Consider the following 56,864-nt stretch of genomic DNA (forward strand, 5'->3'; position numbering starts at 1 on the left):
CGTGTCCATCAACCGCCCGAGGGCGTCGGCGACATCGTTGAGCTGCTCGCGCGCCCTCGCCCGCTCGACACCGCGGGAGGGGTCGACGGCCGGCGGCCGGCGGCGCGGCTCGTACCAGCTCTCGGGCTCGCCCTGTGCCTCGCGCCCCTGGCCGTCTTCCCTCGGCAGGCCGCGTTCACTGCGATGTCGCGCGTTCCAGGACATGAACTGCCTCTCAAACCCATGTGGGGCGCGTGTCGCGCCAGCAATCTTCTTCGCCCCGGTGGGAACACGGCTACACGGCACCCGGACGAGCTTGGCGTAAACTGTCGCCGCTTATGGTAAACAGCCGGTTAAGTGGCGGATTTACATGGTTAACGACCGGTAAACGGGCCGCGCGGATCGCAACGGGGCCATCGCCGACCGCCGGAAGGACGCTTGACGCTTACGTGCACGGAATGTATGCCAGATGCAGGTTACGTAATGTCATGCCCCTGAAGACCCGCCGGAACCGCCCCGGAGCGATGCCCGCTGCCGGTCGCGTGTACCGGGCAATGCCAAGGAAAATGCCATGAGCGAAGCGCTCTCGGTCAACAACGATATCGTCGAGGCGGTGGCCGCCAAGGACGAGACGACGAAGAAGACGCTCTTCACCATCGGGGACCTTGCGAAGGAATTCGATGTCACCTTGCGGACCCTCAGGTTCTACGAGGACAAGGGCCTTCTCAACCCGCGCCGCGACGGCATGAACCGCGTCTATACGCGCCGCGACCGGGCACGGCTGAAGCTGGTGCTGATGGGCAAGCGGGTCGGCTTCTCCCTCGCCGAGATCCTCGACATGCTCGATCTCTATGACCTGCGCGACGGCCAGGTCACCCAGCTCAAGGTGGCGCTGTCGCGGTTCCAGGAGCAGATCGACGTGCTGGTGACGCAGCGCCGCGACATCGACCAGGCGATCGAGGAGCTCGGCCGCACGGTGGAAATCGTCTCCGGCATGCTGAAGGAGAAGGAGGGCGACTGAGTCGCGCCTTGCCTAGGGTCAGGGCCCGCCCTCCCCCCGACGATATGCGCGCGCCCTCTGTCAGACCTGTCGAACCCCGTGCCGCTCCCCGGCGCGGGGTTTTTGCATTTTCGTCGCATGCCGCGACCCGCTCCGGCGGTTTTCGGTCGGAATCTCCCTGATTTTGCCGTCAATCGCACTGAGAGTGGCCGGCGGCGCGCGATTTTTCGGGCCGAACCGCAGGAACAGGCCTTGCGAGCGTCGGCCGCCGGCCATATAACCAGTGCAAGGTGACGTTTACGGAAACGTCAGGTCTGTGATACAGGCTGCGCCGCGCAACCGGCACCACAGGCCGGGCCGACCATCGGGAGGATGATCATGCCAAGCTATACCGCCCCCGTCCGGGATGTGATGTTCCTGCTGAACGAGGTGCTGGGCTACGACCGCCACGGCAATCTGCCGGGCTTTGCCGAAGCGACGCCCGACCTCGTCGAGGCGATCCTCAACGAGGGCGCGCGCTTCTGCCAGGACGAGCTCACCCCGCTCAACGCATCCGGCGACCGCGAGGGCTGCACCCGTCACGACGATGGCAGCGTGACGACGCCCAAGGGCTTCCGCGCCGCCTATGACACCTACCGGGAGAACGGCTGGATCGCCCTGTCGATGCCGGAGGAGTATGGCGGCCAGGGCCTGCCGACGACGCTCAACTCGGTGATGCAGGAGTTCATTTCCGGCGCCAACCTTGCCTGGGGCATGTATCCGGGCCTGTCGCAGGGCGCGGCGGCGGCGATCATGGTGCATGGCAGCGCGGAACAGAAGGCGCTCTACCTGCCGAAGCTCGCCACCGGCGAATGGTCCGGCACCATGAACCTGACCGAGCCGCATTGCGGCACCGATCTCGGCCTGATCAAGTCGAAGGCCGTGCCACAGGGCGACGGCAGCTACCGCATCTCGGGGCAGAAGATCTTCATCTCCGCCGGCGAGCACGACCTGACCGAGAACATCGTGCATCTGGTGCTGGCCCGCATCGAGGGCGCGCCGGAAGGCACCAAGGGCATCTCGCTGTTCATCGTGCCGAAATTCCTGCCCGACGGCGACGGCAAGCTTGGTGCCCGCAACGGCGTGTCCTGCGGCTCGCTGGAAGAGAAGATGGGCATCCACGGCAACGCCACCTGCGTCATGAACTATGACGAGGCGACCGGCTGGCTGATCGGCGAGGAAAACCGCGGCCTCAACGCGATGTTCGTGATGATGAACGAGGCCCGCCTCGCCGTCGGCGTGCAGGGCCTCGCCCAGTCCGAGGTCGCCTATCAGAACGCGCTGGCCTATGCCCGCGAGCGGCTGCAGGGCCGGTCGCTGACCGGGCCGAAGAACCCGGACGGCAAGGCCGACCCGATCATCGTGCATCCGGACGTGCGCCGCACGCTGCTGTCGATCCGCGCCTTCAACGAGGCGGCCCGCGCGCTGGTGCTGTGGACGGCCTTGCAGTCCGACGTCTCGCACCGCTCGTCCGACAAGGCCGAGGCCCAGGCGGCGGACGACCACATGGGCCTGATGACCCCGGTGATCAAGGGCGTGCTCACCGACAAGGGCTTCGAGAACGCGGTGGCGGCGCAGCAGATGCTCGGCGGCCACGGCTATATCGAGGAATGGGGCATGTCGCAATTCGTCCGCGATGCCCGCATCACCATGATCTACGAGGGCGCCAACGGCATCCAGGCGCTGGATCTGGTCGGCCGCAAGCTGCCGCGCGACGGCGGCCGGGCGGTGATGACCTTCTTCAAGGAAGTCGGCGCCCTCCTGAAGGAGATCTCCGGCGACGAGGCCCTCGCCCCGCTCGCCGGGCCACTGAAGGCTGGTCTCGACGACCTGCAGGCGGCGACCATGTGGTTCATGAACAACGCCATGGCCAAGCCCGACAATGCCGGGGCCGGCTCGACCGACTACATGCATCTCTTCGGCATCGTCGCGCTCGGCTACATGTGGGCGCGCATGGCGAAGAGCGCGCAGGCCGCCCTTGCCGCCGGCACCGACGGCGACACCGCCTTCTACGAGACCAAGCTGACGCTCGCCCGCTACTTCATGGAGCGGCACATGCCCGAGACCGGGCTGCGCCTCGCCCGGGTTTCGGCCGGCGCCGACACGATGATGGGCCTCGACGCCGCCGCCTTCTGAGCCGACGATCGCGGAACCACGGACAGGACGCGGCGCGCGGGGGCGTGCCGCGACCGCACAACGACAAGAACCGTCGCAGGGAGGAGAGCGGCTTGAGCGTCTTGAACGCCGGAACGCCGGCATGGATGAACGACGAACTGACGATGCTCGACGACGCCTTCGCGCGGTTCCTCGAGCGGGAGATCGCCCCGGACTACGAGGCCTGGGTGGAGGCCGGCTGCGTCACGCGCGCGGCCTGGGAAAAGACCGGCGCCGGCGGCTTCCTGTGCTCCGGCATGCCGGAGGAGTACGGCGCGGCCGGCGGCACCTTCGCCCATGAATCCGTGATCATCCGCCGGCTCGGCCTTGCCGGCTTCGACCATTTCGGCATCGCCCTGCATTCGGCCATCGTCGCGCCCTATATCAAGCATTACGGCTCGCAGGAGCAGAAGGAACGCTGGCTGCCGAAGCTCGCCTCCGGCGAGATGATCGGCGCCATCGCCATGACCGAGCCGGGCGCCGGCTCCGACCTGCAGGCGATCCGCACCAGCGCGGTGCGCGACGGCAATCACTATCGGATTTCCGGCGCCAAGACCTTCATCACCAACGGCCAGCTCGCCAACCTGATCATCGTCGTCGCCAAGACCGATCCGGCGGCCGGATCGAAGGGCGTCTCGCTCTTCGTGCTGGAAACCGAGGGGGCGGAGGGCTTCCGGCGCGGCCGCAATCTCGACAAGCTCGGCTTCAAGGGCAACGATACGTCGGAGCTGTTCTTCGACGACGTGCGCGTGCCGGCCGACGCGCTGATCGGCCCGGAGGAAGGGCGCGGCTTCTATCAATTGATGGAACAGTTGCCGCAGGAGCGGCTTCTGGTGGCGGTGCAGGCGATGGCGGCGATCGAACGGGCGCTGACCCTGACGCTCGACTATGTCAAGGACCGGCAGGCCTTCGGCAAGCGCGTCCTCGACTTCCAGAACACCCAGTTCAAGCTGGCGGAGCTGAAGACCGAGGCGACCATCGGCCAGGTCTTCGTCAATGACTGCATCGCCCGGCATGTGGCGGGCGAACTCGACGGCACCACCGCCTCGATGGCGAAATACTGGACCACCGACCTGCAGTCCAAGGTGATGGACGAGTGCCTGCAGTTCTTCGGCGGCTATGGCTACATGAACGAATATCCGATCTCCCGGCTCTATGCCGATGCCCGCGTGCAACGGATCTATGCCGGGACCAACGAGATCATGAAAGTGCTGATCGCCCGCAGCCTTTAGGGGCGCGACAGCGGGACAAGCCAAGGAGGCATTGATGGCCGACGCATTGATTTTCGACCATGTGCGCACGCCGCGCGGGCGCGGCAAGAAGGACGGCGCCCTTTACGAGGTGCCGGCGGTGCGGCTGGCGGCCGAGCCGCTGAAGGCCCTGCGCGAGCGCAACGGGCTCGACACGGCGCTCGTCGACGACGTGATCCTCGGCTGTGTCGATCCGGTCGGCGAGGCCGGCGGCGACATCGCCCGGGCCGCGGTCTTCGCGGCCGGCTACGACCACGCGGTGCCGGGCGTCCAGCTCAACCGCTTCTGCGCCTCCGGCCTCGACGCGGTGAATTTCGGCGCGGCGCAGGTGATGGCCGGGCAGCACGACCTCGTCATCGCCGGCGGCGCCGAGTCCATGAGCCGCATCGGCATCGGCGCCTCGGGCGGCGCCTGGCCGGTCGACCCTCAGGTCGCCCTGCCCTCCTATTTCATGCCGCAGGGCGTCTCGGCCGACCTCATCGCCAGCAAATACGGCTTCTCCCGCGACGATGTCGACGGCTACGCGGTGGAAAGCCAGAAGCGCGCAGCCAAGGCCTGGGACAAGGGCCGTTTCTCCCGCTCCGTCGTGCCGGTGCGCGACCTCAACGGGCTGACCATCCTCGACCGCGACGAGCACATGCGGCCCGAGACCGACATGCAGTCGCTGGCCGCGCTGAACCCCTCCTTCGAGATGATGGGCCAGATGGGCGGCTTCGACGCGGTGGCGATCCAGGCCCATCCCGAGCTTGCCGGCATCACCCATGTGCATCATGCGGGCAACTCGTCGGGTATTGTGGATGGGGCCGCCGCTGTTCTCATCGGCAACCGCAAGGCCGGGCGCAAGGCCGGGCTGACGGCGCGCGCGCGCATCCGCGCCTTCGCCAATATCGGCTCGGAGCCGGCCTTGATGCTGACCGGGCCGGTCGACGTCACCGAGAAGCTGCTGGCGAGCGCCAAGATGTCGCTGAAGGACATCGACCTCTTCGAGATCAACGAGGCCTTCGCCTCGGTGGTGCTGCGCTACCGGCAGGCCTTCGATCTCGACCCGGCCATCGTCAACGTCAATGGCGGCGCCATCGCCATGGGCCATCCGCTCGGCGCGACCGGCGCGATGATCCTCGGCACCGTGCTCGACGAACTCGAGCGGCGCGACCTCAACACCGCCCTGGTGACGCTGTGCATCGGCGCCGGCATGGGCACGGCGACGATCATCGAGCGCGTCTAAGGCGACCAGGCGGAGGACAGACCATGACCTATAGCAACTTCACCCTGACCACCGACGCCGGCATCGCCCATATCGTCTGGGACATGCCGGGCAAGAGCATGAACGTCATCGACATGTCGGTGATGGAGGAGCTCGACGCGATCATCGACGCGGTCGCGGGCGACACCGCCGTCAAGGGCGCCGTCATCACCTCGGGCAAGGCGGCCTTTTCCGGCGGCGCCGACCTGACCATGCTGGAGGGGCTGCTGCGCCAGTTCCATGCCCAGCGGGCGAAGGATCCGGAAGGGGCGGCGCGGATGCTGTTCGACGGCTCGCGGCGCCTGTCGCAGATCTTCCGCAAGCTGGAGACCTGCGGCAAGCCCTTCGTCGCGGCGATCAACGGCACCTGCATGGGCGGGGCGACGGAACTGGCGCTCGCCTGCCACGCGCGGGTGGCGGCGGAGGAAGACGTGTTCAAGATGGCGCTGCCGGAGGTCAAGGTCGGCCTCTTCCCCGGCGCCGGCGGCACCCAGCGCGTCATGCGCATGACCGACAGCCAGCAGGGCCTGCAATTCCTGCTGCAGGGCAAGACGCTGAACGCCGCCCAGGCGAAGGCGATGAAGCTGATCGACGAGACCGCCCCGGCGAAGAAGCTGGTGGCGGCGGCCGTGAAGCTGCTGAAAGCCGGCGTCGACCCGGTCAAGCTGTGGGACCAGAAGGGCTTCCGCCTGCCGGGCGGGGCGATCTACTCGCCGGCCGGCTTCCAGTTCTGGCCGGCGGCCAACGCCATTTATCGGCGCGAGACCCATGACAACTATCCCGGTGCCAGGGCGCTGCTGAAGTCGGTCTATGAGGGTCTGCTGCTGCCGATGGACCAGGCGCTGACGGTGGAAAGCCGCTACTTCGCCCATGTGCTGCAGACGCCGGAAGCGGCCAGCATGATCCGCTCGCTGTTCGTCTCCATGCAGGAGCTGAACAAGGGCGCGCGGCGGCCGGCCTCGGTCAAGCCGAACCGCATCAGGAAGGTCGGCATCCTCGGCGCCGGCTTCATGGGCGCAGGCATTGCCTTTGTCACCGCGAAGGCCGGCATCGACGTGGTGCTGATCGACCGCGACCAGGCGGCCGCCGACAAGGGCAAGGCCCATTCGGACGAGCTGATGTCGAAGGCGATCAAGCGCGGGCGGGCCAGCGAGGCCGACAAGGCGGCGCTGCTGTCGCGCATCACGGCGACGCCCGACTACGCGGCGCTCGCCGACTGCGACCTCGTCATCGAGGCGGTGTTCGAGGATCGCGAGATCAAGCGCGCGGTGACCGAGCAGGCGGAGGCAGTGCTGAAGCCGCGGGCGATCTATGCCTCCAACACCTCGACCCTGCCGATCACCTCGCTCGCCGAGATCTCGAAGCGGCCGAAGAACTTCATCGGCATCCACTTCTTCTCGCCGGTCGACAAGATGATGCTGGTCGAGGTGATCCTCGGCAAGAAGACCGGCGACAAGGCGCTGGCCATGGCGCTCGACTACATCAAGGCGATCAAGAAAACGCCGATCGTCGTCAACGACTCGCGCGGCTTCTACACCTCGCGCGTGGTCATGACCTATATCCGCGAGGGCCTGATGATGCTCGCCGACGGGGTGCCGGCGGCGATGATCGAGAATTGCGGGCGCATGGCCGGCATGCCGGTCGGTCCGCTGTCGCTCGGCGACGAGGTGGCGCTGGACCTTGCCTGGAAGATCGTCTCGGCGACGCGCAAGGACCTCGGCGTCAAATATGTCGAAGGCCCGCTCGACAACATCCTGGAAGAGATGGTGGTCAAGCGCGAGCGGTTCGGCCGCAAGAACGGCAAGGGCTTCTACGACTATCAGGGGCGCGACAAGAAGCTGTGGCCGGGCATTCCCGAGGTGGTCGGCAAGCCGAAGCCGGCCGAGGCCTTCCATGTCGAGGAGCTGAAGCAGCGCTTCCTCGTCATGCAGGCGCTGGAGACGGCGCGGATCTTCGAGGAAAACTGCCTGACGGACGTGCGCGAGGCGGATGTCGGCTCGATCCTCGGCTTCGGCTTCGCGCCGTTCACCGGCGGCACCCTGTCCTATATCGACGGCATGGGCACCGCCGCCTTCACCGAGCTGTGCCGCAAGTTCACCAAGAAGTGGGGGCCGCGCTTCAAGCCGAACCGCCTGCTCAAGGAGATGGCGAAGACCGACGCCCGCTTCTACGAGCGCTTCGCCCCCGAGAAGGGACCGGACGCCGGCGCGCGCGAGGCGGCATAGGCCGCCTGCCTGCGCAGGCGTACAGCCGTGGAGGTGGCGATGCGCTCCTCCCTCATGCTTGCCGAAGGTGCCAATGGTTCCCGGCTCTGCAGGCTTCGCCTGCGGCCGGGATGACATCAGAGGTGGAGGCATGACCTCGCATCCCCTCGGCCGTCACCCCGGCCAAGCGCAGCGCGCGCCGGGGCCTATTCGTTCCCAGAGCGGTGGCGGTAGCGCATGGCGGCATAAACGGTCGCACGAGCTCAAGATACCTGCGAAGGGCGGCCTCGGCCGCCCTTGCCTCCTCTCGTTTCGTCACCCCGGACGGCGCGCGAGCGCCGAGCCGGGGCCGGCGAGCCGAGGGCGTATGAGGTGCGCTCCTGGCCGAACCCGCAGCCGCCGTGCCTCCCCGGTCCCGGATCTTCGGCCTTCGGCCTCGTCCGGGAAGACGCCAGCATAAGTTGGTGCCAAAAAACCAGCGCTACTTGTAGACCAGCAGCACCACCGCGGCGCCCGACTGGTCGCGCAAGAGCACGCGGCCGGGCATGCCGTCGATCTGCTTCACCGCCGGGAAGAAATGCAGGAACCGGCGCTCCAGGTCGCCGGAGGCGCCTTCGCAGGCCATTTCGGTTGCCATCACCCGGGTCGAGACGGCGAGCGCGTGCCCCATCTGCTGCAGCGTGCCGCGCAGCCGGTTGCAGCCGGCCGAAGCGAGCCACATGCCGTGCCGGTCGATGGTCACTTCCGTGCGGCTGGACAGGCCCTGGTCGACATCGACCAGCGCGCCGCCGGGCGCTGCCAGCGCCTCGATCCGCCAGGTTCCGGTCACGGAGAGGTCCTGCGCCCCGGCGGCCGAGGGATGGGCGGCAAGGCCGAGAAGCGGCAGGGTGGCAAGCGCGAGGATCGCGGGCTTTCGCAAAGCGGCACTCATGTCGACGGGCATTCCTGGCTTGACGGGTCCGCACCATCGGCAACGGACCTGTCGGCTGCAACGAGGTCGGCGCGCTCCGGCGGCTCCTGCCGCACCCGGCCGGGCCGAAGCCGACGGGGACCGAAGCCAGCGGGGACCCTCCATTTGCGGACGGCCCCAGCGCCGGAGCGTTACCGATCCAGGATACGGCCGGGCCCACCGCCTCACGGGCCTCGCATGGCGCGGCAATGGCCGCCGCGAGTCGTCCGCATCCTGCGACACGAGATGTCCCGCTCCAATGTGGCATCATCTTGACGCGGGCGACAAACGCCGCCGCAAACCGCCGACGCCGATTTTCGGTTTGCTCCGGCGGGATCGCCCGCCTACATCTGCGGTCATCAGACCGAGACGCGCGGGCCTTGCGCGCATCCGGCAGCCTTCTCGGGAACCGACGCATGTCCAACTCTCCGATCAGCCGCTTCCTCGGCGACTCGCCCGGCCGGGTGATCGTCAAGCTGCTCTTTCTGTCCTTCGTCGTCGGCGTGCTGCTGTCGGCGCTCGACCTGCACCCGCTCGACCTGTTCGACGGGATGGTGTCGTTCATCCGCCGGCTGTGGAACCTCGGCTTCGAGGCGCTCGGCCAGCTCGGCGGCTATTTCCTGCTCGGCGCGGTGGTGGTGATCCCGGTCTGGGCGGTGCTGCGGCTGATGAGCATCGGCCGGCGGAGCTGAATCAAACGCCTCGCGCGATCAGGCGAACTCCGCCGCCACCCGGTGCAGGATCGTGTGGCGGCGCGCCAGCCTGTCGATGTCCTCCAGATAGCCGCCGCCGATCACCCCGGCGAGCGGAATGCCCGCCGTGCGCACGCGCGACACCACATAACGGTCGCGCGCGGCCAGCCCCTCGTCGCTCAGCGACAGGCGCCCCAGCCGGTCCTCTTCATGCGGGTCGACGCCGGCATTGTAGAAGACGATGTCGGGGCGAAAGGCGGCGAGCGCCCCCGGCAGCACGGCGGCAAGCGCCTCCAGATAGGCGGCATCCCCGACGCCGTCCTCCAGCGGCACGTCGAGGCTCGAGGGCACCTTGCGCACCGGATAGTTGCGCCCCGCATGCAGCGACAGGGTGAACACCGCCGCGTCGCCGGCGAAGATCTGCGCCGTGCCGTCGCCCTGGTGCACGTCGAGATCGACGACCATGGCGCGGCGGATCGCCCGGTCCGCCATCAGCAGGCGGATCGCCACCGCGACATCGTTGAAGACGCAGAACCCCGCCCCTTGCGAGCTCCTGGCATGATGGCTGCCGCCGGCGGTGTTGCAGGCAATCCCCCGGTCGAGCGCCAGCAAGGCGGCGAGCACCGTCCCGGCCGTGGCGCAGCGGGCGCGCAAGGCGACGCTCTCGCTCATCGGCAGGCCGATCTCGCGGACAATCGGCGCCGGCACGTCGGCGGCGAAGACCTGGTCGACATAGGCCCGGTCATGGGCGAGCGCGATCCACTCCGCCGGTGCGGGCGCCGGCCGGTGGAAGCCGTCCGCCGCCACCAGCCCGTCCTCGACCAGCACCTGCGCCACCCGGCGGAACTTGTTCATCGGGAAGCGGTGGGCGGCGGGAATATCGGCGCAGAAGGCCGGATGATGGACGATGGCGAGCGACATGCGGAACCCGGTACTCCGGCTGCGGGACCCAAGCGGGACAGACCTTATACGCTCGGCCCAGCGCGGGAGACCAGCGCGGGAAACCGGTTCGGGGGCGCCCGCCCATGGGACACCCCCGCACCCGTTCAAACGTCAGACGATCGCCGCCCGCAAGGGCACCGTCCGGCTCGCCGGCGGACCGGCGAGACCGCGATGCAGTTCGGCAAGCTGGCCCTCGCTGATCGACATGGCCGGCAGGCCGGCCACCACGTCGGCGACGATGGCATCGGCATCGGCCAGCAGGATCTCGCCGGCCTCGGTCAACCGCGCCAGGCTCTGGCGGGCATCGCGCTCGCCCTTTTCCGTCACCACATAGCCGAGCTTTTCCAGCGGCTTCAGCGCGCGGGTGACGGCCGAGGGCGTCAGGCCGACGGCATGGGCCAGTTCCACCCGCATCGCCCGGCTGCCGGGAAACTCCGACAGGCTTTTCAGCAGGCGATATTCGCGGAAACTGACGCCGCGGGCGCCGGCAAGCGGGCGGTCGAAGCGCTTCTCGATCAGGCCGGCAATGTCGAGAAGGGTGAAGACAAGCGCGTTCATGGCACGAACCTTCCTGTTGCGTGACTGTTGCAGTCTATATACGTGATCACTCACGCATTTCAAGGGGCAGTAGACCCAGCTTCCGACGAACGGGGTTCCGGCGAGGGGGCCGACGAGGAGGGCCGGCGGGGAGGGGCTGGCGAGAGCAGACGAACGACGACGGCGCGCCCTCAGCCCGCCTCGTCCGAGATCCACTGGCGAAAGGCGCGCATGGCCGGCGTCTGCCGGCGCGATTTCAGCCAGGTCAGCCAGTAGGCGCCGAGCGGCGCCTCCACCGCGAAGGGGCGGACGACGCGCCCTTCCGCGATCTCGCGGGCGAACATCGCCACCGGCACCAGGGCGACGCCCGCCCCCAGCACTGCTGCCTCGACCAGGGCCCGCGAGGAATCGAACATGAAGCCGCGGGCCGGCAGCGGCTCGAGGCCGGCCATGCGGAACCAGGCCGCCCATTCGTCCTGCCGGTAGGAGCGCAGCAGATCCGCGCCGGCAAGGTCGCGCGGCTGCGCGAGCCGCGCCGCGACCTGCGGCGCGCAGACCGGCGAGAACGGCGCCTCCATCAGCCGCACCGCCTCCGTCGCGTGCCAGGCGCCGTCGCCGAAGCGGATGAACAGGTCGAGCCCGTCGAGCAGCATGTCGGCGCGGTTGTTGTTGGTCTTCAGCCGCAGGTCGACATGGGGATGGGCCTCGCGAAAGCGCGAGAGGCGTGGCAGCAGCCAGCCGATGGCGAAGGTGCCGACGACGCCAATGGTCAGGATCTCGCGGAAATTGCCCTGTTCGAACTGGCTCAGCGTCGCGCTCATCCGCCGGAACGCATCGCTCAGCACCGGCAGCAGGGCCTGCGCCTCGTCGGTGAGCGCAAGGCCGCGCGGCAGCCGCTTGAACAGGGTGAGACCGAGCGTTTCCTCCAGCGCCTTCACCTGATGGCTGATCGCCGTCTGCGTCACCCGCAGCTCCAGCCCGGCGCGGGTGAAGCTGCCGAGCCGGGCCGAGGCCTCGAAGGCGCGCAGCGCATTGAGCGGCAATTGCGAGACATCCATGGGCTCTCCTCCAAGGCCAAGATTTTCTCATGTCTAATCCCAGAATTGATCGTTTGGCGAGGGTCTCGTGTTTGCGCATGATCGCTCCCGCAGGCTGGGAGGCCATCCAGCGCCCTGCCGCCGCACCAACCGGCGCAGGCCGTACGCTTTCACGACGGAGATGAAATCCATGTTCAAACTGTCTCGCCGGCAGGCACTTGCCGGCTCGCTTCTGCTCGCCCCGACGCTGGCCACCGGCACCGCTCTGCTGGCGACGCCCGCCCGTGCCGGCACGGCCGATGCCGCCGATATCGAAGGCCGGCTCGCCGCGCTGGAACGCAAGCAGGGCGGCCGCCTCGGCATCGCCATCCACGACATGGCGAGCGGGCAGACCTTCGGCAATCGGCTGGACGAACGCTTCCTGATGGCTTCGACATTCAAGCTGACGCTCGCCGCCTTCGTGCTTGCCCGCGTCGACCGGGAGGAAGAACAGCTCGACCGGCGCATCCCCTTCACCAAGGGCGATCTCGTCTCCTGGTCGCCCGGCACGGAAAAGCATGCCGGCGGCCCCGGCCTGACGGTCGCGGAGCTGTGCGAGGCGACGGTGACGATGAGCGACAACACCGCCGCCAACCTGCTGCTCAAGAGCTTCGGTGGTCCGGCGGCGCTGACGGGGTTCACCCGCTCGCTCGGCGACGAGGTCACCCGTCACGACCGCATGGAGCCGGAGCTCAACGCCCATGACGGGCCCGGCGACGAGCGCGACACGACGACGCCGAGGGCGATGGCGCAGACCTTGCGCAAGCTGCTGTTCGGCGATGCCCTGTCACGCCGCTCGCGCGACCGGCTGACCGCGTGGCTGGTCACCAACCGGACCGGCGACGCGCGGCTGCGGGCCGGCTTTCCCGCCGACTGGCTGGTCGGCGACAAGACCGGCACCAGCGGCAAGGGCCACGCCAACGACATCGGCGTCGCCTGGCCGAGCAGCCGCGGCGCACTGATCGTCACCGCCTATTGCGAAATGCCGCAGGCCGAGGCCAGGACGCGCGACGCCACCCTGGCCGAGATCGCCCGCATCGCCGCCTCCATCTGAGCCTCGTCGGGGCGGGACGGCTCTCTGCGCTGTCCCGCCCCACCCGACATTTCTTCAATGCACCCGTCGCCGCATCGCCTACCCTCTCCCGCAGCGTTTCAGGGAGCACCGCATGACCGTCAGGCGCATCGTCGCGAACATCGCCGTCACCGACACCGGCCCCTCGCAGGCCTTCTACCGGGACATTCTCGGCCTCCAGCCGGTGATGGACCACGGCTGGATCGTCACGCTCGCCGCCGACGCCCCCAGCCCGGCGCGCCCGCAGATCGGCATCGCCACGCAAGGTGGCTCGGGCACCCCGGTGCCGGACCTCTCCATCGAGGTGGACGACCTCGACGCGGTGATCGCCCGCATCGAGCGCGCGGGCCTTCAGCCCGAATACGGGCCGGCCCTTGAGCCCTGGGGCGTGCGCCGCCTGTTCCTGCGCGACCCGAACGGGCGCCTGCTCAACATCCTGGAGCATGCGCAGGAAAGCTGAGACGAAAGCACAGCGCGGCTTCCCCGCACCGCCCTTTCCTTCGTCATTCCGGGCAAGGCGAAGCCGCGACCCGGAACCGGCGAGCCGCCGAGGTTGCGGAGCTACATCACAGTAGACAACCTGGAGAACTCACCGCACCGACAGGACGGAGATTTCCCCCGCGCCGCCGCGCATGCGTGGACGGATCAGGATTTCGACGTCCTGATCGAGCGCCGTCAGGAAGCTCATCAACTTTTCGACGGAAAACCCGTCGAGCCGGTAGTTGACCAGCGCCGAGACTTTCGGCTGCGGGATACCAAGCAGCCGCGCCGTGTCGAGCTGGCGCAGACGACGGGATTTGACGATTTCATTGATCGCCATCGCCAGGCGGGTCTTGGTCTGGCGTTCGGACGCATCGGGCAGCCCGATATCGGCAAAGACGTTGCCGGTGCCGTGTGTGATGTCGTCGGTCATGTTCGCCCTGCTTTCCCTTGTGGCGTCGGACGGTGGCTGTTCGCTTCGTAATCGGCCCGCGCCCGTTTCAGGCGTTCTCGAACCAGCTCGACATCCGGCTGCGCGGTGCGAATGCCTGACGGTGACTTCTTCTGAAAGGCATGGAGCACGCACACCACACCCTCGAAGCGCACCGTATAGATGGCGCGATAGGCATCGCCGTCATGTCGCTCCACAACCTCGAACACGCCAGGCCCCTCGCCTTTCCATGGCTTGGCTTGCGGGTGCTTGCCGCCGAGTTGAGCAACGCCGAGGGCATATCCCATGTCGCCCTTCACCGGATCGGGAACGCCATGAAATCAGCCTTCGACGATCCAACCCAATGCAGCGGTTTTTTGCGCGACGGTGGCGGAGATTGGCTCATGGGGAAATATACCTTTTTGGATATATTCTTCAAGAAGGATGTTCGAACCTCACAGCCGGACGGATCGCGAGGCTCGCCCGGGAAGACGCAAGGAGGGTGCCGGGCGAAAGCCCGAAGGAACGACCGGACGCGGTCTCGCGCCGCCCCTGCCCCGTCATATCCCGTTTGACCGTTCCGCCTTTGTTCGCTAGCGTTCCGGGAAGACGACTCTCCCGCCCGCGTCCGCGCCCCCGTTTCAGAGCAAGCCAGATGACGAGCCAGCCCTCCGGCGCCGTGCGCCCGTTCGATGTGACCAGCCGCAGCGTCCTTGCCATCGCCGTGCCGATGACGCTCGCCTATCTGTCGACGCCGCTGCTCGGGCTCATCGACACCGCGGTGATCGGCCAGCTCGGCGATGCCGCGCTGCTCGGCGGCATCGCGCTTGGCGGCGTGCTGTTCGACATCGTCTTCACCAGCTTCAACTTCCTGCGCGCCGGCACCACGGGGCTGACCGCGCAGGCGAGCGGGGCCGGCGACGGCGAGGAGGAGCGCGCGGTCCTCTTCCGCGCCGTGCTGCTGGCATTGGCGCTCGGCGCGGCGGTGATCGTGCTGCAGCAGCCGGCGCTCACCGCCGGCCTGTGGCTGATGGGCGGCAGCGCCGAGGTGCAGGCGGCGACCGCCAGCTATTTCGCCATCCGCGCCCTCTCCGCGCCGCTGGCGCTGGCCAATTACGCCTTTCTCGGCTGGTTCATCGGCCGCGGCCAGGCGATGACCGCGCTCGGCCTGCAGAGCTGGCTGAACGGCATCAACATCGCCCTCTCCGTCCTCTTCGTGCTGTATCTCGAATGGGGCGTCGCCGGCGTCGCCGCCGCCACCGTCGTCGCCGAGGCGCTGACCGCCCTGGCCGGCACGGTGGTCGCCGCCCGCGCGCTTTCGGGCCGCCCGCTCCCCACCCGGGCGCAGATCTTCGACAAGGCCCGCTTCACGCGGATGATGGCGCTCAACGGCGACATCCTGATCCGCTCCTTCGCGCTGATCACCGCCTTCGCCTTCTTCATGTCGCGCTCGGCGGCGCAAGGCGACACCGTACTGGCGGCCAATGCCGTCCTGGAAAAGTTCTTCATGGTGGCGAGCTTCTTCCTCGACGGGCTGGCGACGGCGGCCGAGCAGCTTGCCGGCCGCGCCGTCGGCGCGCGCTACCGCCCCGCCTTCGACCGTTCGCTGAAGCTCAGCCTCCTGTGGGGCTTTGTGCTGGCCGGGCTGATCTCGCTGGTGTTCTTCGTCGCCGGCCCGCTGCTCATCCGCGCGATGACGACGGCGGAGGATGTGCGCCAGACGGCCATAATCTATCTCGGCTGGGCGGCGGCGACGCCGCTGCTCGGCGTCCTCGCCTTCCAGATGGACGGGGTGTTCATCGGCGCCACCTGGTCGCGCGACATGCGCAACATGATGCTGGTGTCGCTGGTGCTGTATTTCGCCGTCTATTGGGCGGCCTTCCCGGCGCTCGGCAATCACGGCCTGTGGCTGGCCTTCACCGTGTTCCTGGCGGCGCGCGGCTTTTCGCTGCTGGCGATCACCGGCCGACGCGCACGGGAGACCTTTCCCGCACACGCCGTATAACCACCAGCATTACCGCAGGCAATCGAGGATCTCGCCCTCGCCGACGAGGCCGAGCGGCGTGTCGCCCTCGCACACCAGCACCGGCCGCACGCTCGCCCGCTTCAGGGCGATCACCTCGCGCACCGGCGTCTTCGGCGCGCAGCGCGGCGTGCCCTCCAGCGTGCCGGCCTCGCCCTCGGTCAGCGGACGCATGATGTCGCGGGCGCGCAGCACCCCGAGCGGGTTCATATGCGCCACGAAGTCGGCGACATACTCGTTCGCCGGCTTGCGCACGATCTGCTGCGGCGTGCCGAGCTGGATCACCCGCCCGCCTTCCATGATGGCGATGCGGTTGCCGATCTTCGCCGCCTCGTCGAGATCGTGGCTGACGAAGACGATGGTCTTGTTGAGCTTGTCCTGCAGCGCCAGCAGCTCGTCCTGCAGATGGCCGCGGATCAGCGGATCGAGCGCCGAGAACGGCTCGTCCATCAACAGGATCGGCGCGTCGGTGGCGAAGGCGCGGGCCAGCCCGACGCGCTGCTGCATGCCGCCGGAGAGCTCGTGGACATATTTGTCGCCCCATTGGGCAAGGCCGACCAGCTCCAGTTGCGCGTCGACCTTCTGGCGGCGCTCGCGCGCCGGCATTCCGGCCAGCTCCAGCCCGAAGCCGACATTCTCGCGCACCGTGCGCCAGGGCAGCAGCGCGAATTGCTGGAACACCATGGCGATGCGGCCGCGGCGCAGGGCCCGCAGTTCCTGCGGCGTGCAGGCGGAGGGGTTCACGGAAGCCGCGCCATTGTGCACCAGCACCTCGCCGCGGGTGACCCGGTTGAGCCCGTTGACGGCGCGCAGCAGCGTCGACTTGCCGGAGCCCGACAGGCCCATCAGCACGATCAGCTCGCCGACGCGGATGTCGAAGCTGGCGCCGGCGACGCCGAGGATCTGGCCGGTTTCCTTCTGGATCTCGGCGCGGCTGCGGCCGGCATCGATCAGCGGCAGGGCGGCGTGCTGGCGCTTGCCGAAGACGATGTCGACATTGCGGAACGAGACGGCGGCGGTCATCGGCTGCCCTCGCCTTCGTCGCGGGTGCGGAAGAAGCGGTCGAGCATGATGGCGACCAGCACGATGGCGATGCCGACCTCGAAACCTTGCGCGATGTTGACGGTGTTGAGCGCGCGCAGGGTCGGCACGCCGAGCCCGTCGGCGCCGACCAGGGCGGCGATTACCACCATCGACAGCGACAGCATGATGGTCTGGGTCAGCCCGGCCATGATCTGCGGCAGGGCGTAGGGCAGTTCGACCTTCCACAGCAACTGCCAGCCGGTGGCGCCGAAGGCCTCGCCCGCCTCGATCAACTGCCGCGGGGTGGAGGCAACGCCGAGCCGGGTCAGGCGGATCGGCGCGGGGATCGCGAAGATCACCGTGGCGATCAGGCCCGGCACCATGCCGAGGCCGAACAGGATCAGCGCCGGGATCAGATAGACGAAGGTCGGGATCGTCTGCATCAGGTCGAGGACGGGGCGCATGGCGGCAAAGAGCTTCGGCCGGTGCGCGGCGGCAACGCCGAGCGGCACGCCGATCGCCATGCACACGGCGGAGGCGGCGATCACCAGCGACAGGGTCTCGGTCGTCTGCTTCCAGTAGCCCTGGTTGATGATGAGAAGCAGGCTGGCGGCGACGAACAGCGCGAAGGAGACCCGCCGCTGCACCGCGAAGGCCAGCGCGCTCGCGAGGACCACGACCGCCAGCGGGCCGGGCGCCTGCAACAGCCAGAGAATGGCCCGGATCAGGGTTTCGAGCACCGCCGAGATGCCGTCGAACACCCAATAGGCATTGGCGGTCAGCCAGTCGACCACCGCCTTGGCCCAGGGGCCGATAGGGATCTTGTATTGGGTGAGCCAGTCCACGCGCAGCCTCGCCGTCCGGTCTTGTCATCTTGTGCGGGGGCTTGGCGCCGGCCCGCTTGGGCGGATGCGGCCCGCCCGCGCACCCCGTTCCAGGCTGCGCGGGCGGGCGGGAGGCTCTAAAGGCCGAGGGCGCCCTTCAGGGCGGCCGTGGCATCGCCGCCGTCGAAGGTGGTGACGCCATCGAGCCAGGCCTCGGCGACGCCCGGGTTGTCCTTCAGCCAGGCGGTCGCGGCCGCGTTCGGCTCAGTGCCGTCATTGAGGATCGCGCCCATGATCTCGTTTTCCATCTGCAGCGAGAACACCAGGTTCTGCAGGAACTTGCCGACATTCGGGCACTCGGCTACATAGCCGGCGCGCACATTGGTGTAGATCGTCGCGCCGCCGAGATCGGGACCGAACACCTCGTCGCCCCCCTCCAGATAGGCCATGTCGATATTGGCGTTCATCGGATGCGGCTCCCAGCCGAGGAAGACCACGTCCTGCTTGCGCGGCACGGCGCGCGAGACCTGCGACAGCATGCCGGCCTCGGAGCTTTCGACGATCTGGAAGTCCTTGAGGCCGAACATGTCGCCCTCGATCATGTCGATGATCAGGCGGTTGCCGTCGTTGCCGGCCTCGATGCCGTAGATCTTGCCGTCGAGATCGTCCTTGAACTTGGCGATATCGGCGAAGGACTTCAGGCCCTTGTCATAGGTGTAGCGCGGCACGGCGAGCGTGTACTTGGCGCCTTCCAGGTTGGCGCGCACGGTCTCCACCGAGCCGTCCTCGCGATAGGCGGCGATGTCGCCCTCCATGGTCGGCATCCAGTTGCCGAGGAAGACGTCGATGTCCTTGTTCTTCAGCGAGGCATAGGTGACCGGCACCGAGAGGATCTTCACGTCGCTTACATAGCCCAGCGCCTCCAGCACCACCGAGGCGGTGGCGGTGGTGGCGGTGATGTCGGTCCAGCCGACATCGGAGAAGCGGACGGTCTTGCAGGCTTCGGCGTCCGCCGCCAGGGCGGTCGGTGCGGCCAGACCCAGGGCAAGGGCTGCGGCGCCGAAGCGCAGGGCAAGGGTGGTCATCAGCGTGTGTCCTCCTGACGGGCGGGACGACCGGAAGGGCCGGCCCGCATGCTGGGTTGCGGCACGGCGGCAAGGCTGCCCGCGCCGTTGGGAGCCGGCCGCGAAACGCGGCGGCGCAAGGTCCCGACGCGCGGCCCGCAAGCTGCGGCGCGCAAGGGTTCGAAGGAGGGCGGAAGGTCCCGCGCACCGGCAGCGGGGCCGCAGTGCCCCCGATTTCGAGGCCAAGCCGAGGCGCCGCGTCCGGACAGCGCATCCCGGACAGCATACCCCTGATGGCGACTTCCGAAGCGCAATTCCGAACTGCAAATCGCGGCGTGCAACCCCCGGCCGAATGAACCGGACCTCCCTGCCCGTTTCGTCATACATCAAACCACTTTTGAACGGCATGTGCAATTCCCCGCGCATTTTTCGTTTTTTCGTTGATTGAACGGCCAATCAAAATTACTTGTTGGAGAGCAAGGCGCGCTGGCTCGGGTCGTATCCCGTGGCGGGTCGCGCACGCATCGTGTCTGCCCGTCAACCCTGCGGCGTCAGCCCTGCGAGATCGCCCGCGGCATCGACAGCAAGGGTGGCCGGCACGGGAGATCTTCCACCATGGGGCTGCCCGATGGCGCGGCCGGCGAGCACCGGCAACCTTCAGAACGAACGGGGCGGGCTGGAAACGGAGCGCAGATGCCGCGAATCGGAATGGAAACCCATCGCCGCAAGGCCTTGATCGACGCCACCGTCGAGACGATCCACGAGCGCGGCTTCGGCGATGCGACGATGGCCGAAATCGCGCGGCGCGCCGGCGTCTCGGGCGGCCTCGCCCATCACTATTTCGGCTCCAAGGCCGGGCTGCTCAACGCCACCATGCGCTTCCTGCTGACCGACCTGTCGCGCGAGACCCGCGAGCGGATGGCCGGCGCCGCCGGCCCGCGCCAGCGCATCTCGGCGATGATTTCGGCAAGCTTCGCGCCGACCCAGTTCCAGCCGGCGCTGATCTCGGCCTGGCTCGCCTTCTACCTGCAGGCGCGCACCGACGCGGAAACCCGCCGCCTGCTGCGGATCTATCACCGGCGGCTGGTGTCCAATCTCGCCCATGCCTTCGCCGCGCTCATTCCCGGCGAGCGCGCCCGCCATGCGGCGGAAGGCACCGCGGCGATGATCGACGGGCTGTGGCTGCAGCGCATCTTCGCCGACGGACCGCCGCAGCCGCGCACCGCCATCCGCCGGGTCGAGGACTATGTCGAGCGCCAGATCGGCGCCCCCTCGCTCGCCCTCACCGACACCGGACCTCAGGGAAACGGATAGACCCATGCAGGACGCCACCCATATCGTCGTCGGCTCCGGCTCGGCCGGTGCCGCCCTCGCCTATCGCCTGTCGGAGGACCCGGCCAACAAGGTTCTGGTGCTGGAGGCCGGCGGAACGGACATCGGCCCCTTCATCCAGATGCCGGCGGCGCTCAGCTATCCGATGAACATGTCCCGCTACGACTGGGGCTTTCAGAGCGAGCCCGAGCCGCATCTCGGCGGCCGCCGGCTGGCGACCCCGCGCGGGCGGGTCATCGGCGGCTCCTCCTCGGTCAACGGCATGGTCTATGTGCACGGCCATGCGCGCGACTTCGACACCTGGGAGGAGATGGGCGCGCGCGGCTGGTCCCATGCCGATGTCGCCCCCTATTTCGAGCGGATGGAGACGAGCCATGGCGGCGAGGCCGGCGTGCGCGGCACCTCCGGCCCGCTGCATGTCACCCGCGGCACCAAATGGAACCCGCTCTATGCCGCCTTCGTCGAGGCCGGGCGCCAGGCCGGCTACGAGACGACGGCGGACTATAACGGCCTGAAGCAGGAAGGCTTCGGCGACATGGAGATGACCGTGTGGCGGGGCCGGCGCTGGTCCACCGCCAATGCCTATCTGCGCCCCGCCCTGAAGCGGCCCAACATCCACCTGTTCACCGGCGCCACCGTCACCCGCGTGCTGTTCGACGGGCAGCGCGCCACCGGCGTCGAGTTCCGGCGCGGCGGGCGCCTCGAGAGGGTAAGCGCCTCGGCCGAGGTGATCCTTGCCGCCTCCTCGATCAACTCGCCGAAGATCCTGATGCTCTCAGGGATCGGCAATGCGGCCGCGCTGCGCGCCCTCGGCCTGCCGGTGCTGGCCGACCGGCCGGGCGTCGGCGCCAACCTGCAGGACCATCTGGAGCTCTACATCCAGCAGGCCTGCATCCAGCCGATCACCCTTTACAAGCACTGGAACCTGATCTCGAAAGCGATGATCGGGGCGCAGTGGCTGTTCTTCGGCGCCGGGCTCGGCGCCTCCAACCATTTCGAGGCCTGCGCCTTCATCCGTTCGCGCGCCGGCATCGACTATCCCGACATCCAGTACCATTTCCTGCCCTTCGCCGTGCGCTACGACGGCAAGGCGGCGGCCGAAGGGCACGGCTTCCAGGCGCATGTCGGGCCGATGCGCTCGAAGTCGCGCGGCCGCGTGGCGCTGACCTCGCCGGACCCGATGGCCGCGCCCTCGATCCTGTTCAACTACATGTCCCACCCGGACGACTGGCAGGAGTTCCGCACCGCCATCCGCCTGACGCGGGAGATCTTCGGCCAGGAGGCCTTCGCCCCCTATCGCGGCCGCGAGATCCAGCCGGGCGAGGCCGTCCAGTCCGACGCCGAGCTCGACGACTTCATCCGCGAACACGCCGAAAGCGCCTATCACCCCTGCGGCACCTGCCGCATGGGCGCGGCCGACGATCCGCTCGCGGTGGTCGACCCGCAGGGCCGGGTGATCGGGGTGGAAGGCTTGCGCGTTGCCGACAGCTCGATCTTCCCGCAGATCACCAACGGCAATCTCAACGCCCCCTCGATCATGGTCGGGGAGAAGATCGCCGACCACGTCATGGGGCGCGAGCCGCTGCCGCGCTCCAACAAGCAGCCGTGGATCCATCCGAACTGGCGGACAGCGCAGCGCTGACGCTTTACACTGATCTTGCACCGTCATTCGTTCGTGTCCGCCAGGAGAGAGTTCATGCGTGCCCAGCCCCCCGCCTCGCATTTCATCAACGGCGCCTATCAGGAAGACCCGCATGGACGGCCGATCGAGGACCGCTATCCGGCGACCGGCGAGGTGATCGCCCGGCTGTGCGCGGCCGGCTCCGAGACGGTCAACGCCGCCGTTGCGGCGGCCCGCTCCGGCTTTCGCGTCTGGGCGGCGACGCCGGCGGCCGAGCGCGGGCGGGTGCTGCGGCGGGCGGCCGATCTCCTGCGCGCGCGCAACCGCGAGCTGTCCGAGCTGGAGACGCTGGACACCGGCAAGCCGCTGCAGGAAACCCTGGTGGCGGACGCCGCATCGGGCGCGGATTGCCTGGAATATTACGGCGGCCTTGCCGCGACGCTGACCGGCGAGCACATCGATCTCGGCGGCTCCTTCGCCTATACGCGGCGCGAGCCGCTCGGCGTCGTCGGCGCCATCGGCGCCTGGAACTATCCGATCCAGATCGCCTGCTGGAAGGCGGCGCCGGCGCTTGCCTGCGGCAATGCGGTCGTGTTCAAGCCGTCGGAGCTGACCCCGCTCAGCGCCTTGAAGCTGGCCGAAATCCTGAAAGAGGCCGGCCTGCCGGACGGGGTCTTCAACGTGGTGCAGGGCTATGGCGAGACCGGCGCGCACCTCGTCGAGCATCCCGATGTCGCCAAGGTCTCGCTGACCGGCTCCGTCCCCACCGGCACCAAGGTCGCCGAGATCGCCGCGCGCACGCTCAAGCACGTGACGCTGGAGCTCGGCGGCAAGTCGCCGCTGATCGTCTTCGACGACGCCCATCTCGACAATGCGGTGTCGGCGGCGATCAACGCCAATTTCTACTCCTCCGGCCAGGTCTGCTCGAACGGCACCCGCGTCTTCGTGCAGAAGGGGCTGAAGGAGGCGTTTCTCGCGCGGCTCGCCGAGCGCACGGCGCGGGCACGGTTCGGCGACCCGATGGACGAGAGCGTCGACACCGGCCCGCTGGTCTCGCAAGCCCAGCTCGACAAGGTGCTCGGCTATATTGAGGCCGGCCGGGCTGAGGGCGCGCGGCTTGTCTGCGGCGGCGGCCGCGCCACCGTACAAGGCTTTCCGGACGGGCTGTTCGTCGAGCCGACGGTCTTTGCCGATGTCGCCGACCACATGACGATCGCGCGCGAGGAGATCTTCGGCCCGGTGATGTGCGTGCTCGACTTCGACAGCGAGGAGGAAGCGGTGGCGCGCGCCAACGCGACCGAGTTCGGCCTTGCCGCCGGCGTCTTCACCCGCGACATTTCCCGCGCCCATAGGGTGATCGGCGCGCTGCATGCCGGCACCTGCTGGATCAACACCTACAACCTGACGCCGATCGCCATGCCCTTCGGCGGCTACAAGAAGTCCGGCATCGGCCGCGAGAACGGCCATGCCGCCATCGAGCACTACAGCCAGGTGAAGTCCGTCTACGTGGAACTCGGCGACGTCGCCAGCGCCTATTGAGGGCGAAACGCGAAGGCCCGCCTCGAGGGGCGGGCCTTGCAACGTCCTGTGGCGATGAGGGGGGCTTGCGCCCGCGGGTCTCAAGGCCGTAACGCCCGAAATATGCCTGATCAGGCATCGTTAGGGAAGCCTCACACGCTCCCCTGCCCGTCCGGGTCGGCCTTGGCCCAGGCCTCCGCATTGCGGCCGCTCGCCTCGCCGAGATGGGCGAGCCCGTGCCGGTCGAGGCAGGCGGACAGATGCGTCAGGATGCGCCCCACCAGCCCCGGCCCCTCGTAGACGAGGCCGGTATAGAGCTGCAGCAGAGTGGCGCCGGCCGTGATCTTGGTCCAGGCCGCCTCGCCGCTGTCGATGCCGCCGACGCCGACGATCGGCAGGCGCGGACCGACCCGCAGGCGCATGCGGGCGAGCGCGATGGTGGAGCGGCGAAACAGCGGCCGCCCCGACAATCCGCCCGCCTCGGCCGCGCCCTTGCGGTCGGCAAGGCCATTGCGCGCCAGCGTCGTGTTGGAGACGATCAGCCCGTCGATGCCGGCGGCCAGCACCTCGGCGGCGATGTCGTCGAGCCCGGCCTCGTCCATGTCCGGCGCGATCTTCAAGAGCACCGGCACCGAACGCCCGTGGACGCCCGCCATCTTCTCCCGCGCCTCCATCACCCGGCCGAGCAGTTCCTTCAGCGCCTCGCGCGCCTGCAGGTCGCGCAGGCCCGGCGTGTTCGGCGAGGAGATGTTGACCGCGAAATAGGAGGCAAGATCGGCGAAAGTCTCGATGCCGGCGACATAGTCGGCGATGCGGTCGGCCGCGTCCTTGTTGGCCCCGACATTGACCCCGACGATGCCGCCGCGATGGCGCCGCGCCGCAAGCCGGGCGCGCAGCGCCGCATGGCCCTCGTTGTTGAAGCCGAGCCGGTTGATCACGCCCCGGTCGGCGGGCAGACGAAAGACGCGCGGGCGCGGATTGCCGGCCTGGGCCAGCGGCGTCACCGTACCGGCCTCGGTGAAGCCGAAGCCGAGCGCCAGCAGCGCGTCGGGCACCTCGCCGTTCTTGTCGAAGCCGGCGGCCATGCCGAGCGGGTTGGGAAAGACGAGATCGGCGAGCCTCACCGCCAGCCGGCCGTCCTGCGGCGCCTTGCAGGCCGGCGTGAGGCCGCTCGCCAGCGCCTTCACGGTCAGCCCGTGCGCGGTTTCCGCATCGAGAGAAAACAGCGCCTTGCGGGCAAGCGCGTCGACGGCGGAGGAGAACATCACATCGCCTCCGGGAAGAGGTGGGCGCCATCGGCTCCCAGCGGCAACTCGCGCACCCAGCGCACCGCCGACATCTCCAGCTCGCCGTAGAGATGCGGGAACAGCGCCCCGCCGCGCGAGGGCTCCCATTTCAGGCCCTCGCCCAGCGCCTCGGCCTCCACCGCGACGAGGACAAGTCCCTGCTGTCCGGCGAAGTGCTTTGCCGCGGTCTCGCGCACCTGCTCGGCGGCGGAAAAGTGGATGAACCCGTCGGCCAGATCCACCGGCGCGCCGGAGAACCGCCCCTCGGCCTCGGCCTCTCGCCAGTCCTTGGCCGGAGAAATCTTGTAGATCAACGTCATGGGGCGGCCCGTTCCTGTGCGTGAAGAAGGCTTGCGCGCCGAATTACAGGCTGCGGGCCGCTCAGACAAGGCCGGCTCTGGGGGAAAGCGGCGGCGCATGCGCCGGGGCGGACTGGCACTCGACCGTCATTAGGAATATATACCCGTAACGGGGATAACCCGGACAGGAAGCGCGGGACGGGCGGCCGCGACCGCTCCCCGGCGTCCGGCCGCCCCGCGGCGGCCGCAGCAACAGGCCAACCGGCCAGGGCCGTTCCCTGGCAGGCGGCAGCGGAGCCAAACCATGCTTTCGCATGAGACCCTCTGGTCGGCCATCGATCTGCTTGCCCGGCGCAACGGGCTGACGCCGTCCGGCCTTGCCCGGCGCGCGGGTCTGGATCCGACCACCTTCAACCCGTCGAAGCGCACGGCCGCCGACGGCCGGCCGCGCTGGCCGTCGATGGAGTCGATCGCCAAGATCCTCGGCGCCACCCGCTCGGACCTCGCCGACTTCGTCGCGCTGGTCAACGGGCCGGACCCGGAGCGGGCGCCGGTCGGCATGGCCGATGGCGACCGCCTGCCGTTGCCGCGCGGCACGGCGCAGGCCGGGGTCCTTCCGGCGGTGAACGGCTTCTTCCACGACGGCGACATGCCGGCGATGCTGGAGGGCGAGCGGCAGAGCAGCCCGTCGGAGATCCCGTGCGAGGACTGCGCCATCCGCGTCACCGACGACGGCATGCTGCCGTTCTACCGGGAGGGCGACGTCATCGTCATCTCGCCGAAGCGGGCGATCCTGCGCGGCGACCGGGTGGCGCTGCGGCTCGTTTCGGGCGAACTGAGGGCGCGGATCTTCGACCGGCGCCTGCGCGGGCGCATCGAATTGTCGCCGCTCGACGCGGAGAGCGCGCCCGAGCGCCTTGCCGCCGACGAGGTGGTGTGGATGGCGCGGATCATCTGGGCGAGCCAGTAGCGGCGCCTCGGAAGGAACGGGCCAGGCAGGACAGGCATGGGACGCACCCTTATCATCGCAGTGCTGATCGCCGGCGCCCTCGCGCTCGCCGCCGACTACGGCAGCGGCGGCCTTGTGAGAGCCATGCTCGCCGGCGAGACAGCCGGCGGATCGGCGCCCGCACCGGCATCGGCACAGGCACCAGCACCACAGCAGGCGCAGACCGTCATCGCCCCGGCTTCGCCTTCCTCCCCCGACCCGGCGCCGTCCGCGCCGGTCCTGCCCGAGGCACCGGATCCCGCCTCGATCCGCAATGTGACGCCCTCCGACATCCTGCCGCCGCCACAGGTGTCCGGCCCGCTGAAGCGCGTCGCCCCGCAATTGCCGAAGCTGCCCGAGCGGGAGATCCCGAGCGAGATCACCTTTCACCAGCCCTTGGTGCTGGACGCCGGCAGCTTCCGCGCCAAGCACCTGACCATCCGCCTTGCCGGCATCGACGCGCCCGGCCCGGCGGAGACCTGTCCCTCGCGTCTCGGCGGCACCTGGCCCTGCGGCATGCGGGCGCGCACGGCGCTGCGCGCCCTGGTGCTGCGCCATGCCATCACCTGCGAGGACATGCAGGACACGCCGACCGGCGTCGTGCTGGCCCGCTGCCGCCGCCAGGGCACGGACCTGGCCGCCTGGATGGTGGCGCAGGGCTGGGCGCGCCCCGGCGAGGGCGCGAGCGAGGAGCTTCTCGCGGAGGCAGCGGCCGCGCGCGAAGCGCGCCGCGGCATCTGGCAGCTCGACGGCCCGGCGCTCTCCCCCGGTTCATCCCTCCCCGCCTTGCCCTTGCCTGGCGACCTGACGGACCCTTCACATTCGGCCGCACGGCAGCCCGGCGGCAACCCTGGCGGCCCCCAGGCCTTGCCGCTCGACCTGCCTCCCGTCGAGATCACCGATACGCCCTGGCATCCGGGCAACGCCCGGTGACGTCGCGTTCGGCATTTTCAACTTCAGAAATAAACTGAACATCGAAATTATATTTGAAGAGCAATATCTTCCGTTACTTGCAATCTCCGATAGCGGACATTGGCGCCTCTCCCCACCCTGCGCTGCATTTTGCAAGCAAATTCAATGCGATCAATTTCGGCGGCCATTAAGCTTAACAGGCGATTAACCACATTATCGATATAGTTTTCGCGGGTTTAACCCGACAGCTCATAAGGAGCCAAAGAATGTTATCACTGAAGTCCTATCGCATCACGCCGAAGATCCTTTCCGTCGTCATCTTGTTGAACATCGCGATGATCGCGGTCGGACTGGTCGGCATCTCCGCCCTTCGCGTTGTGGCAACCGATGCCGAATACGCCATGCAGGCCGCGAACCGGGCCGTCGCCTCGGCCCGCCTCAACCAGCTCATCCTGAGCATCAACCGCGCCGAACTGCTGGTCGCGACCGCGCCGCGCGAAGATCTCATCAAACCCACCAGCGACGCCTATCGGGAAGACGTCGCGCGGCTCGGCGGCTATCTCGACATGATCCGCTCCTCGGCGGTGCAAGAGGTACAGGCCCTCCTGCGGCAAGCCGAGCCGGCGGTCGCCAGGCTGGTCGCCTCGTCCGAAAAGACGATGGCGCTCGCCGGCCAGGTGCGCGGCACCGCGACGCCGGACCAGGCCCGGCAACTCGTCGAACTCGCCATGGAGAGCCGGGACAACACCGTTGCCGCGCGGACCATCGTCACCGAGCAGACGACGCTGCTGATCAGCCGCGCGACCGCTTTGGAAGCCGAGATCGTGGAGGTCTCGCAGTCCAAGGAGATCCTTCTTTACATCGTCATGGCCGGCGCGACGATCGTCGGGCTCGGCCTCGGCATCCTGATCGGTCAGACCGGCATCGCCAAGCCGATCCGCATGATCAACGAGACCCTCGCCGAGCTCGCGCGCGGCAATTACGACGTGAAGATCGTCGGCGAGGACAGGAAGGACGAGGTCGGCGACATCGCCAAGGCCGCCGAAGTGTTCCGCGCCAGCGGCCTGGAAGCGATCCAGATGCGGGAGGAACAGGAACAGGCCAAGGCGCTGGCCGCCGAGCGGCAGAAGGCGGCGCTCAACCAGATGGCGGACGACTTCGAGAACGCGGTCGGCGAGATCGTCAACATCGTCTCGTCGGCGGCGACCGAGCTGCAGGCCGCGGCCGGCACGCTGACCGCCTCCGCCGAGGAGACCAGCTCCCAGTCGGCCTCCGTCGCCGCGGCGGCCGAGCAGGCGGCGATGAACGTGCAGACCGTCGCCTCGGCGGTCGAGGAACTGGCCAGCTCCGCCGGCGAGATCGGCCGCCAGGCCGACCAGTCACGGGAGGTCGCCAGCCGCGCCGTCAGCGAGGCGACGCGCACCGCCGACCGCATGAGCGAGCTGCGCAGCAATGCCGACCAGATCGGCGCCATCATCAGCCTGATCGACGAGATCGCCGAGAAGACCAACCTCTTGGCCCTCAACGCCACCATCGAGGCGGCGCGCGCCGGCGAGGCCGGCCGCGGCTTTGCCGTCGTCGCCAACGAGGTCAAGGGCCTGGCCGAGCAGACGGCACGGGCCACCGCCGAGATCTCGACGCAGATCAAGTCGATGCAGAACTCGACGCTGGAGGCCAACGAGGCGATCTCCGGCATCGGCCGCACCATCGAGGACATGAGCAAGATCTCCGCCGCGATCTTCACCGCCGTCGGCGAGCAGGGCAACACCACCACCGAGGTCGCCCGCAATGTCCAGCAGGCCTCGCAGGGAGCGGGCGAGGTGACGTCGAACATCGTCGGGGTCACCCAGGCGGCGCAGGAGGCAAGCTCCGCCTCCTCGCAGGTTCTGGCCTCGGCGAGCGAACTCGCCCAGCAGTCGGAACTGCTGCGCGGCCGGGTGGCAGACTTCCTGCGCACCGTACGCGCCGCCTGACGCGCCGGACCAGCCCAACCTCCATTGCCGCGGGCGGCCCCAACTGCGACAAAGACGGGCCGCCCTCGGGCGGCCCGTTCCGCGTAAGGAGCGTTGACGCGGCCTGCCGCGTGGACTATCAGGATCGACGAATTCCGTGGTGATTTGAGCCGGCCGGCTTGCAGCCACGTTAAACAAGTCGCTAAACAGGCCGGGTTGCAAAGACCCCGGCCCATTCACGGCCGGGGTTTTTGCATTTGGAGAACGGCATGACGACGAACAGGCACGGCTGGCACCCCGAGACGACCCTGGTGCATAGCGGAACGACACGCTCCCCCTATGGCGAGACGTCCGAGGCGATGTACCTGACCCAGGGCTTCGTCTACGCCACGGCCGAGGCGGCCGAGGCGCGGTTCAACGGTGACGATCCCGGCTTCGTCTATTCGCGCTATGCCAACCCGACCGTGGCGATGTTCGAGAACCGCATCGCCGCGCTGGAGGGCGCGGAAGCGGCGCGCGCCACGGCGAGCGGCATGGCCGCCGTCAACCTGGCGCTGATGGCCTGCTGCAAGGCCGGCGACCATGTGGTCGCGGCCAAGGCGCTGTTCGGCTCCTGCCGCTATATCGTCGAGACCCTGCTGCCGCGCTTCGGCGTGTCGGCGACGCTGGTCGACGGCACCGACCTCGACGCCTGGCGCGCGGCCATCCGCCCGCAGACGGTCGCCTGCTTCCTGGAAAGCCCGACCAATCCGACGCTGGAGGTGATCGACATCGCCGCCGTCGCCGAGATGGCCCATGCGGTCGGCGCCAAGCTGATCGTCGACAATGTCTTCGCCACACCGATCTGGCAATCGCCGCTGGCGCTCGGCGCCGACATCGTCGTCTATTCGGCCACCAAGCATATCGACGGCCAGGGCCGGTGCCTCGGCGGCGTGGTGCTGGGCTCCGAGGAGTGGATCGCCGACGAGGTGATGCCCTTCATGAAGCATACCGGCCCGTCGATGAGCCCGTTCAACGCCTGGGTGATGCTGAAGGGGCTGGAGACGCTGGCCCTGCGCGTCGAGCGCCAGACCCGCACCGCCTCGCGGCTCGCCGACCTGCTGGCGACGCATCCGGCGGTGGCGCGGCTGATCTATCCCGGCCGCGCCGACCACCCGCAGGCCGAGGTGGTGCGCCGCCAGATGAAGGCCGGCTCGACCATGCTGGCGATCGAGCTGAAGGGCGGCAAGGCCGCCGCCTTCCGCGCCTCCAACGCGCTCAGGATCGTCAAGATGTCCAACAATCTCGGCGATGCCCGGAGCCTCATCACCCATCCGGCGACGACGACGCACCAGTCGGTCGCGGAGGAGGCGCGCCTTGAACTGGGCATCACCGAGGGGCTGCTGCGCCTCTCCGTCGGCCTGGAGCACGAGGACGATCTCGCCGCCGACCTCGTCACCGCGCTGGATGTGGCCCAGAACGCCTGACGGACGTTTAAAGCAGCCGCGATACCATGACGAGACGCGCGGTCGCCGAGACCGCGCAGACCGCTGCGAAACCCCAGGCGATCGGCGCGAAGGCGGCCGGAAACAGGCAGAAGGCGAGGAAGACGGCGATCGTCTCCGCGCCTTCCGCGAGCCCGCCGAGATAGTAGAGCGACTTCGCCCCTTGCGCGCTGGTCGCCAGCCCCCGCTTTTCCGCCATGATCGCGAAGCCGAGAAAACTCGCCCCGTTCATGTAGAAACTGAGCAGCAGCGCGCAGGCGGCGAGCGCGTTGGCGGCGGGGTCTGCCAGCGCGAAGGCGAAGGGGATCGCCCCGTAGAAGAAGAAATCCAGCACGATGTCGAGATAACCGCCGCGATCCGTGCGGGCACTGGCGCGGGCGACCGCGCCGTCGAGCCCGTCCGCCAGCCGGTTGGCGAGGATCAGCAGCGCGGCGAGCAGCGGGGCGCCCGCCCAGATCGCCAGCGCCGCGCCCATGCCGCAGGCAAAGCCGGCGAGCGTTACCGCGTCGGCCTCGACCCCGGCGGCGGCGAGGCGCCGGCCGGCGGCGTTGAGCGGCGGGTCGATCAGCGGCCGCAGGCGGGCGTCGAACATGGAACGGATCCTTCGGCGGGCGGGAGAGCCTTGATCCAAGGCAATGCCGTGGACGGGCACCGCGCGCAAGCGGCACGGCGGTAAATTCGGCGTCACGGATCGGCGATCCAGCCTCTCGCAAAGGGCTGGAAATACGGGCGAACCGGATTAGATTGCGAAAAGCATCGGCAGGAGCCGGCATGCTGCCGGACGCGCCGCAACGAGAGACACGGCGGAAGGACAGGCATGTACCGGGCGGTGACGCGCGATATCCAGGTGACGGTCGAGCCGCACTACCTTGTCGAGGAGTCCAGCCCCGACGAAGGCCGCTTCGTCTGGGCCTATTCGGTCGACATCGTCAATCTCGGCCTCGACACGGTGCGCCTGCGCGCCCGCCACTGGCGCATCGTCGACGCGCTCGGCCGGCTGGAGGAGGTGCGCGGTCTCGGCGTCGTCGGCGAGCAGCCGGTGCTCGCCCCTGGCGAACGCTTCGAATACACCTCCGGCTGCCCCTTGCGCACCAGTTCCGGCACGATGGAGGGCAGCTACCAGATGGAGACCGTCGACGGCGAGCGCTTCGACGTCGCCATCCCGGCATTCTCGCTCGACATCCCGGGCGCCGCGCGCACCGTCAACTGAGATCGCCCCGATCCGTGCCACCGATGCGGCGCCGTCGCTCGCGCTGGCTGTTTACTTTCCCCCCTCGCAATTCAGGCCGCAGAGATCGGGGGCCAATCCCTGGCGACGACGGACGCTTTCCTTGGGGGCTGGCAAAACCTGCAAGCCGTAAACGTGACCCTTGGAAAAAATCGCTAGGGAAGTTTGGGCGAACATGCGAATCATAATCTATATGTTAAATTGAAATTACAGTTCTGTTGGGAAGTTTGGTCGGAGGATCGGGGAATCGGGCGGAACGAGTGGCTCGGTAGAGGGGAACCCGCATGCGCAAGACGGTGAAACAGGCCGGCACGGTGGCGCTGCACCCGTTGCAGGCGCGTCAGCTCGCCTTCGAGACGTGTTTCAATACCTCGCCGATCCGCATCCTGTTCTGCGACCGCGACATGATCGTCCGCGACGTCAATGCCGCCTTCCTCGAAACGGAGGGCTTCACCCGCGGCGAGGTGGTGGGCAAGACCCTGATCGAACTGGTCGGGCCGGCCGTGTTCGAGCGCGACCGGCCGCAGATCGAGGCGGCGCTGGCCGGCGAGGCACAGTCGGTGGTCAGTTGGGGCCTGCGTCGCGCCACCCGCGGCCGGCTGCTGCGCATCCACCACGAGCCGGTTCGCGACGCGGCCGGCGCGGTGATCGGCTTCCTCTCGATGCTGGAGGACACCACCGACCTGCACCAGTTGCGCCAGCGCGTGTCGATGCAGGACGAGGTGATCAACCAGACCTCCGATGCGCTCGCCGTGGTCGATGCCGACTACCGCTATCTGTGGGCCAACCCGTCCTACGCCCGGCTGTGGAACCGCCTGACCGAGGAGGTCGTCGGCCGGACGGTGGCCGAGGTGATCGGCCACGAGGCCTTTCACGAGCGGGTCCTGCCGCATCTCATAGGCTGTTTCGAGGGACGGGTCGCGCGATACACGTTCACGTGCGAGCGCGAGGGCAAAGCGGAGACGCATGTCTCGGTGCGGCTGGAGCCGCTGCGGGGCGAGAATTGCGAGATCGTCGGCGTGGTCGTCAACGCCCGCGACGTCACCGAGGAGGCGCAGTTGAACCAGCGCCTGCGCCGGCAGGCCTTGCGGGACACGCTGACGGACCTTGCCAACCGGCATGCGCTCGAGCTTGAGATCGGCAGCCGCATCGAGGCCTGCGGCGCCTGCAACGCTCTGTGCCAGGGCTGCAACACTGCCCTGCTGCTGGTCGATCTCGACGATTTCAAGGTCGTCAACGATCTTGCCGGCCATGCGGCGGGCGATGCGCTGCTCAAGCAGATCGCGAGCCTGCTGCGCAGCATGGATCCGGATGCTTTCGTCGCTCGCCTGGGCGGCGACGAGTTCGCCGTCGTGACCGGCATGGTGACCGAGACCGACGCCACCCGTCTCGGGGAACGGATCGTCCACTCGATCGAGGCGCTCGGCTTCGTGTGGCAGGGCGAGTGTTTTTCCGTCGGTGCCAGCGTCGGCGTCGCCCTGCTCGACCAGCAGGCCTTCGCCGCCTCGGCGCCCTCGGTGCAGGACGTCATCAACTGGGCCGACCGGGCCTGTTTCGTCGCCAAGGAAAAGGGCGGCGCGCGCGTGTCGGTGTTCCATCCCGACGACGACGAGATGAAGGCCCGCTTCCGGGAAATCGGCAATCTGCAACTGGTGCAGGCCGCGCTGCAGAGCGGGCGCTTCGAACTGTTCCTGATGCCGGTGGCGCCGATCGACGGCACCAGCGCGCCCTGGCACGAGGTGCTGCTGCGGGTGCTGAGCGAGGATGGCCGGCCGCTGCCGCCGGCCGTCTTTATCGCCGCCGCCGAGCGCCACGGGCTGATGAGCCGGGTCGACCGCTGGGTGGTGGAGACCGTGCTGAAGCGGCTGGCGGGCCTGCCCGACGACGTTCACCTGTCGATCAACCTGTCGGGCCAGTCGGTCGGCGATCCGATCTTCCGCGACTTCCTGCTGGCGGCGCTGGACGCGGCGGCGATCGCGCCGGGCCGGCTCGCCTTCGAGATCACCGAGACCTCCGCCGTGCGGTCGATGGAGACCGCGCTGGAGCTGATCGCCGGGCTGAAGGCACGCGGCCTCGAGGTGGTGCTCGACGATTTCGGCTCCGGCCTGTCGTCGTTCGGCTATCTGCGCCGCTTCGATGTCGACATGCTGAAGATCGACGGCAACATCATCGGCAATATCGGCCATGACGTGGTGCAGCAGACCATCGTCGCCGGCATCGTCGCGGTGGCCGAGGCGATGCATGTGAAGGTGGTCGCCGAATATGTCGAGGATCTCGAGACCCTGGAGATCCTGAGGGACCTCGGCGTCAGCCTGGTGCAGGGATACTATATCGGCAAGCCGGTGCCCTGGTCGCAGGTTTATGGCGACCGCGACCTGCTGCCCGCCTGACCTGCTGCCCGCCTGACCCTGCGGCCGGAGCGCCTCCCCGGCCGCCGCCCTCCCGCGCTGGCCGTCTCAGGCGGTGCGGAAGCGGGCCTGGGCGCCGCGCTCGATCGCCGCAACCGTCAGCTTGTCGAGGCCGAGCGCGTCGCGCAGCAACTGCAGCACCCGCAGTTCCTCCTGCGCCACCGACACGTCGGCGACGGCGATCTCCACGCCCAGCGCATAGGCGGTGTCGCGGTAGCTCGCCGGCACGCTCGCGGCGATCACCGCGAAGGTGTCGGCCATGCCGTTCTCGGCCTGCAGCCGCTCGCCGCAATCCTGCGCCACGGCGACGATGCGCTCCTGATCGAAGCTGGCGAAGACCGGCAGCGTCTTGATGAGCTCGCCGATCGAGTGCAGTTCCTTGTCGGTCATGCTGCTGTCGGAGGCCGACACCATCACCATCACATAGATCAGGGCTTCCTGGAGGCTGACACGTTCGCTCATCGGATCTGCGGACCTTTCTTGACCTTGCCGTTGGCGGTTGCCGTTTCCCCTAATGCCCTGACCGGGCGAGCGCAAGCAGCGCTTGCGCCGGCTTTGGTGGCTGCGGCGATTTTTTGCAATGCGAAGGTTCCGTTCCGTCCGGAAACGCACTAGTCTCGCGCGCCGCCAGACCGGTATGCCAGACCGGCATCCCTTGCCATTCCACACAAAGACAACGGTCCGCACATGACCACAGCTTCGCTGCCCGAACTCGATCTGTCCCCCGCCGTCGTCGAGGCCGCCCGGACCTCGAAGGCTTGGCCGTTCGAGGAGGCGCGCAAGCTGCTGAAACGCGTGGAAAAGGCGAAGATCGACCGCCCGGTGCTGTTCGAGACCGGCTACGGCCCCTCGGGCCTGCCGCATATCGGCACCTTCGGCGAGGTCGCCCGCACCACCATGGTGCGTACCGCCTTCCGCCTGCTGAGCGAGGACCGCATCCCGACCCGGCTGCTGTGCTTCTCCGACGACATGGACGGCATGCGCAAGATCCCGGAAAACGTGCCGGATCGCGCCGCGCTGGAGCCCTATCTGCACATGCCGCTGACCGCGGTGCCGAACCCGTTCGGCGGCGATTACGACAGTTTCGGCGCCCATAACAACGCCATGCTGCGCCGCTTCCTCGACCATTTCGGCTTCAACTACGAGTTCGCCAGCGCCACCGACTACTACAAGTCCGGCCGCTTCGACGCGATCCTCATCAAGGCCGCCGAGAAGTACCAGGAGATCATGGACGTGATGCTGCCGACGCTCGGCGAGGAGCGGCAGGCGACCTATTCGCCCTTCCTGCCGATCTCGCCGCTCTCGGGCCGCGTGCTCTACGTGCCGATGAAGGCGGTCGACGCCAGGGCCGGCACCATCACCTTCGAGGACGAGGACGGCACCGACGTGACGCTCCCCGTCACCGGCGGCAATGTCAAGCTGCAGTGGAAGCCGGATTTCGGCGCCCGCTGGGCGGCGCTCGACGTCGATTTCGAGATGTTCGGCAAGGACCACCTGACCAACCAGCCGATCTACGACCGGATCTGCGAGGTGCTGGGCGGCACCCCGCCGGAGCATTTCGTCTATGAACTGTTCCTCGACGAGGTGGGGCAGAAGATCTCCAAGTCGAAGGGCAACGGCCTGACCATCGACGAGTGGCTGACCTATGCCTCGCCGGAGAGCCTGGCGCTCTACATGTTCACCAAGCCGAAGACCGCCAAGAAGCTCTATTTCGACATCATCCCCAAGGCGGTCGACGAGTATTTCGCCTTCGCCGAGAAATATCCGTCGATGCCGGTGGAGCAGCAGCTCGCCAATCCGGCCTGGCATATCCATTCCGGCCATCCGCCGAAGGTGGACGTGCCGATCTCCTTCACCATGCTGCTCAACCTCGTCTCCGCCTCCAACGCGCAGACCAAGGACGTGCTGTGGGCGCTGATCCTGCGCCACGTGCCGGGGGTGACGCCGCAAAGCCACCCGAAGCTCGACGAACTCGTCGGCTACGCGATCCGCTATTTCGAGGATTTCGTGAAGCCGGCCAAGGTGTTCCATGCGCCGGACGAGGTCGAGCTGGCGGCCCTCAAGGCGCTGGACGACAAGCTCGCCAGCCTGCCCGAGGATGCGGACGGATCGGCGATCCAGGACGCAGTGCTGGATGTCGCCCGCGCCATCGAACGCTACCAGGACCCGGGCAAGAAGAGCCCGGACGGCGGGCCGGGCGTCTCGGTCGCCTGGTTCTCGGCGCTGTACAAGCTGCTGCTCGGCCAGGAGAAGGGCCCGCGCTTCGGGTCTTTCGTCGCGCTCTACGGCATCCCCGAGACCCGGGAGCTGATCGCCAAGGCGATCTCCGGCGAGCTCGTCTCGTCCGGCGACTGAGGGGACTGAAACTGACGGTGCTGAAACGGCCTGTCGGCCCGGCCTATCGCCGCCGCAGCCGCCAGGCCGCCACCGCCTGCCCCGGCAGCGTCAGCGCCGAGCGGACATAGCGCGGAACCAGCCGGGCCGGGTTGGACAGCATCCGCCAGAGCCATTCCAGCGCGGCGGCCCGCATCCAGGCCGGGGCGCGGCGCTGGGTGCCGGCGAGAAAATCCAGCCCCGCGCCGATCGAGGCGAAGCCGACCTGCGGCAGGCGCCCGTAGGCGCGGGCGGCGAAAATCTCCTGTTTCGGCGCGCCCAGCGCCAGAAAGCACAGCCGCGCGCCCGACCGCCCCAGCTCGTCGATCAGCGCATCGGCGCCGGCGCCGTCGGGATCGAAGCCCATCGGCGGGGCGAGCCGCGCGACGATGGCGAGCCTTGGTACCCGCGCCGTCAGCGCCTCGGCCGCGGCATCGAGCGCCGCCGGCGTCGCGCCCAGCAGCGCCACCCCCACCCCGGCCTGCGCCGCCGCCTCGGCCATCGGCACCACCATGTCCGAGCCGGGCACCAGGCGCACCGGCCGCCCGGCCAGACGCGACAGCCAGACCACCGGATTGCCGTCGGCGACGACCAGATCCTGCGCGGCATAGGCGGCGCGGAAGGCCTCGTCGCGGCGCAGCTTGGCGAGATGGTCCAGATTGATCGTCGCCAGCGCGAAGCCCTCGCCGCGCCGCAGCCGGGCGGACACCTCCTCCAGCAGGGCGGCGGCATCGGCATGGGTGATGGCGATGCGGTAGGGCGGGAAGCTGAATTCCAATCGAGGACCTTTCGGGCGGATCGGCTCGGATGGCGGGCGGGCGGTCTGCGGTGCAGCTCACCTATGCCACGGCCGGCGTGTCCGGGCCAGAATTTTGATCCTCGAGCAGTGTCGCAAACGGCCCTGCGCGCGCCCGGAAGGAGCGCGCGCAGGGCCGATGTTTCAGCCGGGGGAAGCCGGACCTTAGGTGCGCAGCACCCGGTAGATCGCCGGGATCACCAGCACGGTGAGCAGCGTCGAGGAGGCGAGGCCGAACAGCAGCGAGATCGCCAGGCCCTGGAAGATCGGGTCGGTCAGGATCACCGCCGCGCCGATCATCGCCGCCAGCGCGGTCAGCAGGATCGGCTTGAAGCGGATCGCCCCGGCCTCCAGCAGCACCTCGATCAAGGGCTGGTCGGGCCTGTGCGCATGGCGGATGAAGTCGACCAGGAGGATCGAGTTGCGCACGATGATGCCGGCAAGCGCGATGAAGCCGATCATCGAGGTCGCCGAGAACGGCGCGCCGAACAGCCAGTGGCCGCCGATGATGCCGATGAAGGTCAGCGGCACCGGGGTCAGGATCACCAGGGGCAGGCGGAACGAGCCGAACTGCGCCACGACGAGGATATAGATGCCGAGCAGCGCCACGATGAAGGCCGCGCCCATGTCGCGGAAGGTCACCCAGGTCACCTCCCACTCGCCGTCCCAGAGCAGCGTCACCGTGCTCTCGTCCTCCGGCTGGCCGTTGAGACGGATGACGGGCTTTGGCAGGTCGCCCCAGTCCATCGCGTCGAGCGCGTCGCGCACCGCCAGCATGCCGTAGAGCGGCGCCTCGAAATCGCCGGCGAGCTCCGCCGTCACCATGTCGGCGAAGCGGCCGTTGTGGCGGAAGATGAGATGCGAGGAGACCTCCTCGCGCACCTTCACCACATCGCCGAGTTCGACGACGCTGGTGCTGCCGGGCAGCACGTCGGCCGGGATCGGGGTCGCCAGGAACCGCTCGTCCAGCACCTTGTCGCCGCGCGCCCGCCGAAGGCGGATCGGGATCGGCGCCCGCCCCTCGCCGCGATGCGAATAGCCGAGCGTGCGCCCGCCGCCGAGGATCGCCAGCGTGTCGAAGACATCGCTTTCCTGCACCCGGAAGAAGTCGAGTTCGTCGGTGGAGACGGTCACCCGCTTGCGCGGCGCCGGCACGCCATAGCTGTCGTCGATATCGACGATGAAGGGAACCGAGGCGAAGGCCTCGCGCACCTTCTCCGCCACCGCCCGGCGCGTCTGCGCGTCCGGCCCGTAGACCTCGGCGAGCAGCGTCGCCAGCACCGGCGGGCCGGGAGGCGGCTCCACCACCTTCAGCACCGTGCCGGCCGGCACGTCGAGCGCGGCGAGCTTCTGGCGCAGGTCGAGCGCCACCGCATGGCTCGCCCGCTCGCGCTCGCCCTTGGGCGCCAGCACCAGCGCGACATCGCCGAGCTGCGGCTCCTGGCGCAGATAGGAGTGGCGCACCAGCCCGTTGAAGTCGAAGGGCGCGGCGGTGCCGGCATGGGTCGTCGCCGAGATCACGTCCGGCAGCGCCATCGCCACGCGCGCCGCCGCCTGCGCCACCGCATCGGTCTGTTCCACCGTGCTGCCCTCCGGCAGATCGATGGTGACGGAGAGTTCCGACTTGTTGTCGAAGGGCAGCAGCTTGACCGTCACGTCCTTGGTGGCGAACAGCACCATCGAGCCAAGCGTCGCCACGCCGACCAGCAGCAGGAAGATCCAGCTCCGCGCCTTGGAGGCGAGCACCGGGCGGGCGACCGCCAGATAGGCACGGCCCAGCCGGCCGCCCGAACTGACATCGTGGCCCGTGCCGTGTCCCCCATGCACCGGCGCCTTGCCGGCGGCTTTCAGCATCAGCCAGGGCGTCACCGTCACCGCGACGAAGAAGGAGAAGATCATCGCCGCCGAGGCATTGGCCGGGATCGGGCTCATATAGGGCCCCATCATGCCGGAGACGAAGAGCATCGGCAGCAGGGCGGTGACGACGGTCAGCGTCGCGACGATGGTCGGATTGCCGACCTCGGCCACCGCCTCGATGGCGGCAACGCGGCGGTCGCGCCCATCGCCCATCACCCAGTGGCGGGCGATGTTCTCGATCACCACGATGGCGTCGTCGACCAGGATGCCGATGGAGAAGATCAGCGCGAACAGCGACACCCGGTTCAGCGTGTAGCCCATCACCCAGGCGGCGAACAGCGTCAGCAGGATCGTCACCGGGATCACCACGGCGACCACCAGCGCCTCGCGCCGGCCGATCGCCGCCATCACCAGCGCGATGATCGAGAGCGTCGCCAGCCCCAGGTGGAACAGCAGTTCGTTGGCCTTCTCGTTGGCCGTCTCGCCATAGTCGCGGGTCACGGTGACGGTCATGCTGGCCGGCACCAGCGTTCCCTTCAGCGCCTCGACGCGGGTGAGCACCGCCTCGGCGACGGTGACCGCATTGGCCCCGGCCCGCTTGGCGACCGCCAGCGTCACCGCCGGCAGGCGGCTGCCCTCCCCCTCGCGCGCATACATTGCGGTGATCGCGTCGCTTTCGGAGAGGATGGCGATATCGGCGACATCGCGCACATAGACCGGCCGGCCGTCGCGGGTGGTCAGCACCAGATTGCCGATCTCCTCCGGGCTCGACAGCGTCTCGCCGGCGACCACGCTGACCTCGCGGGCCGCGCCGTCCTGCAGCGCGCGCACCCGCCCGCTCGGGAAGGCGCGGTTGGCGCCGCCGACCTTGCCGGCGAGCTGCTGCAGCGTCACGCCGTTCAGCGCCAGCCGTTCCGGATCGGGGTTGATGCGGATTTCCTCGCCGACCGCGCCGACCAGATAGGTCAGGCCGACATTGTCCACCTTCGACACCTCGACCTGCAACTCGCGGGCGATGCGGGTCAGCGCCGCCGGGGTGATCGCGTCTTCCGTCCCTTGCGCCGGGGTCAGCGTCAGCGAAACGATGGCGACATCGTCGATGCCGCGCCCGACCACCAGCGGCTCGGGAATGCCGACCGGGATGCGGTCCATGTTGGCGCGGATCTTGTCGTGCACGCGCAGCACCGCCGCATCCGACGAGGTGCCGACGAGGAAGCGCGCGGTCACCAGCACGCCGTCGTCGCGGGTCTGCGAATAGACGTGCTCGACCCCGTCGATGCCCTTGACGATGGTCTCCAGCGGCTCGGTGACGAGCTTCACCGCGTCCATCGCCATCAGGCCGCTGGCGTCGACATGGATGTCGACCATCGGCACGGAGATCTGCGGCTCCTCCTCGCGCGGCAGGGTGACGAGGGCGATCAGCCCGAGCGCCAGCGAGGCAAGCAGGAACAGCGGCGTCAGGGGCGAGACAATGAAGGCGCGGGTCAGCCCGCCGGCAATGCCGAGCCCCCCGCTGGGTGGCGTGGTCATGGGAGAAGCACCTCGTCGCCGGGCGCGAGCCCTGAGAGGATTTCGGTAAAGGCGTCGCCGTCGAGACGGACGGTGCCGCCCGTCAGCACGGTGCGCTCGACCGGCCCGTCCGGCCCGGCAAGCCGCACGAAGTCGAGGCCGGCGCGGGTGGTAACCGTGGCGGCGGGCAGCAGGACCGCCTGCCGCTCGCCGACCGGCACGCGCACCAGCACGCGGGCGTTGATGAAGTCGGTGTCGAGCCGCTCGACCTCGACATCGGCGATCACCCGGCCCGCCTGGATTGTCGGATAGACCTTGGCGAGGCGGCCGGTGAAGGCGGCGCCATTGGCGCCGATCTCGATGGCGAGCCCATCCTTGAGGCTGGCCGCATGGCGCTCGGGGATGGCGAGGCGCAGGAAGGTGCCGCCGCTGCCGAGCATCGCCACCGTTTCGCCGGCCATGATCACCGCGCCGCGCGTCACCGGAACGGTGAGCACGCGCCCGTCGGCCGGGGCCAGCACCTCACCCTCCTCGCCCTGGCGCACGGCGACGGAGCGCTCGGCGCGGGCGGCGGAGATCTGGTTGCGGATGACCTCGGCGGAGGTGGCGAGCTGCTCCAGCCGCTGGCGGGTGACGACGCCGCGCTCGACCAGGGTCTGGGCGCGGGCGAGTTCCGCCTCGGCGTTTTCGAGCTGGCTCTGCAGGGCGCGCAGCCGCGCGTCGATCGCCGCCACCTGGAAGGCGATCTTCTCGTCGGTCACGACGGCGATGCGCTCGCCGGCCCGCACGCTGTCGCCCTCTTCCACCGCCAGTTCGGCGATGGTGCCGCCGATGCGGGCGCGCGCCGGCACCTGGTCGCGGGCCTCCACCGTGCCGAACACGGCCTTCCACTCGGTCACGGCGCGTGTTTCCACGGTCATGGTTTCCGCCGCCAGCACCGGTCCCGCGAACGCGGCGACCGATGCTGCCAGCACTGCGGCACGCAGCATCATCCCGGTCTCCGTCAGAACGCCGTTCCCGGCGCGATGCCGAGACGGCGGAAGATCATCGCCGCCGGGCAGAAGCCGGTGAAGGCGGCCTGCAGCATGTTGACACCGATGAACACGGTGAACCAGACGAAGAGCGGCGACACGGTCAGCGTCAGCACCACGGACAGCAGCGTCATGACGCCGGCAAAGGCAAGAACGGCACGGTCGAGAGTCATCGGAACAGCCTCCAGATAGCGGTATGTGTTCAAATATTAGTATCTTCTAAAATTGCGTCAATACGGGCCATTGCGGAGGTGAAGCGATTTCGGCACCGAGGGGCCAAATGTCGCACCCTGCGGGGGACTTGCGTCAAAACCCGTTGGCCAAGCCGGGCCGGCTTTGTTAATCACGGCAGTCAGGCAAGCGAGGGGAGCCACATGACCGCAGCCGACCACGGCATTCTGCCGGCGCAGGCCGTCGCCGAGATGTTCGCGCGCGGCGAGATCGGTGCGCCGCGCCGTCCGGACGACGACCAGATCCAGCCGGCGAGCCTCGATCTGCGGCTCGGGCCGCTCGCCTATCGGGTGCGCGCCAGCTTCCTGCCGGGCGCCGGCGCGAAGGTGATGGAAAAGCTCGAGCGGCTGAAGCTGCATGCCTTCGACCTGACGCGCGGCGCGGTGCTGGAGACCGGCTGCGTCTATATCGTGCCGCTGATGGAGGCGCTGGCGCTGCCGCAGGACGTCTCGGCCACCACCAATCCGAAGAGTTCGACCGGCCGCCTCGACGTGTTCACCCGGGTGATCACCGACGAGGGCCGCGCCTTCGACACGGTGCCGGCCGGCTATCGCGGCCCGCTCTATGCGGAGATCAGCCCGCGCACCTTCCCGGTGCTGGTGCGCGAGGGCTCGCGCCTGTCGCAGATCCGCTTCCGCCGCGGCCAGCCGGTGCTGGACGATACCGCCCTCTCCCTGGTCCATGCCCGCCACGGTCTCGTCTCGGGCGGCGAGGCGACCATCGGCGGCGGCGTGCACCTGACCATCGATCTGGAGGGCGCGGGCGACGGCAGCCTGATCGGCTATCGCGGCAAGCGTCATACCGGCGTCATCGACATGGACCTGCGTGCCGGGCAGGACCCGCTCGACTTCTGGGAGCCGATCGTCAATCGCGGCGGCCGCGACCTGATCCTCGATCCCAACGAGTTCTACATTCTCGTCTCGCGCGAGGCGGTGCATGTGCCGCCGCTCTTCGCCGCCGAGATGGTGCCCTTCGACCCGCTGGTCGGCGAGTTCCGCGTCCATTACGCGGGCTTCTTCGACCCCGGCTTCGGCCATTCGGAGATCGGCGGCGGCGGCTCGCGCGCCGTGCTGGAGGTGCGCTCGCACGAGGTGCCCTTCATCGTCGAGCACGGCCAGACGGTCGGCCGGCTGGTCTATGAGCACATGCTCGCCCGCCCGGCGACGCTCTATGGCGAGGGCATCGGCTCCAACTACCAGGGCCAGGGCCTCAAGCTGTCGAAGCATTTTCGCTGAAGCGGACGGGAGCGCCCTCGCCGGGTGCGAGGTGCTGCCCCTCTCCCTGGCGTCATTCCGGGCAAGGCGAAGCCGCGACCCGGAACCGGGGAGGCAGGGTGGATGCGGGTTCGTTTCGGAGCGTGCCTCATACGCCCTCGGCTCGCCGGTCCCGGCTCGGCGCTGCGCGCCGTCCGGGAGGACGCGGGGAGAGGGCTGCGCGCGACAGGGCGCGCAAAATGAGGATGCTGCGGCCGGGACGCCGCGGAAGGGACCCGCGCGCCCAACACCGCTCTGGGAACGAATGGCCCCCGGCTCTCCGGCTTCGCCTGCGGCCGGGGTGACCTCGGTAGGTGGGTGGACAGCGGCCGGATGATCACCGAAGGGCGGAGGCACGGCCGTGCCCCTCTCTCGGACGTCATCCCGGCCGCGCCCGTCTCTCGGACGTCATCCCGGCCGCGCCCCTCTCTCGGACGTCATCCCGGCCGCGCGCAGCGCAGAGCCGGGATCCATTGGCACCCTCGGCAGAGGTTTGTCGCACAGACCTCTCCTTGGCGTCTTCCCGGACGAGGCCGAAGGCCGATGATCCGGAACCGGGGAGCCGGAAGCGGTGGTGGAGTCCGGCGGGAGCGCGCCCATGGGCCCCCGGCTCGCCGATCCCGGCAAACGCCCCCCCCGGCAAACGCCCCCCCCCGGCACTCGCCGTGCTAGCATCCCGCGCGAGGAGTGCCGGTGATTCTGGCGCGTCCGACAGCGGGCGGGGAGACTGACGCAACGTGACGGGAGAACGGGACCAGGCCCCCGACGGGCTGTCGGCGCGCGCGGCGCGGCGGCGCGACTGGGCGCGGCCGCTGCGCTTTCACCTCAGCACGGTGATCGTCGCCCTGCTGCTCGGCATCTCGCTGCCGCTCACCTGGCTTGCCCATGACCAGGGCACACGGCTCGCCACCTCGGCGGCGAGCGAGCGCATGAGCCTGCTCGGCCAGCGCGTCGCCGCCCAGTACGAGGCGGTGTTCAGGGACGGGCGCACGGCGGTGATGCTCGCCGCCGCCGCCGACACGCTGCTGGAGGACCCCACCGGCGACATGGCCGGCAAGGCGCTGTTTCTCGACCGGGTGCTCGACAGTTCGCCCCATATCGACGGGCTCTACGCTGCCCATGCCGATGGCAGCTTCCTGCATGGCGTCGGCGATACCGAGGCCTGGCGGCGGGCGCTCGACGCGCCGCAGGGCACCGACCACGCGGTGCGCAGCATCCAGCCCGCCGGCGAAGACGGCACCCGCCATTCCGTCTGGCGCTTCCTGACCATCGACGGGCGCGAGCTCGCCCGCCGCGACGACGGCGCCACCCGCTTCGACCCGCGCCGGCGCCCCTGGTACCGGGCGGCGATCGCGGCGGGCGGTGCGCCGGTCACCGTCGGGCCCTACACGATGGCGACGACCGGCCAGCTCGGCCTCACCATCGCCGTCGAGGCACCCGACGCGCCGGGCGCGGTGATCGGCGCCGATCTGCTGCTGGAGACCTTGAGCGAGCTGCTGTCGCGCGAGGCGGTGTCGCCGCGGGCGCGCGGCTATGTCTTCGACGAGGCCATGCGGCTGATCGTCCATTCCGACCCGGCGATGATGGCGGCCTTGCTGCCGCAGCTTTCGGCCCGCTCGCGCCATGTCGCGGTCAGCGTCGAGGATCCGCTGCTGCCGGCGATCCAGCCCTTGCTGGCGGGGGCGCGCGCGCCGGGCCTCCACCGGATCGAGGCGGGCGGCGAGACCTATCTCTTGGCGCTGGAGCCGGTGCGCGGGGCGGCGGAACTCGCCGGCACCGTCGTCGCGGTTGCCGCGCCGCTCTCCGACTTCACCGCCGAAAGCCGGCTGCTCGTCGCCCGCGCGCTCTCCGTTTCCTTCGGCCTGATCGTGCTCGGCGTGCTCTCCGCCCTGCTGGTCGCGCGCCTCGTCAGCCGCTCGCTGACCCAGCTTGCGGGCGATGCCGCGCGCATCGGCGATCTCGACCTGACGAGCCGGCCCGCCGTCTCCTCGCTGGTCACCGAGATCAACACGCTGGCCGGGGCGCTCGCCACCGCCCGCGCCGCCATCGCCAGTTTCTCGCTCTATGTGCCGCGCGAGCTGGTGCGCAAGGTGGTCGCCGCCGGGCGCCAGGACCCGGCCTCGGCCGAGCGGCGCGACGTCACCGTGCTGTTCACCGACATCCGCGACTTCACCTCCCTGTCGGAGCAGCACGCGCCGGAGGAGGTCGTCGCCCTGCTCTCGGACTATTTCGAGCTGCTCAACCGCATCGTCGAGGCGCATGACGGGGTGATCGTGCAGTTTCTCGGCGATTCCATCTATGCCATGTGGAACGCGCCGGAGAGCAATCCGGACCATGTGGCGGATGCCTGCCGCTGCACCCTGGCGCTCACCCAGGCGGTCGCCGCCTTCAATGCGGAGGGCCGCACCCTTGGCCGGCCGGAGCTCGTCACCCGCTTCGGGCTGCATACCGGCATTGCCGTCGTCGGCAGCGTCGGCGCCTCGACCCGGCGCCAATACACCGCCATCGGCGACACGATCAATGTCGCCTCGCGGCTGGAGGGGCTCAACAAGGAGTTCGGCACCACGGCGATGACCAGCGAGGCGGTGCGGGCAGCGGCCGGCGACAAGGCCTTCGTCTTCCGCCCGCTCGGCAGCACCCGGGTCAAGGGGCGGGCGGCGGAGATCGCCGTCTACGAGCTGCTGGCCGGCCCCGACAGCCCCGACAGCCCCGACGCCGGCTGATCAGATGCCGCGCGCCCGGTCCAGCCGGCCGCGCAGATCGCGCACTTCCTCGCGCAGCGCCCGCACCTCGGCCAGCACCAGCCCGGTCTCGTCGTGGATCGCCTGGCGGTCGGCCTCGGCGGTGTGCTCATGCTCCTGCTGCATCGCCGAGACGATGACGCCGATGAAAAGGTTCAGCACGGTGAAGGCGGTGCACAGGATGAAGGGCACGAACAGCAGCCAGGACAGCGGATAGACTTCCATCACCGGCCGGACGATGCCCATCGACCAGCTTTCCAGCGTCATCACCTGGAACAGGGTGTAGAACGAGCGGCCGATGGTGCCGAACCATTCGGGGAAGGAGGCGCCGTAGAGCTTCGTCGTCATCACCGCGAAGACATAGAAGACGAGGCCGAGCAGCAGCACGATCGAGCCCATGCCGGGGAGCGCTGCGACGAGACCGCCGACCACCCGGCGCAGCGAGGGCACCACCGAGATCAGGCGCAGCACGCGCAGGATGCGCAGGGCGCGCAGCACCGAGAAGGCGCCGCTGGAGGGCGTCAGGGCGATGGCGACGATGGCGAAGTCGAACAGGCTCCAGGGATCGCGGAAGAAGGCCGGCCCATGCGCGATGATCCGCAGGGTGATCTCAATGGTGAAGACCGTCAGGATCAGCGTGTCGAAGGCGGAAAGCAGCGGGCCGACCGCGGCCACCGCCCGCTCGCTGGTTTCCAGGCCCAGCGACACCGCGTTGAGGATGATGAGCGAGATGATCGCCGCTTCCCAGCGCCGCGACTGGACCAGGGCCTTGAGCCGTTCACGCATGCCTTCGCTCTCCAACACGTTGCAGGGGCCCGGATGCCTTCGCCGATGCCTTCCCCGGCGCCTTCGCTGATACCGTCCTGACGCCTTCGCCAAGCCGGCCGGACCCGTCCGGCGCCCGCGCCGGTCGGCACGAGAAGTGGTCATCGGCAGCGCAAAATCAAGGAGAAAGCAATTTCGCGGGAGAGCCGTCAACAGCCGCCCGCGAGGCGCTTGACAGCCCGCCCGCCCCGCGCCGATATAGAACCCGCGATGCGGGTGTAGCTCAATGGTAGAGCGAGAGCTTCCCAAGCTCCAGACGAGGGTTCGATTCCCTTCACCCGCTCCACGCTCCCTTCCCCTGGATGTTTTTGAGATCGACTGCCCGCGTGAGTGGTGGGGTGCGAGCGGCGGCGGAGTTTTCTCACGGAGTTTGCGAGCGAGGGCACTGTCCTGCAGCGCCGATGCTGGCGGGTAATCGCTGCGAGGCGAGCGGATGATGAGTTAGGGGCCGGTTTCGACCAGCCGGCGTACAGCTGCCGACCTTGATGAAGCGGACAGAACGTGCCGCTCGTCCGACGTGCCGAATGCTAAGGTGCGATCAGCTAGACCGTCCATTCAGCGCTTGAAGCAATAGTCAATGACTTCGGTAAAGCTCACTTCTTCTCGGGCCAGCCTCGCTTCTAGTTCGTCGAGGTGTGCGACGCTGGAGAGCTCATCCGTTCCAGATATTTCTACGTCAAATTCGGGGTTGTAGCTCTTGCCGACCCTTGAGAGTTCAGAACCGAGCTGACTTAGGATGTCATCTCTTAGTACAAGTTGGTTGCGCCGGAATCGAACCAGTCGGTAACAATCGAAAAAATCGGAACGTTTGGATGAGTCGTATTTTCTGCCGTTCCAACCGGTAGCCAGCGTGGAACGGTAGAAAGCACGCTCTTCAATGCCCTGCCAAATCTGAAAATCAAAATGAATGGTTGGGTTTGGGTTCTCGTGTGTGGCCTGAGGTTGGAAATCAAATACCCGAAACCCATGCTTGTCTATGACAGCCAATGTCCTGTTCTGCGCAGAAAGCATGCGTCTGATTGCTTTGGGCATTACAAAGCACATCATTTTGTTGGAATCCAAAACGCGGATCTCTCTGGGAAGCTCTTTATCGTCTTGGTGGGAGTGACTTTCGATGCGTCTTGGCACCCACTGAATATGCATGCCGAAGAGATGCGCAACACCACCGGAGCCAAAACGCGATATATGAATATCGTCAGTTTCGAGAGCATCCTTGAGAGAGTAATGAGCTTTACCGAACCTAACGAGCGACTCGGCGATTTCCGCTACCCATTTATAAACTGTTTTGTCGACAGAGTGGGGACCATATCTAGTTTCGACACTTGAGAGCAAACGCCTAGTCAGCTCTTCGTCGTTCGAAGAAACTAGAAATAACTTCCCACCATGCCGGTTAGCGGATCTGAAAATATTCCCAAAGTCCTCTTCAAACATTCTCTGATTTAAATTACCCTTATCACTTTTCGTTTTTACGAATAATCGATCAATATAACTCAGACGTGCATCATCAAAGCGATAGTGGCACAGAGGCTCCCCCCTAAATATCTTCACGTTTAACCTCTTCCGGCTCGCGGCTCAACCGACGCGCAAGACTTGTAATCTGATGATCTAACTTCATGCCAGTGGATTCGAGATTCGGTAAAATGTGCTTTGCAAAGAAGAGATGAGACGCGTTGGCATGCGAGTTTAAAAACTCCTCCACGACCTTGTCCGAGTGCTGCTTACCTCGTGTCATGCCCATTCGATCCCCGAAACCATCATGTCGGGCGCGTTGTTCGAACGACATCCTCCAGTTGATCCGGATCAATCCACGCGGTGACGCGGCCATACTGAAGCTGTGCGAGTCGGAGAGCAGAATCATTCTCTTAAGGTATTGCTGCTTGTCAGTGGCTTGCCCGATCACGGAGTCGAACCTGGCCAACGCACTATCCGACAGTTTTTTGTTGTCGAAGTATGCTCCATAGAGAATGGCGAAGCCCAAGACCGACGCCAAGTCGTTGATAACAGTTGAAATGAGATGAAGCCGGAATTCGTCATCGATTTCAAGCTTCGGGTTCGTAAATTTTGAATCCATCGCTAAGAATGCAAGAGACATAAACATCGGAAAAATTTCAGCCAACCTATCTGCATCGTTCTGCTCAAGCGCAACTATGCATGCTTCGGCTAGCTCGTAGTAAACCTGTCCGAAGTGATCTGGGATATCCTCATTGTGCTCCAATCTGAAGATGTGCGCAACCGTCGTCGCATCACCTAGTTTCGCGAGTACCTTATCACGCGACGTCTCAATTCGCTTTGACAAGCTCTCCACGTCGATCACTGGCAGAAGATATCTCTCCTCCTTATAATGCTCAAGCTTACGATAACGTTCAAAAAGCTCTGCCAGTTCACCGAACCATCTCGGGAGCTTCCAATGACTATGTAAGCTGGCCAAGAGGACTTGCGTTGCGGCCTCAGACATTCCCAGTTTCGTCAATGCGGCGACGAGTTCTGGAATCATGATTTCAAAAAAATCGCACACCTGCGGTAGGATTTTGGCATAATGCCACAACAACTTTTGGACCGCCAATTGTTGGACGTATTTTGAACCCGACAGACGACGCCCCTCGATCTCTCGCTCAAATTCGACGCGCTCAACGATGAAAGCCAGTTCAACTTGCAGCAATGCGGGCATATTGCGTATTGAATCTTCGCTCCACTCATCCTTAGCGAAAAAATTCTTCAGTTCTTTCTCAAATGTTATCATTCGTCGAAGAGATTCTAAACATAGGTTACTACCCAGTGCAGCCCATGTGTCAGCTATGATAGTCTTTGTCACCGCTGAGCCGCTGGCCGCTAAAGCGCCGTCGGTCGCTAGGGCTTGTTCAATGATCTCCTTGAACCTCTTGAGCTCTTGCATGCCCATGTCAAACTGAAACTGCGCCGCATAGGCTGAAGCCCGCGTCGGAAACCTAAGGAGCAGTTTCAAAGCAAGTTCGAAGTCTCCCACCTGGCATGCCACTTCAACATGGCCCGTGAGCCTGTTGATTATCTCCTTTTCAAGCCACTCGTAGTCAGGTTTTTCTTCGACAAGTGCTTGCTGATCACTAGATCGCAACGCCATAGACGTCGCCGCGTCTCCTGCGAAAAACCATTGCTTATGCTTCCTTCGCCTAGGAAACCAATAGCTCGCGCGGTCAATCCCTTGCTTTCTCTGAAGATAATGCAGAAGCAAATACGTATAACCGGAGACCAACGCAGGCAAGTTATGATTCAAGTTCGCCTCGTCTGCCTTAATTCTATCGTCAATGTATGATATTTGCTCAAGAGCATGGCGTGCAACCAATGAATGATGGTTGGCCAGCGAAATGGATTGCTTTTGATCTGCCGCACCTTCGATGTGGCGCGCAATGTTGGGGAGTATCTCGCTGCGGACAAGCACATTGAGATCAAAGAAATTGAACAATCTTTGACCTAACGGAAACAAGGCTAGGGCACTTAACAACGTCAAAACCGTTCCAACTATATAGGTGAATAGCCCAGGATCAAACCCAAACGCGGGCAACGACGTTGCTGCCAAACAGAACATCGCTGCAAGAACCAAAACCCGAGAATAGGCGCTGCCCACCTGCTCATTGGTAAGCATGTGGATGATGTCGCGGCGAAGTCTAGTGTAGCCGGCACTCAAAATGATGCCAATCGTGGCAAAATAGATCGAGAAAATTGCAGTGAGCAGCTGAGCGTACAGCCTGAGTTGGTCAATATGGAACGCTTTGTCGTCTGAGCTGAGCGGAGCAAGCCAAGACCGACTGTCTCTTATATAATCTTCTGCCGAAATCACTGCCGCCAACCCGAAACCCACCCAGAATAGGCTCCTTACACCGACCCATGCGAAAGAGCCTAAGATGCGAGCGTTGGTCTCTGCTTTGGTGACTGAGGCGCTCTTCTTGTTGGCAATACGCTCAAATAAAAATCGAAGTTTTTTAAGTCCCGTTCGGAACTTCCAAAACCAGGATTTTGAACACAGCCAGACGTTCAGCCGATCAAACAAACGGTGTGTGCTCCCTTTCGCGAAACAGGTGGTCGCATCTGATCGAATTAAATATACTTTCTAGCTATACTTTCGGCCTGCTTTGCAGGCCCGCCGCGGACATAGATTGCCTTCAACAAAATCTCGTCGTTTTCACGCGTTCCAAGATCCACGTGCACGAAGCAGACGTAAGGATGGGGCCGTCCATCTATCGTAAACGTATCTTTGGGTTTTATAGTTTCTTAACCCTCTCTATATTCGCTCTTGCACACGGGCAAATCAAGCCTTCCGGCGCGCTCGGCTTTAGACAGCGAAGGGTTTGCGACCTTCTGCCTGTGTGCCCCTCGCATCCCTGATGCAGCCGGCGGCGTCGCGGAGCCGCACGGCGCTAAGAGCGTTGCGGGTGCCTGGACCGCTTGGGGCTTGCCGCCTGCCGGGCTCGGGGTCGCGCTCGCGCCGTTCCTGCACCGCACACTCTCTCATGAAAATCCGGCCCGGGGATAACAATCCGGCCCTCTCCTCTCGGCCCCTATCGGCCTGACCGCGCGGTCCGGGCGGCGGGCGGGCGGGCGGGCCAGTGTGCCGGTCCCTCTCCGGCCGGATGTTGCGGCTCCCCCTGCCGATTTCGGGCGACCGGCCGATTTCGGTGCGTTTGCGACGGCTTTCTCAATTTTCGGGCTTTTTGAGAGACGATTTTGCAAAATTTTGCGCAAAATTTCTCAATTTTCCGGTGCGACCAAAACACGCCTGTTTTCAGATGGTTATCTGTAAATTCCAGCCGCCGTGCCGTCGTTTCGGGCAGTTCGCGCCGCTTTGCCGCGCGTCCTTCCTTCGCCCGTCCCCCGCCACCCCAGTTATCCCCGCTTGACAGGATTGGGACGCTCGTCCTAAATCAGTATTAGGACAATCGTCCGAGGCAGGATCACTCTCCTGTCCGGGCGGCAGCACAGGGAGGGGTGTGGGAGAATGGCGCGCGCGACCCGCGACCAGATCGTCGGCGAGGCCGACCGGCTGTTTTACGAGCAGGGGTTCGAGCACACGTCCTTTGCCGATATCGCGGTGGCGGTCGGCATTTCGCGCGGCAATTTCTACCATCATTTCAAGACGAAAGACGAAATCCTCATTGCCGTGATCGACCGGCGGCTGGAGGCGACGCGCGCGCTTCTGGCCGCCTGGGAGAGCGAGGCCGGCGACAGCCCGGCGGCGCGCATCCGCTGCTTCATCCGCATCCTGATCGCCAACCGGGCGAAGATCCTGCGCCACGGCTGCCCGGTCGGCACGCTGACCGCAGAGCTTGCCAAGATCGACCACCCCTCGCTGAGCGATGCCGGCCGCCTTTTTACCCTCTTCCGCGACTGGCTGGCGCGCCAGTTCACAGCGCTCGGCCTTGGCCCGGAGGCCGACCGTCTGGCGCTGCATCTGATCGCCCGCAGCCAGGGGATAGCGACGCTTGCCAATGCGCTCAAGGATGCGGAGTTCGTCGAGCGGGAAGTCGCCGATCTCACCCGCTGGCTCGACCGCACCGTGCCGGCAAGCGCCTGATCAATCTCACGTTTCAGGGAGAAAGCCATGTATGTCGTGTTGCTGAAATTCGCCGCCAACCGCGCGGAGGCGCCCCGCCACATGGACGGGCACAACACCTGGATCCGCCAGGGCTTTAAGGACGGCGTCTTCCTGCTCGCCGGCAGCCTTGTGCCGGGGGTCGGCGGTGCCGTTCTCGCCCGCGGCGAGGCCCGCGAGGCGCTGGAAGCGCGCGTTGCCGCGGATCCGTTCGTCAAGGAGGGCATCGTCAGCGCCGAGATCCACCAGATCGCGCCCGGCCGCACCCACGAGGGCCTTGCCGCCCTGCTCGCCTGAGCTTCGGTCGGGGCCAACCGGTTCCCCGATTGCGTGGGCCGGCGGATCTTCGCGGAGGCGCGGAAAACCGCTAGCTTCAAGGCGTCTCGACCGCCCGAGTCCGGATGAATTAACATAATCAGGACAATAGTTTAACCACCATGCCGTCCGCCGATATCCTCCTCGCCTTCCTCGTGACCACCGCGATTTTCGCCTATATGCCGGGGCCGGCGATGCTCTATGCCACCGCCCAGACGCTGGCGCGCGGCCGGGCGGCCGGGCTGATGGCCGCGCTCGGCATTCATCTGGGCGGCTATGCCCATGTCGCGGCGGCCGCCGCCGGGCTCTCCGTGCTGTTTCACGCGGTGCCGCCGCTCTATCTGGCGGTGAAGGTCGCCGGGGCGCTCTATCTCGTCTGGCTCGGCTGGACGCTGATCCGCAGCGCCGGCAGCACGCTGGAGGTGGAGGCGGCAAGCTCCGCCACGGCCTCGGCGCGCAAGGCGTTCTTCGAGAGCATCACCGTGGAAGTGCTCAACCCGAAGACCGCGATCTTCTTCCTCGCCTTCCTGCCGCAATTCGTCGATCCGGCCGCCGGACTGCCGGTCTGGGGCCAGTTCCTGGTGCTCGGCACGGCGGTCAACCTGATGTTTTCCTCGGCCGACCTCGTCTGCGTGATCTTCGCCGCCGGCCTTCGGGCGCGGCTCGCCCGCTCCGGCCGGGCCCAGAAGCTGGCGCGCCGGATCGGCGGCAGTATTCTGATCGGCCTCGGCGCAAATCTCGCGTTGCAGCGCGGCTGAGACGGCGGGTGGCTAGCCGCCCGCCTCCGCAATCGCCGTGCCGGCGGCCCAGCCCGAAGACCAGGCCCACTGGAAGTTATACCCGCCGAGCCAGCCGGTGACGTCGACCACCTCGCCGATGAAATAAAGGCCGGGAACAGCCTTCGCCTCCAGGGTTTTCGAATTGAGGCCGGCCGTGTCGACGCCGCCGAGCGTCACCTCCGCCGTGCGGTAACCCTCGCTGCCGAGCGGCATCACCTCGAAGCCCTGCAGCGTCGCGGCGATGGCGGAAAGCTTGCGGTCGCCGGTCTCGCCCATCTGGCCCGACCAGCCGTGGCGGGCGGCCATGTAGCCGGCGAGGCGCTTCGGCAGGATCTCGGCGAGCGCATTGGCAAGGCTGCGGCGGCCGTTGTCCTTGCGCGAGGCGCGCAGTTCGGCCAAGAGGTCGCGCTCCGGCAGGAAAGCGATGCGGATCGGCCGGCCCTCGCGCCAATAGGACGAGATCTGCAGGATCGCCGGGCCGGACAGGCCGCGATGGGTGAACAGCATCGCCTCGTCGAACGCGGTCTTGCCGAAGGAGACGCGCACGGGCACGGCGACGCCGGCAATCTCGCGAAAGCCCGCCAGCATGTCTTCGGCGAAGGTCAGCGGCACCAAAGCGGGCCGGGTCTCGGTGACGGCAAGGCCGAAGCGCTCGGCGATCCGGTAGCCAAGGCCGGTCGCGCCCATCTTGGGGATCGACTTGCCCCCGCAGGCGACGACGAGATGGCGGCAGGCGACCGTCGCCGCGCCCTCGCCGCCGAGCCTCAGGCGGAAGCCGTTGTCCCCGCGCTCCAGCTCCTCCAGCGTCGTCGAAAGGCGCAATTCGGCACCGGCCGCGCCCATCTCCGCGCGCAGCAACGCTATGATATCATTGGCAGAATTGTCGCAAAAGAGTTGACCCAGCGTCTTCTCGTGCCAGGGAATGCGGTGCCGCTCGACCAGCGCCAGAAAATCGCGGGCGGTGTAGCGGCCGAGCGCGGACTTGGCGAAATGTGGGTTGGCGGACAGGAAGTTACGGGCGGATGCTCCGAGATTTGTGAAGTTGCAGCGCCCGCCGCCGGAGATGCGGATCTTCTCGCCGGGGGCCTTCGCATGGTCGACGACGAGCACGCGTCCGCCTCGCGCACCCGCATGGGCAGCGCACATCATACCGGCGGCGCCGGCCCCGAGAATGACGGTGTCAAAGCGCTCAAGGCGCATGGCGGGTTTCCAGGTGGGAACGTGCGATCATGCGGCAAGCCATGCCGGATCGCGCGGCCGCTGGCAACACGCTGGAAGCGCCTTTCACATCTCCGGGGTCACATCTCCAGCAGGTCGAGCCGCTCGCCGAGCTCGCGCCGGGCGATGTCGACGACGCCGGCATGGTGGGTGAAGAGGATCGGCTGCAGCGTCTGCGAAAGGCCCGCCAGCGTGCGCAGGCCGGCGGCGGTGCGCACGTCGTCGAAGGTCTGGAACAGGTCGTCGCCGATGAAGGGCACGGCCTCCGCCCGCCTCGCGTAATCGGCGAGAAACGCAAGGCGCAGCGCCAGATAGAGCTGGTCGCACGTGCCGTCGCTCAAGCCGACGAGGCCGACGGTGGCGCCCTCCGGGCGCCGCGCCAGCAGCTCCGCCCGGTCGTCCTCGCCGAAGCGGCGGGTCAGCCCGTCGAAGGAGCCGGAGGTGAGATCGGCGAACAGCCGGCCGGCATGTTCCAGCAGCGGATCGTCCTGGCGGGCGCGGTGCCGCTCCAGCCCGGCGGACAGCAGCAGCGAGGCGAGCCGGGTAACGAGCCACTGGCGGCCGAGGTCCTGCAACTCCGCCTCGGCGGCCAGCCGCTCGAAGGCGGCGCGCTCGGCGCCCTCCCCGGCCTCCGCCCGCTCGCGCTCGGCAACCGCCGCATGGAGCGCGGCGAGCGCCTCCTTCATGCCGGCGGTCAGCGCCTCGATCTCGCCGGCAAGCCGCTCCAGCCCGGCCTGCGCGGCGCCGTCATCGAGATCCGCCAATTCGCCGGCAATGACCTCGCGCGGCTCGCCGGCGGCGGTCTCGGCAAACAGCCCCAGCGCCTCGTCGAGCGTGGCGGCAAGGCCGTCGCGCTCCGCCAGACGGGCAGCGAGCAAGGCCATGTCGCCCGCCCGCAGCGCCTCGGGAAGGTCGCCGCACAGGTCGGAAAGCTGCGTTGCTGCGCCCGCCTGCCGCTCGTCGGCCCTGGCGAGTTCGGTACGGGCCCGGGCGAGCGCCTCGCCTGCCCCTTCCGCGCGGGTCAGCGCTGCGCGTTCCTCGGCCAGGCGGCGCTGCAACGCCTCGACCAGCCGGTCGGGCTCCTCGCCCGCCGCGCCCTCGGCAAGGCTCGGGGCGACACGGTGCAGCAGGTCGAGGGCGGCAGTCGAGAATGCCTCGTTGTCGCGCTGCATGCCGCGCACCCGGCGGGCGAGCTTGTCGCGCTCGGTGAGCGCGGCCGGCAGGGCGCGCCAGACCTCCAGCGCGGCGCCGGCCGCCTCCGGCGAGGCACCGGGATCGAGACCCGCGCCGGCAAGCGCCGTATCGAAACCCTGCCGCCAGTTCGCAAGAGCCTGCTCGATGGCGCCGGCCTCGCGGGTCAAGCGGTCGAGGCGCGCGGCCGCATCGCCGAGACGCGCGGCCAGCGCCCGGCCCTGCTGGAAGGCGTCCGTCCGGCGCTCCAGCTCGCCCTCGACAAGCCGCAGTAGGGCAAGCCCTTCGCCCGCCGGATCGCCGGGTGCCGGCACGGCCAGCCCCAATTCGCCGGCAAGGGCGGCAAGGCCCGGCACGGCGCGGGCGGAGCGGGTCTCCAGGTCGTCGATCCTGGAGACGAGTTCGGCCAGTTCCTCGCGCTGCTCCAGCCAGCGCTCGACCGACTTTCGCCAGTCGGTCATGGCGGTGGGGCCGGCCGGCGCCAGCGCCAGCGGCGCGAACAGCGCGGCCCAGGCCTCCTTGGCGGCGGCGAGATCGGCGGAGAGCTGCGCGCCGACCGGTGTGGCCTCGGCGCGGCGCGCCAGCAACGCTTCGCGCCGGGCGACGTCCGCCGCATGGCGGGAGACGCGGTCGGCCTCGGCAATGGCCCGGTCGGCGAGGTGGTCCGCCTCGCGCAGCAAGGGCTGCGCCGCCTCCAGAGCAGGCTTGCCGCCATCCGGGACCTGCGCAAGCGCCTCGTCGCGCTCGCGGCGCGCGGCATCGATGCGGGCGCGCGAGGGCATGTCGCCGCCGCGCTCGCTTTCGGCAATGGCGGCATCGAGGCGCGCGAGGTCCTCCGCCCACGCGGCCTCCTGCTCGCGATGGCGGCGCAGCGCCTCGCCGATCTCCTCGAAGCGGAGACGATGCTCGCCGATGAGCTCGAGGCTGGGCAGCGGCGCGGCGGCAAGGCGTTCCGGCTCGGCGACCGCCGGGGTCAGCCGCGCGGCGGCCTCGGCGAGCCGGCGAGCCAGGCGCTGGCGCTCGGGCAGCAGCCGGTCGCGCTCCTCCAGCAGGCGGAGCTCCGGGGCAAGCGCGGCGAGCCGGGCACGCAAGGGCGCCGGATCGGCGGGCGGCCCCTCCCCGGCTCCGGCGGACAGGCGCTCGAAGGCCGCGCGCTCCTCCTCCAGCATGGCG

The 56,864-nt window shown here is 67.7% G+C and carries 47 protein-coding genes, 1 tRNA gene and 1 riboswitch (1 of these 49 running past the window's edge); of the genes, 25 read left to right on the plus strand and 23 right to left on the minus strand.

Going from position 1 to position 56,864, the window contains the following annotated elements; all coding sequences use genetic code 11:
* Positions 1-204 (minus strand): hypothetical protein (locus TSB10P1A_RS04970; protein WP_186386805.1); only part of this gene is annotated, 204 nt, incomplete at its 3' end.
* Positions 205-550: 346 nt separating this feature from the next.
* Between TSB10P1A_RS04970 and TSB10P1A_RS04975 the strand changes: the two genes are divergently transcribed.
* The 5 genes from TSB10P1A_RS04975 (at position 551) to TSB10P1A_RS04995 (ending at position 7,890) form a co-directional block, all read left to right on the plus strand.
* Entirely contained in the window at positions 551-1,000 is a 450-nt protein-coding gene (locus TSB10P1A_RS04975; protein ID WP_186386806.1) for a MerR family DNA-binding transcriptional regulator, read from the plus strand.
* Between the two features lie 357 nt (positions 1,001-1,357).
* A complete protein-coding gene (locus TSB10P1A_RS04980) occupies positions 1,358-3,154 on the plus strand; it encodes an acyl-CoA dehydrogenase C-terminal domain-containing protein (RefSeq protein WP_186386807.1) in 1,797 nt (598 codons plus the stop codon).
* A gap of 143 nt (positions 3,155-3,297) precedes the next feature.
* Positions 3,298-4,404 carry an acyl-CoA dehydrogenase family protein gene (locus tag TSB10P1A_RS04985; protein ID WP_186387102.1) on the plus strand — a complete coding sequence of 369 codons (1,107 nt, stop codon included), beginning with the start codon at positions 3,298-3,300 and terminating at the stop codon, positions 4,402-4,404.
* Positions 4,405-4,438: 34 nt separating this feature from the next.
* Entirely contained in the window at positions 4,439-5,647 is a 1,209-nt protein-coding gene (locus tag TSB10P1A_RS04990) for an acetyl-CoA C-acetyltransferase (RefSeq protein WP_186386808.1), read from the plus strand.
* Between the two features lie 23 nt (positions 5,648-5,670).
* Complete coding sequence (locus tag TSB10P1A_RS04995; RefSeq protein WP_186386809.1) at positions 5,671-7,890, plus strand: 3-hydroxyacyl-CoA dehydrogenase NAD-binding domain-containing protein; 2,220 nt, start codon at positions 5,671-5,673, stop codon at positions 7,888-7,890.
* Between the two features lie 460 nt (positions 7,891-8,350).
* On the opposite strand, the gene TSB10P1A_RS05000 is transcribed toward TSB10P1A_RS04995, so the two are convergent.
* The gene (locus TSB10P1A_RS05000) at positions 8,351-8,800 is read right to left on the minus strand and encodes an META domain-containing protein (protein ID WP_186386810.1); all 450 of its coding nucleotides are present in this window, start codon (positions 8,798-8,800) and stop codon (positions 8,351-8,353) included.
* Between the two features lie 434 nt (positions 8,801-9,234).
* Between TSB10P1A_RS05000 and TSB10P1A_RS05005 the strand changes: the two genes are divergently transcribed.
* Complete coding sequence (locus TSB10P1A_RS05005; RefSeq protein WP_186386811.1) at positions 9,235-9,510, plus strand: DUF6460 domain-containing protein; 276 nt, start codon at positions 9,235-9,237, stop codon at positions 9,508-9,510.
* A gap of 18 nt (positions 9,511-9,528) precedes the next feature.
* Here TSB10P1A_RS05005 and TSB10P1A_RS05010 read toward each other — a convergent pair whose 3' ends face one another.
* The 3 genes from TSB10P1A_RS05010 to TSB10P1A_RS05020 all read right to left on the minus strand — a co-directional run bounded on the left by TSB10P1A_RS05010 (position 9,529) and on the right by TSB10P1A_RS05020 (position 12,047).
* Positions 9,529-10,431, minus strand: coding sequence for a histone deacetylase (locus TSB10P1A_RS05010; RefSeq protein ID WP_186386812.1), 903 nt, complete (start codon positions 10,429-10,431; stop codon positions 9,529-9,531).
* A 132-nt stretch (positions 10,432-10,563) separates the two neighbouring features.
* Positions 10,564-11,010, minus strand: a complete 447-nt coding sequence (locus TSB10P1A_RS05015; protein ID WP_186386813.1) for a MarR family winged helix-turn-helix transcriptional regulator — start codon at positions 11,008-11,010, stop codon at positions 10,564-10,566.
* 170 nt (positions 11,011-11,180) lie between these two features.
* Positions 11,181-12,047, minus strand: a complete 867-nt coding sequence (locus TSB10P1A_RS05020; protein WP_186386814.1) for a LysR family transcriptional regulator — start codon at positions 12,045-12,047, stop codon at positions 11,181-11,183.
* A gap of 169 nt (positions 12,048-12,216) precedes the next feature.
* Between TSB10P1A_RS05020 and bla the strand changes: the two genes are divergently transcribed.
* Together bla and TSB10P1A_RS05030 are read left to right on the plus strand one after the other, a co-directional pair.
* Positions 12,217-13,119: a class A beta-lactamase gene (gene bla / locus TSB10P1A_RS05025; protein ID WP_244292993.1), complete on the plus strand. Its 903-nt coding sequence runs from the start codon at positions 12,217-12,219 to the stop codon at positions 13,117-13,119.
* A gap of 112 nt (positions 13,120-13,231) precedes the next feature.
* Positions 13,232-13,597 (plus strand): VOC family protein, encoded by a 366-nt coding sequence (locus TSB10P1A_RS05030; protein ID WP_186386816.1) that lies wholly within the window; start codon positions 13,232-13,234, stop codon positions 13,595-13,597.
* 129 nt (positions 13,598-13,726) lie between these two features.
* On the opposite strand, the gene TSB10P1A_RS05035 is transcribed toward TSB10P1A_RS05030, so the two are convergent.
* Positions 13,727-14,050 (minus strand): helix-turn-helix domain-containing protein, encoded by a 324-nt coding sequence (locus TSB10P1A_RS05035; RefSeq protein ID WP_186386817.1) that lies wholly within the window; start codon positions 14,048-14,050, stop codon positions 13,727-13,729.
* Positions 14,047-14,355: a type II toxin-antitoxin system RelE/ParE family toxin gene (locus TSB10P1A_RS05040; RefSeq protein ID WP_244292994.1), complete on the minus strand. Its 309-nt coding sequence runs from the start codon at positions 14,353-14,355 to the stop codon at positions 14,047-14,049. The genes TSB10P1A_RS05035 and TSB10P1A_RS05040 overlap by 4 nt, the downstream gene beginning before the upstream one ends.
* A 347-nt stretch (positions 14,356-14,702) precedes the next feature.
* Here TSB10P1A_RS05040 and TSB10P1A_RS05045 point away from each other — a divergent pair, with 347 nt between their 5' ends.
* On the plus strand, positions 14,703-16,052 hold the full coding sequence (locus TSB10P1A_RS05045) for an MATE family efflux transporter (protein ID WP_186386818.1): 1,350 nt from the start codon (positions 14,703-14,705) through the stop codon (positions 16,050-16,052).
* Between the two features lie 9 nt (positions 16,053-16,061).
* On the opposite strand, the gene choV is transcribed toward TSB10P1A_RS05045, so the two are convergent.
* The 3 genes from choV to TSB10P1A_RS05060 form a co-directional block, all read right to left on the minus strand.
* On the minus strand, positions 16,062-17,093 hold the full coding sequence (choV, locus tag TSB10P1A_RS05050; RefSeq protein ID WP_186386819.1) for a choline ABC transporter ATP-binding protein: 1,032 nt from the start codon (positions 17,091-17,093) through the stop codon (positions 16,062-16,064).
* Complete coding sequence (gene choW, locus TSB10P1A_RS05055; RefSeq protein ID WP_186386820.1) at positions 17,090-17,938, minus strand: choline ABC transporter permease subunit; 849 nt, start codon at positions 17,936-17,938, stop codon at positions 17,090-17,092. The genes choV and choW overlap by 4 nt, the downstream gene beginning before the upstream one ends.
* Positions 17,939-18,054: 116 nt before the next feature.
* Positions 18,055-19,002 (minus strand): choline ABC transporter substrate-binding protein, encoded by a 948-nt coding sequence (locus TSB10P1A_RS05060; protein WP_186386821.1) that lies wholly within the window; start codon positions 19,000-19,002, stop codon positions 18,055-18,057.
* Positions 19,003-19,674: 672 nt separating this feature from the next.
* On the opposite strand from TSB10P1A_RS05060, the gene betI reads away from it, so the two are divergent.
* The 3 genes from betI to betB are packed head-to-tail and all read left to right on the plus strand — an operon-like array spanning position 19,675 to position 23,473.
* Positions 19,675-20,295 (plus strand): transcriptional regulator BetI, encoded by a 621-nt coding sequence (gene betI / locus TSB10P1A_RS05065; protein ID WP_186386822.1) that lies wholly within the window; start codon positions 19,675-19,677, stop codon positions 20,293-20,295.
* Positions 20,296-20,299: 4 nt separating this feature from the next.
* Complete coding sequence (gene betA / locus TSB10P1A_RS05070) at positions 20,300-21,955, plus strand: choline dehydrogenase (protein ID WP_208987013.1); 1,656 nt, start codon at positions 20,300-20,302, stop codon at positions 21,953-21,955.
* 54 nt (positions 21,956-22,009) lie between these two features.
* The gene (gene betB, locus TSB10P1A_RS05075) at positions 22,010-23,473 is read left to right on the plus strand and encodes a betaine-aldehyde dehydrogenase (RefSeq protein WP_186386823.1); all 1,464 of its coding nucleotides are present in this window, start codon (positions 22,010-22,012) and stop codon (positions 23,471-23,473) included.
* A 131-nt stretch (positions 23,474-23,604) separates the two neighbouring features.
* Here betB and TSB10P1A_RS05080 read toward each other — a convergent pair whose 3' ends face one another.
* Entirely contained in the window at positions 23,605-24,717 is a 1,113-nt protein-coding gene (locus TSB10P1A_RS05080; RefSeq protein WP_186386824.1) for a quinone-dependent dihydroorotate dehydrogenase, read from the minus strand.
* Positions 24,717-25,058: a DUF952 domain-containing protein gene (locus TSB10P1A_RS23665; protein ID WP_186386825.1), complete on the minus strand. Its 342-nt coding sequence runs from the start codon at positions 25,056-25,058 to the stop codon at positions 24,717-24,719. Before TSB10P1A_RS23665 ends, TSB10P1A_RS05080 begins: the two co-directional genes overlap by 1 nt.
* Before the next feature lie 283 nt (positions 25,059-25,341).
* On the opposite strand from TSB10P1A_RS23665, the gene TSB10P1A_RS05090 reads away from it, so the two are divergent.
* The 4 genes from TSB10P1A_RS05090 to TSB10P1A_RS05105 all read left to right on the plus strand — a co-directional run bounded on the left by TSB10P1A_RS05090 (position 25,342) and on the right by TSB10P1A_RS05105 (position 30,355).
* Entirely contained in the window at positions 25,342-26,007 is a 666-nt protein-coding gene (locus TSB10P1A_RS05090) for a helix-turn-helix transcriptional regulator (protein WP_186386826.1), read from the plus strand.
* Between the two features lie 36 nt (positions 26,008-26,043).
* Positions 26,044-26,958, plus strand: coding sequence for a thermonuclease family protein (locus tag TSB10P1A_RS05095; RefSeq protein WP_186386827.1), 915 nt, complete (start codon positions 26,044-26,046; stop codon positions 26,956-26,958).
* A gap of 245 nt (positions 26,959-27,203) precedes the next feature.
* Positions 27,204-28,910 (plus strand): methyl-accepting chemotaxis protein, encoded by a 1,707-nt coding sequence (locus TSB10P1A_RS05100; protein ID WP_186386828.1) that lies wholly within the window; start codon positions 27,204-27,206, stop codon positions 28,908-28,910.
* Between the two features lie 126 nt (positions 28,911-29,036).
* Positions 29,037-29,116, plus strand: a riboswitch (SAM riboswitch).
* 42 nt (positions 29,117-29,158) lie between these two features.
* A complete protein-coding gene (locus TSB10P1A_RS05105; protein WP_186386829.1) occupies positions 29,159-30,355 on the plus strand; it encodes an O-succinylhomoserine sulfhydrylase in 1,197 nt (398 codons plus the stop codon).
* Positions 30,356-30,362: 7 nt separating this feature from the next.
* On the opposite strand, the gene TSB10P1A_RS05110 is transcribed toward TSB10P1A_RS05105, so the two are convergent.
* Positions 30,363-30,965: a CDP-alcohol phosphatidyltransferase family protein gene (locus TSB10P1A_RS05110; RefSeq protein WP_186386830.1), complete on the minus strand. Its 603-nt coding sequence runs from the start codon at positions 30,963-30,965 to the stop codon at positions 30,363-30,365.
* 225 nt (positions 30,966-31,190) lie between these two features.
* Between TSB10P1A_RS05110 and apaG the strand changes: the two genes are divergently transcribed.
* Together apaG and TSB10P1A_RS05120 are read left to right on the plus strand one after the other, a co-directional pair.
* Positions 31,191-31,583 (plus strand): Co2+/Mg2+ efflux protein ApaG, encoded by a 393-nt coding sequence (apaG, locus tag TSB10P1A_RS05115; RefSeq protein ID WP_186386831.1) that lies wholly within the window; start codon positions 31,191-31,193, stop codon positions 31,581-31,583.
* A gap of 302 nt (positions 31,584-31,885) precedes the next feature.
* A complete protein-coding gene (locus tag TSB10P1A_RS05120; RefSeq protein WP_186386832.1) occupies positions 31,886-33,991 on the plus strand; it encodes a bifunctional diguanylate cyclase/phosphodiesterase in 2,106 nt (701 codons plus the stop codon).
* 66 nt (positions 33,992-34,057) lie between these two features.
* Here the strand turns inward: TSB10P1A_RS05120 and TSB10P1A_RS05125 are convergent, their stop codons facing one another.
* On the minus strand, positions 34,058-34,471 hold the full coding sequence (locus TSB10P1A_RS05125; protein ID WP_186386833.1) for a tellurite resistance TerB family protein: 414 nt from the start codon (positions 34,469-34,471) through the stop codon (positions 34,058-34,060).
* A gap of 225 nt (positions 34,472-34,696) precedes the next feature.
* Here TSB10P1A_RS05125 and TSB10P1A_RS05130 point away from each other — a divergent pair, with 225 nt between their 5' ends.
* On the plus strand, positions 34,697-36,364 hold the full coding sequence (locus TSB10P1A_RS05130; protein WP_186386834.1) for a lysine--tRNA ligase: 1,668 nt from the start codon (positions 34,697-34,699) through the stop codon (positions 36,362-36,364).
* A gap of 43 nt (positions 36,365-36,407) precedes the next feature.
* Here TSB10P1A_RS05130 and TSB10P1A_RS05135 read toward each other — a convergent pair whose 3' ends face one another.
* The 4 genes from TSB10P1A_RS05135 to TSB10P1A_RS05150 form a co-directional block, all read right to left on the minus strand.
* Entirely contained in the window at positions 36,408-37,160 is a 753-nt protein-coding gene (locus tag TSB10P1A_RS05135; RefSeq protein ID WP_186386835.1) for a WecB/TagA/CpsF family glycosyltransferase, read from the minus strand.
* 183 nt (positions 37,161-37,343) lie between these two features.
* Positions 37,344-40,565 (minus strand): efflux RND transporter permease subunit, encoded by a 3,222-nt coding sequence (locus TSB10P1A_RS05140; RefSeq protein WP_186386836.1) that lies wholly within the window; start codon positions 40,563-40,565, stop codon positions 37,344-37,346.
* A complete protein-coding gene (locus tag TSB10P1A_RS05145; RefSeq protein ID WP_371515069.1) occupies positions 40,562-41,536 on the minus strand; it encodes an efflux RND transporter periplasmic adaptor subunit in 975 nt (324 codons plus the stop codon). Before TSB10P1A_RS05145 ends, TSB10P1A_RS05140 begins: the two co-directional genes overlap by 4 nt.
* Positions 41,537-41,547: 11 nt before the next feature.
* On the minus strand, positions 41,548-41,748 hold the full coding sequence (locus TSB10P1A_RS05150; RefSeq protein WP_186386837.1) for a DUF2892 domain-containing protein: 201 nt from the start codon (positions 41,746-41,748) through the stop codon (positions 41,548-41,550).
* 201 nt (positions 41,749-41,949) lie between these two features.
* On the opposite strand from TSB10P1A_RS05150, the gene TSB10P1A_RS05155 reads away from it, so the two are divergent.
* Together TSB10P1A_RS05155 and TSB10P1A_RS05160 are read left to right on the plus strand one after the other, a co-directional pair.
* Entirely contained in the window at positions 41,950-43,041 is a 1,092-nt protein-coding gene (locus TSB10P1A_RS05155) for a 2'-deoxycytidine 5'-triphosphate deaminase (protein WP_186386838.1), read from the plus strand.
* Positions 43,042-43,796: 755 nt separating this feature from the next.
* A complete protein-coding gene (locus tag TSB10P1A_RS05160) occupies positions 43,797-45,782 on the plus strand; it encodes an adenylate/guanylate cyclase domain-containing protein (protein WP_244292995.1) in 1,986 nt (661 codons plus the stop codon).
* Here the strand turns inward: TSB10P1A_RS05160 and TSB10P1A_RS05165 are convergent, their stop codons facing one another.
* Positions 45,783-46,586 carry an ion transporter gene (locus TSB10P1A_RS05165; RefSeq protein ID WP_186386839.1) on the minus strand — a complete coding sequence of 268 codons (804 nt, stop codon included), beginning with the start codon at positions 46,584-46,586 and terminating at the stop codon, positions 45,783-45,785.
* A gap of 251 nt (positions 46,587-46,837) precedes the next feature.
* Here TSB10P1A_RS05165 and TSB10P1A_RS05170 point away from each other — a divergent pair.
* Positions 46,838-46,911: transfer RNA gene (locus tag TSB10P1A_RS05170), tRNA-Gly, on the plus strand.
* A 269-nt stretch (positions 46,912-47,180) separates the two neighbouring features.
* Here the strand turns inward: TSB10P1A_RS05170 and TSB10P1A_RS05175 are convergent.
* Positions 47,181-48,173, minus strand: a complete 993-nt coding sequence (locus TSB10P1A_RS05175; RefSeq protein WP_186386840.1) for a hypothetical protein — start codon at positions 48,171-48,173, stop codon at positions 47,181-47,183.
* Entirely contained in the window at positions 48,160-50,649 is a 2,490-nt protein-coding gene (locus TSB10P1A_RS05180) for a hypothetical protein (protein ID WP_186386841.1), read from the minus strand. The genes TSB10P1A_RS05175 and TSB10P1A_RS05180 overlap by 14 nt, the downstream gene beginning before the upstream one ends.
* 945 nt (positions 50,650-51,594) lie before the next feature.
* On the opposite strand from TSB10P1A_RS05180, the gene TSB10P1A_RS05185 reads away from it, so the two are divergent.
* The 3 genes from TSB10P1A_RS05185 to TSB10P1A_RS05195 all read left to right on the plus strand — a co-directional run bounded on the left by TSB10P1A_RS05185 (position 51,595) and on the right by TSB10P1A_RS05195 (position 53,261).
* The gene (locus TSB10P1A_RS05185; protein ID WP_186386842.1) at positions 51,595-52,170 is read left to right on the plus strand and encodes a TetR/AcrR family transcriptional regulator; all 576 of its coding nucleotides are present in this window, start codon (positions 51,595-51,597) and stop codon (positions 52,168-52,170) included.
* 27 nt (positions 52,171-52,197) lie between these two features.
* Positions 52,198-52,485, plus strand: coding sequence for a YciI family protein (locus TSB10P1A_RS05190; protein WP_186386843.1), 288 nt, complete (start codon positions 52,198-52,200; stop codon positions 52,483-52,485).
* 140 nt (positions 52,486-52,625) lie between these two features.
* Positions 52,626-53,261, plus strand: a complete 636-nt coding sequence (locus TSB10P1A_RS05195) for a LysE family translocator (RefSeq protein WP_186386844.1) — start codon at positions 52,626-52,628, stop codon at positions 53,259-53,261.
* Between the two features lie 12 nt (positions 53,262-53,273).
* Here the strand turns inward: TSB10P1A_RS05195 and TSB10P1A_RS05200 are convergent, their stop codons facing one another.
* Positions 53,274-54,482, minus strand: coding sequence for an NAD(P)/FAD-dependent oxidoreductase (locus tag TSB10P1A_RS05200; RefSeq protein ID WP_186386845.1), 1,209 nt, complete (start codon positions 54,480-54,482; stop codon positions 53,274-53,276).
* A gap of 98 nt (positions 54,483-54,580) precedes the next feature.
* Positions 54,581-56,864, minus strand: the 3' portion of a protein-coding gene (locus TSB10P1A_RS05205; RefSeq protein WP_186386846.1) for a YhaN family protein. It continues 1,226 nt past the right edge of the window; the window shows 2,284 of its 3,510 coding nt (coding positions 1,227-3,510); its start codon lies beyond the right edge, outside the window; it ends in the stop codon at positions 54,581-54,583.

Source organism: Stappia sp. TSB10P1A (assembly GCF_900185725.1).
Lineage (GTDB): Bacteria > Pseudomonadota > Alphaproteobacteria > Rhizobiales > Stappiaceae > Stappia.

Bases quoted from the DNA above. Each gene is read 5' to 3' on its own strand.
- TSB10P1A_RS04975 (WP_186386806.1), top strand. From the start codon at position 551: ATGAGCGAAGCGCTCTCGGTCAACAACGATATCGTCGAGGCGGTGGCC.
- TSB10P1A_RS04980 (WP_186386807.1), top strand. From the start codon at position 1,358: ATGCCAAGCTATACCGCCCCCGTCCGGGATGTGATGTTCCTGCTGAAC.
- TSB10P1A_RS04985 (WP_186387102.1), top strand. From the start codon at position 3,298: ATGCTCGACGACGCCTTCGCGCGGTTCCTCGAGCGGGAGATCGCCCCG.
- TSB10P1A_RS04990 (WP_186386808.1), top strand. From the start codon at position 4,439: ATGGCCGACGCATTGATTTTCGACCATGTGCGCACGCCGCGCGGGCGC.
- TSB10P1A_RS04995 (WP_186386809.1), top strand. From the start codon at position 5,671: ATGACCTATAGCAACTTCACCCTGACCACCGACGCCGGCATCGCCCAT.
- TSB10P1A_RS05000 (WP_186386810.1), bottom strand. From the start codon at position 8,800: ATGAGTGCCGCTTTGCGAAAGCCCGCGATCCTCGCGCTTGCCACCCTG.
- TSB10P1A_RS05005 (WP_186386811.1), top strand. From the start codon at position 9,235: ATGTCCAACTCTCCGATCAGCCGCTTCCTCGGCGACTCGCCCGGCCGG.
- TSB10P1A_RS05010 (WP_186386812.1), bottom strand. From the start codon at position 10,431: ATGTCGCTCGCCATCGTCCATCATCCGGCCTTCTGCGCCGATATTCCC.
- TSB10P1A_RS05015 (WP_186386813.1), bottom strand. From the start codon at position 11,010: ATGAACGCGCTTGTCTTCACCCTTCTCGACATTGCCGGCCTGATCGAG.
- TSB10P1A_RS05020 (WP_186386814.1), bottom strand. From the start codon at position 12,047: ATGGATGTCTCGCAATTGCCGCTCAATGCGCTGCGCGCCTTCGAGGCC.
- bla (WP_244292993.1), top strand. From the start codon at position 12,217: ATGTTCAAACTGTCTCGCCGGCAGGCACTTGCCGGCTCGCTTCTGCTC.
- TSB10P1A_RS05030 (WP_186386816.1), top strand. From the start codon at position 13,232: ATGACCGTCAGGCGCATCGTCGCGAACATCGCCGTCACCGACACCGGC.
- TSB10P1A_RS05035 (WP_186386817.1), bottom strand. From the start codon at position 14,050: ATGACCGACGACATCACACACGGCACCGGCAACGTCTTTGCCGATATC.
- TSB10P1A_RS05040 (WP_244292994.1), bottom strand. From the start codon at position 14,355: ATGGGATATGCCCTCGGCGTTGCTCAACTCGGCGGCAAGCACCCGCAA.
- TSB10P1A_RS05045 (WP_186386818.1), top strand. From the start codon at position 14,703: ATGACGAGCCAGCCCTCCGGCGCCGTGCGCCCGTTCGATGTGACCAGC.
- choV (WP_186386819.1), bottom strand. From the start codon at position 17,093: ATGACCGCCGCCGTCTCGTTCCGCAATGTCGACATCGTCTTCGGCAAG.
- TSB10P1A_RS05060 (WP_186386821.1), bottom strand. From the start codon at position 19,002: ATGACCACCCTTGCCCTGCGCTTCGGCGCCGCAGCCCTTGCCCTGGGT.
- betI (WP_186386822.1), top strand. From the start codon at position 19,675: ATGCCGCGAATCGGAATGGAAACCCATCGCCGCAAGGCCTTGATCGAC.
- betA (WP_208987013.1), top strand. From the start codon at position 20,300: ATGCAGGACGCCACCCATATCGTCGTCGGCTCCGGCTCGGCCGGTGCC.
- betB (WP_186386823.1), top strand. From the start codon at position 22,010: ATGCGTGCCCAGCCCCCCGCCTCGCATTTCATCAACGGCGCCTATCAG.
- TSB10P1A_RS05080 (WP_186386824.1), bottom strand. From the start codon at position 24,717: ATGTTCTCCTCCGCCGTCGACGCGCTTGCCCGCAAGGCGCTGTTTTCT.
- TSB10P1A_RS23665 (WP_186386825.1), bottom strand. From the start codon at position 25,058: ATGACGTTGATCTACAAGATTTCTCCGGCCAAGGACTGGCGAGAGGCC.
- TSB10P1A_RS05090 (WP_186386826.1), top strand. From the start codon at position 25,342: ATGCTTTCGCATGAGACCCTCTGGTCGGCCATCGATCTGCTTGCCCGG.
- TSB10P1A_RS05095 (WP_186386827.1), top strand. From the start codon at position 26,044: ATGGGACGCACCCTTATCATCGCAGTGCTGATCGCCGGCGCCCTCGCG.
- TSB10P1A_RS05100 (WP_186386828.1), top strand. From the start codon at position 27,204: ATGTTATCACTGAAGTCCTATCGCATCACGCCGAAGATCCTTTCCGTC.
- TSB10P1A_RS05105 (WP_186386829.1), top strand. From the start codon at position 29,159: ATGACGACGAACAGGCACGGCTGGCACCCCGAGACGACCCTGGTGCAT.
- TSB10P1A_RS05110 (WP_186386830.1), bottom strand. From the start codon at position 30,965: ATGTTCGACGCCCGCCTGCGGCCGCTGATCGACCCGCCGCTCAACGCC.
- apaG (WP_186386831.1), top strand. From the start codon at position 31,191: ATGTACCGGGCGGTGACGCGCGATATCCAGGTGACGGTCGAGCCGCAC.
- TSB10P1A_RS05120 (WP_186386832.1), top strand. From the start codon at position 31,886: ATGCGCAAGACGGTGAAACAGGCCGGCACGGTGGCGCTGCACCCGTTG.
- TSB10P1A_RS05125 (WP_186386833.1), bottom strand. From the start codon at position 34,471: ATGAGCGAACGTGTCAGCCTCCAGGAAGCCCTGATCTATGTGATGGTG.
- TSB10P1A_RS05130 (WP_186386834.1), top strand. From the start codon at position 34,697: ATGACCACAGCTTCGCTGCCCGAACTCGATCTGTCCCCCGCCGTCGTC.
- TSB10P1A_RS05140 (WP_186386836.1), bottom strand. From the start codon at position 40,565: ATGACCACGCCACCCAGCGGGGGGCTCGGCATTGCCGGCGGGCTGACC.
- TSB10P1A_RS05145 (WP_371515069.1), bottom strand. From the start codon at position 41,536: ATGATGCTGCGTGCCGCAGTGCTGGCAGCATCGGTCGCCGCGTTCGCG.
- TSB10P1A_RS05150 (WP_186386837.1), bottom strand. From the start codon at position 41,748: ATGACTCTCGACCGTGCCGTTCTTGCCTTTGCCGGCGTCATGACGCTG.
- TSB10P1A_RS05155 (WP_186386838.1), top strand. From the start codon at position 41,950: ATGACCGCAGCCGACCACGGCATTCTGCCGGCGCAGGCCGTCGCCGAG.
- TSB10P1A_RS05165 (WP_186386839.1), bottom strand. From the start codon at position 46,586: ATGCGTGAACGGCTCAAGGCCCTGGTCCAGTCGCGGCGCTGGGAAGCG.
- TSB10P1A_RS05185 (WP_186386842.1), top strand. From the start codon at position 51,595: ATGGCGCGCGCGACCCGCGACCAGATCGTCGGCGAGGCCGACCGGCTG.
- TSB10P1A_RS05190 (WP_186386843.1), top strand. From the start codon at position 52,198: ATGTATGTCGTGTTGCTGAAATTCGCCGCCAACCGCGCGGAGGCGCCC.
- TSB10P1A_RS05195 (WP_186386844.1), top strand. From the start codon at position 52,626: ATGCCGTCCGCCGATATCCTCCTCGCCTTCCTCGTGACCACCGCGATT.
- TSB10P1A_RS05200 (WP_186386845.1), bottom strand. From the start codon at position 54,482: ATGCGCCTTGAGCGCTTTGACACCGTCATTCTCGGGGCCGGCGCCGCC.